This window comes from Vibrio sp. JZG10, assembly GCF_054064075.1.
In genome coordinates this window covers 1-48,876 of the sequence record NZ_JBSUGE010000030.1, presented here as the reverse complement: position 1 = coordinate 48,876, position 48,876 = coordinate 1, and the positions used below count along the sequence as shown (strand labels likewise).

The following is a 48,876-nucleotide window of genomic DNA, read 5'->3' as shown; positions in this document are numbered from 1 at the left end:
GGGGTGGAGCAGCTTGGTAGCTCGTCGGGCTCATAACCCGAAGGTCGTCGGTTCAAATCCGGCCCCCGCAACCAAATACAAGACGATAGATTGAATGCTTATTTATTAGCACAATCCTAAGTCGTCGAGGGATGCGCCGCTTGATTCAATTCCTGCTTCTCGCAACCAATCACATCGCTCTTTTCATAATGCTGCGAAGCATGAATCCCCAAAAACTAAATTTTATCCGCATCATATGATGTCGGACGATTTCGTTTGTGTTTAAAACACGATATGAATCGGCTGGCGTACAAGCATGATGAGGTTCTGCATGTTTTATCTACTTTAATTAACAGAGTTATCCACATACGTCGTTCTGTGGATAAGTTAGTTGATAAAGTGTTTTTAGCTTGACTTTTTGCGATGGAGAAGAAAGATCTTTTCGCTGAAGGAAAGTCGAAATAATAACGAAATATTGATTAAGTCTTTGTTAATTAAGATAAAAATAAGTTTTTTGTCGGATCGGATACGTTAAAATACGATCATTAACTGGTATTTTTTTGATCCTAGTCATTTCTCCAAGCTGTGTTTAACTTTTTTCTGCTAGCTTGTTTTTCTTGAATCTCAAATTTTTTTCCACATTACAAAATTGAGAACAAGGTCATGAATTGAACATGTAAAAGTGCTTTCAATCTCTTGCATATAGACTACGCACTATGCGTCTCTTGGTAGCCCCTTCTCGACTATTCTTATTAAACGCTGCTTTTTCGTCTCTGTAGATGCTTTATTCTCAATGGGGAGTTGATTTAGTTGCTCGGCCAAAGCCCATTTTATGTGTTCATCAAGTAATTTATTTTCACCTTGTCGACTTTCTAACGCATCAATGACTCGTTGACTGTATTCTGCATTACCAAGTGCGACAGCAATATTACGCAGCCACTGTATATGACCAATGCGACGAATAGCGGAGCCTTCCATATTTTTTAGAAAAGTCGCTTCATCCCAGTTAAACATGTCAACGAGATCCGGGTTTTTGAAACTATCGCGACGATGGAAATCACTCTGCTCCGTTATGTCGGCGTAGCGATTCCATGGGCAAACCAATTGGCAGTCATCACAGCCATAAATGCGGTTACCCATTGGCTTGCGAAACTCTTCAGGGATCACGCCATCGAACTCGATGGTGAGGTAAGAGATACAGCGTCTGGCATCGACAACTTTGTCTTCAACGATGGCTTGTGTTGGGCATGAGGTAATGCATGCTTTGCATTTACCGCACTGATCAACGCTTGGCTCGTCAACGGGAAGTGGCAAGTCGATAAGTAACTCGCCTAAAAAGAACCACGAGCCACAGTCTTGATCTAAAATCAGGGAATGTTTCCCTGTCCAGCCTAAGCCTGCTTTTTGGGCGAGTGGTCGCTCCAATATTGGTGCGGAGTCGACGAAAGGTCGGTAACCATACTGACCAACTTCTTGTTCAATAAGTTTGCCAAGTTTATTCAGTTGTTTTCTGACGAGCTTGTGATAATCACGCCCTAATGCATAGCGACTAATATAGGCATGATTTTTATTCGCTAGGTTCGAAGCGAATTGTGCTTCTGGTGGTAGGTAGTCCATCCGAACGCTGATCACACGAACGGTTCCCGGGAGTAGCTCATGGGGTCTAGCTCGCATCATACCGTGACGAGCCATCCAGTCCATTGAGCCGTGATAGCCTGCATCGAGCCACTTTTGCAGTGCGGCTTCATGCTCACTCAGATCAACGTCGCAGATCCCAACTTTTTGGAAGCCGAGCTCTTTTCCCCAAATTTTGATTTGTTGTGCGAGTTGTTCGTAGTTCATGCTAACCACCGGAATAAAAGGGGGGCGGATCTTAACGGATCTCTGGCTTTGGTGCTACCCAGTTAGGGACGTTTTTGATGCTGTGAATACTGCTTATTGAAGTCATTTGCATATATTCTAAATCTAGGTCGATACTAAGGTGATTAAGATACCGTTCCTTGGATACTTTTTTCGCACATATGACATTTGAAAGCTTGTCTCTCAAAACCAACACGGTTTACTATTCCTGTTCTTTTGATTTTTATATAGTCAACGATCATTAGTTAGAGAAGCATCAATGAGCACGAAACAATTCAATTTAAAAGATGAGCACGAAACGGTTGCACTAGGTACCGCTCTGGCTCACCTTTGTTCGCAACAAACCACAATTTATCTGCATGGTGATTTGGGTGCAGGTAAAACAACCTTTAGTCGTGGTTTTGTCCGTGCTCTTGGCCATCAAGGTAACGTGAAAAGCCCAACTTATACTCTAGTCGAACCGTATCAGTTGGATCAGTGGCAAGTGTACCATTTCGATCTTTATCGTCTTGCGGATCCTGAAGAGCTTGAGTTCATGGGGATTCGAGATTACTTCACAGATGATGCAATTTGCTTGGTTGAATGGCCTGAAAAAGGGCATGGTTTGTTGCCACAACCGGATCTTGATGTGAACATTCGCTACCAAGGTGAGCAGCGTGTAGCCGAACTAACAGCTAATAATGATTATGGTGTGCAGTTACTCAGTCGATTGGAGCTATGTTGAGTTTTTCAAATTTTAGAGTAGTGGCGACGTTTGTCGCCACTTTTCTCCTTCTCATCCCCAATTTAGCATTTGCTAACGTCGTTAAGAGTTTTCGAGTTTGGCCTTCTCCTGATGAAACGCGTGTTGTCATCGATTTAGGCTCGGAAGCTGACTATTCCTATTTCTCTTTATCCGGACCGGATCGTCTTGTCGTGGATTTAAAAAGCACGACCATGCAGGCCAAACTGCCTGTTACTGTTACGGACAGCCCGGTTTTAAAGCTAGTTCGAAAAAGCTCTCCGCCAGAGAAGGGCACCTATCGTTTGGTGTTTGAACTGAAAAAGAGCGTTCAAGCGGAATTGTTTAAATTAAGCCCAACACCTGGCGGGCAATATGGTCACCGTTTGGTGATTGACCTGCCGCACGGTAAGAAAGCATCGACTTCAGCCTTTAAACCGAGCAAGCCAGCGGCGACCAGTAAAGACATGAGTTCAGTTCAACGAGCTCAAGAAGTCTTGATCGTTATCGACCCTGGTCACGGTGGTGAAGATCCTGGCTCTATTGGCCCTTCACGCCGTAAGTATGAAAAAGATGCAGTATTAAGTATTTCACGAAAAATCGCCGCTCAGCTCGATGCTACGCCTGGGATTAAAACGCGTATGACACGTACCGGAGATTACTTTGTGAATCTAAACCGTCGTGTAGCCATTGCCCGTGAAAATGATGCGCACTTACTGATTTCCATTCACGCTGATGCGTTTACCTCACCGAAGCCTCGCGGAGGTTCGGTTTTCGTGCTGAATACCCGTCGTGCAAATACTGAAATTGCTCGCTGGGTTGAGAACCATGAGAAACAATCTGAAATATTAGGTGGTTCGGGTAATGCGTTCTTCACTAAGACCAAAGATCGTAACGTGAACCAAACTTTGTTGGACTTGCAGTTTAGTCATTCACAAAAAGAAGGGTATAAGCTGGCAACAGAAATCCTTGGTGAGATGGGGCGTGTTGCGCACCTGCATAACACCAAGCCGATTAATACTAGCCTTGCTGTTTTACGCTCTCCGCAGATTCCGTCTGTATTAGTGGAAACGGGCTTTATTTCTAACCCAACAGAAGAGCGGTTGCTGTTTCAACGAGCGCACCAAGATAAGTTAGCTCAGGCGATCACCAAGGCGGTCGTTAAGTACTTAAAAGATAATCCACCAGAGGGTACGGTATTCTCGCCTTCAGCGAAGCCAATAGTGCATACCGTAAAACGTGGCGAGTCGTTATCGGTGATTGCGAATAAATATGGGCTTAGCTCTAAAGCGCTGATGTCGGCAAACAACTTGAAGTCGACTGGGTTGGCAATTGGTCAGAAGCTCAAAATCCCTTCTGCTGGCACGATTAAAGTGCCAAGTAAACCGATTACTGTTGAGACAGAAACCATTATTCACAAGGTTAAGTCAGGTGAGTTCTTAGGTAAGATCGCGAGTCACTATAAAGTGAAGGTTTCAGATATCCGCCGTGAGAACAACTTGAAGTCAGATACCTTGTGGGTAGGACAAAAGTTGAAGATAACCGTCGCTGTCAAAGATAAGCCGATCCGTAAGCACAAAGTTTCTCGAGGTGAATACCTTGGTAAAATAGCGTCCAAATACGGCGTCAGCGTTTCGAGCATTCGTAAAGCGAACAACTTACGCTCCGATCAGCTGGCGGTTGGGCAAGTTCTTATCATTCCAAACAAGTAGGTGAGCTTTTAACTCATTATGACGATTAAAATTTTGCCAGCTAGACTTGCAAACCAAATCGCAGCAGGGGAAGTGGTCGAAAGACCCGCCTCTGTGATTAAAGAACTGGTTGAAAATAGTCTTGATTCTGGCGCAACTCGAATCGATATTGATATCGAGAAAGGAGGCGCAAAGCTGATTCGTGTTCGTGATAACGGCAAAGGTATCGCGAAAGATGAACTCGGCTTAGCGCTCAGTCGTCATGCTACATCTAAGATACATACTTTGGATGATCTTGAAGCCATCATGAGTCTAGGTTTTCGCGGTGAAGCGTTAGCCAGTATTAGCTCAGTCTCGCGTTTGACGCTCACATCGCGTCCTGCGGCGCAAGAAGAAGCCTGGAGTGCCTACTCCGAAGGGCGTGATATGCAGGTGAAGCTTAAGCCAGCAGCGCACCCGATTGGCACGTCTGTTGAGGTGTTGGACTTATTTTTTAATACTCCAGCGCGTCGCAAGTTTCTTCGTACGGAGAAAACAGAATTTGCTCATATTGATGAGTTATTGAAACGCATTGCGTTAAGTCGCTTTGATGTCACCATCAATGTGCGTCATAGCGGCAAGATCATCCGTCAATATCGCGCGGCGAAAAATCAGCTTCAAACCGAAAAACGTATTGCAGCTGTCTGCGGTAACGCGTTTGTTCGACACATGCTCAGAATAGAGCTTGAGCATCAAGGGTTAAAGCTACATGGGTGGATTACCACACCAGAGGGAGCAAGGCAGCAAAGCGATTTACAATATTGCTATGTGAATGGCCGAATGATGCGTGACAAATTAATCAATCACGCGATTCGTCAAAGCTATGAAATGAGCTTAAAGCCAGATCAGTTCGCTGCCTATGTGCTCTTTATTGAGTTAGACCCGCACCAGGTAGATGTGAATGTCCACCCTGCTAAGCATGAAGTGCGTTTCCACCAAGCTCGCTTAGTGCATGATTTCATCTATCAAGCTTTGGCGGATGCACTTGCGCAAAGCGCCGTGATTGATAAACCACAGGTTAATGAATCCGCATTTCATCGTGTGGAACCGACTGAGTCCGAAGAGGTTGAGCATTCACCTGAGCCTGAAAAAGTGCAAAGGCCGACACCTTCACCAGTTCCAGAGCGTGTTTATCAAGCGATAGAGAGTACACCGGCTTATCCTGGACGCAGTGATTATGAAGTTAAACCTCGCGATCGCAGTCCTAGGGATACTTCCGTGCGAGAAGCTCGCGTTGCGGACTCGTTCAAGCGTACTGATTGGGTGGAATCCAAACCAGCACCAAAGCCGAATCACAATAAAGAGCGCCATGTTGAGCCAGCACCAAGCAAGCAAGAAGTGCGCGCTTATCACGAGTTGTTGAAAACGCCAGAGTTTGAGTCTCAACCCGTAACGCCGATAGAGCCCCAAAAGGCAACTGCGAATGCATCACTTCCATCGATTAATGCATTAGGCAAAGCGCTAGTGATGGTCGGTGAGCAATTTGTTTTGATGAGCAGTGACAGTGGGGCGGCGTTAGTCTCGTTACCTAGAGCGGAATTTTATCGTGTAAAAGGGCAGCTCACTCCAAGCGATGGCGCGCTTAAAGCACAACCTCTACTCGTTCCTCTATCTATTAAGTTAGAGGCCGAGTTAGTGAAGCTGGCTCAAGATTATCAACAAGATTTGGCGTTACTTGGCATTCAATTGAAAGCGAGAAATGAGCAAGCCTTAATGGTGATGGGCGTTCCTGCGCCGCTACGTCAACAAAACTTACAAAATCTAGTACCAGATCTGTTATCTTACGCGCAATCTTGTGTGAAGGAAGGTATAGCAACGGCTCAGATGCTGTCTGAGTTGATAGATTGGCTCGCATTGCAGGTCACGACAATGAAGAGTCATTATACTTTTTCTGAAGCAATTCAAATTATTGCGGAACTTGAACAGCTAAGAGATGGTCAATTGCCATTAGAAGATACAAAATTTGTATCCGCTGTTGATTTCTCTGCCACGATAGCCAAATTAAAACCATGACAGATAAACTACCTTTGGCGCTATTTTTAATGGGGCCAACTGCATCAGGCAAAACTGAGTTGGCGATTCGTCTTCGTCAAAAGTTCCCGGTTGAGATCATCAGTGTTGATTCTGCTTTGATCTATAAAGGGATGGATATCGGTACGGCGAAACCGGATGAAAAAGAGTTAAGTTTAGCGCCTCATCGCTTGATTGATATTTTGGATCCGAGCGAATCTTACTCTGTAGCCGACTTTCGTCGTGATGCATTGAAAGCGATGGATGATATTGTTGTAGAAGGAAAAATTCCACTCTTAGTGGGTGGGACAATGCTGTATTATAAGGCGCTACTTGAAGGTTTATCCCCACTTCCTGCTGCAAATCCTGAAATTCGTCAGCAAATTGAACAAGAAGCATTGACTAAAGGTTGGTCAGTGTTGCACGATGAACTCAAAGAGGTTGATCCTGTGTCAGCAGCGAGAATCCATCCCAATGATCCCCAACGTTTATCTCGGGCATTGGAAGTTTTTCGTATTTCAGGTAAAACTTTGACTGAATTGACTCAAACGAAAGGTGAAAGCCTGCCATACCGAGTCAAGCAGTTTGCAATAGCTCCCAAGGATAGGGCAGAACTTCACCGTCGAATTGAACTTCGTTTCGAAAAGATGATGGAAGCGGGCTTTGAAGAAGAAATGAAAGCGCTACATTCGCGAAAAGATCTTCACCCCGATCTTCCTTCCATACGATGCGTCGGTTACCGACAGATGTGGGAGTATTTAGATGGGGAGTGTACACGTGACGAAGCAGTATTTCGTGGCGTATGCGCGACTCGTCAATTGGCCAAGCGTCAAATCACCTGGTTACGCAGCTGGGATGACTTAACTTGGTTGGATAGCGAGAACATTGAACAGGCATTAGAAACGATGTCGGAAGCAATAGCATCTGATTGACATAGCTGTGTATAATGTGATCGTTTTTGCGTGAACGCACTCTCAAAGGATCTGTTGTTGGCGGTTTTTATACTATGCTGCTAATTACTTAGAGTGCATTTTTGATTCGTTTAGCTCAGATGCAAAAGCAGTATCTTTTGCATTGCACCACTAGCTAAATAATTACAACTACAAATTAAATAAGGAAAATAAAATGGCTAAGGGGCAATCTCTACAAGACCCATTTCTAAACGCGCTACGTCGTGAGCGTATCCCGGTATCTATCTACCTTGTGAATGGTATTAAACTACAAGGTCAGATCGAATCGTTCGATCAATTTGTGATCCTGCTGAAGAATACTGTTAACCAAATGGTGTACAAGCACGCGATCTCAACAGTTGTGCCGGCTCGTCCAGTGAGCCATCACAGCGGTGAACGTCCACAAGGTGAGCGTCCACAAGAGAAATCAGAAGATTAATTCTTCATCGAGTATTTTTAAAATAAGGAGTTGATTGCTTGTTTGACCGTTATGAATCCGGTGAGCGAGCCGTACTTGTTCATATCAACTTCACGCAAGAAGGTGAATGGGAAGATCTGGCTGAGTTCGAAATGCTGGTTTCTTCTGCTGGGGTAGAGGCGCTACAAGTGGTAACTGGTAGTCGTCAATCCCCACACCCGAAATACTATGTCGGAGAGGGTAAGGCCCAAGAGATTGCTACTGCGGTACAGTCGACAGGTGCCGAAATTGTGATTTTTAATCACGCCCTCTCTCCTGCCCAAGAACGTAACCTCGAAGCACTGTGCCAATGTCGAGTTCTCGACCGCACTGGTCTTATTCTCGATATCTTTGCTCAACGAGCTCGAACACACGAAGGTAAGCTACAGGTAGAGCTGGCTCAACTTCGTCATATCTCTACTCGTTTGATTCGTGGTTGGACGCACCTTGAAAGGCAGAAAGGGGGTATCGGTTTACGTGGCCCGGGTGAAACCCAGCTGGAAACCGACCGTCGCTTATTGCGTGACAGAATCAAAGCCATCCAGCGACGCTTAGACAAAGTAGCGAAGCAGCGTGAACAAGGGCGCCGCGCCCGAAATCGAGCTGAAATCCCAACGGTTTCACTCGTGGGTTACACCAACGCGGGTAAGTCGACACTCTTCAACCGTATTACAGAAGCTGGCGTGTATGCCGCTGATCAACTATTTGCTACTTTGGACCCGACTTTACGTAAGATAGAGTTAGCAGATGTTGGGCCTGCCATTTTGGCTGACACGGTTGGTTTTATTCGACATTTGCCTCACGACTTGGTTGCGGCCTTCAAGGCAACCTTGCAGGAAACGCAAGAAGCTGACATTTTGTTACATGTTGTTGATGCCAGTGATGAGCGTTTTCGTGAGAATATTCAAGCTGTTCATGAAGTACTAGAAGAGATCGACGCACATGAAGTGCCGACTCTGGTTGTCATGAACAAAATCGACAATCTAGATTCGCAGAAACCACGTATAGAACGAGACGAGGAAGGCGTACCTCGCGCAGTTTGGGTTTCAGCAATGGATGGGTTGGGCATTGATGTCCTGTTTGAGGCACTGACGGAACGTCTGGCGTCACAAATGGTCGAGCATCAGTTGCGAATTCCTCCACAGTATCAAGGACGATTCCGTAGTACCTTCTTCCAAATGAAGTGTATTCAACGTGAGGAATATGACCAGGATGGTAACTTGTTGATCGATATTCGAATGCAGCAAGTAGATTGGTCTAGACTTGAAAAAAGAGAAGGGGCAGTTTTGACTGGCTTTATAGTCACTTAAAGGACTGCTACAGTATAACGTCATATCAAATGATGGAGCTTTCTAATGGCGTGGAATGAGCCTGGAAATAACAACGGCAACAATGGCCGCGATAATGACCCTTGGGGTAATAATAATCGTGGTGGCCAGCGTCCTGGTGGCCGAGATCAAGGTCCGCCAGATTTAGATGAAGTGTTCAATAAACTGAGTCAAAAACTGGGTGGCAAGTTTGGTAAAAAAGGCGGCGGTGGTTCTCCAATCGGCGGCGGTGGTGGTAGTGCAATTGGCTTTGGCGTGATTGCTCTTATTGCTGTTGCAGTTTGGTTCTTCGCTGGTTTTTACACCATCGGTGAAGCAGAGCGTGGTGTTGTGCTGCGTTTAGGTAAATACGATCGTATCGTAGACCCAGGCCTTAACTGGCGCCCTCGTTTTATTGATGAATACGAAGCGGTAAACGTACAAGCGATTCGTTCACTACGTGCATCTGGTCTAATGCTGACTAAAGACGAAAACGTCGTAACAGTCGCGATGGATGTTCAGTACCGAGTGACTGACCCATACAAATACTTGTACCGTGTAACCAATGCAGACGACAGCTTGCGTCAAGCAACGGATTCTGCACTACGTGCAGTAATTGGTGACTCATTGATGGATAGCATTCTAACCAGTGGTCGTCAGCAAATTCGTCAAACTACGCAAGAAACACTGAACCAAATCATTGATAGCTATGATATGGGTCTGGTACTTGTTGACGTAAACTTCCAGTCTGCGCGTCCACCAGAGCAAGTGAAAGATGCGTTTGATGATGCAATCGCAGCTCGTGAGGATGAAGAGCGTTTCATCCGTGAAGCTGAAGCATACAAGAACGAAATCTTGCCGAAGGCAACGGGTCGTGCTGAACGTTTGAAGAAAGAAGCACAAGGTTACAATGAGCGTGTCACTAACGAGGCTCTTGGTCAGGTAGCACAGTTCGAAAAACTACTACCAGAATACCAAGCGGCACCAGGTGTAACGCGTGACCGTCTGTACATTGACGCAATGGAAGAGGTGTACTCAAGCACTTCGAAAGTGTTGATTGACTCGGAATCAAGCGGCAATCTTCTGTACCTTCCAATCGATAAGTTGGCGGGCCAAGAAGGTCAGGCAGACACAAAACGTAAATCGAAGTCATCTTCAACCTACGATCAAATTCAACTGGAGTCTGAGCGTACACAAGAAGACACTTCGAACACGCAGTCTCGTTCAACAGGTTCACGTCAAGGGAGATACTAAGAATGCGTAAGTTAATGATCCCTGTATTGGTAATCGCACTGGCATTAATGTTGATGTCTTTGTTTGTGATTCCTGAAGGTGAGCGCGGTATCGTGGTTCGATTTGGTCGTGTTCTTAAAGACAACAACGACATCACTCGAATTTACGAGCCTGGTTTGCATTTCAAGATGCCTCTGTTTGACCGTGTGAAACAACTTGATGCACGTATCCAAACGATGGATGGCCGTGCAGACCGTTTCGTAACGTCTGAGAAAAAAGACGTTATTATTGATACCTACGTGAAGTGGCGTATTGAAGACTTTGGTCGTTACTACCTAGCGACAGGCGGTGGTAATTCGCTAACGGCGGAGGCACTACTTGAGCGTAAAGTAACGGATGTGCTTCGTTCTGAAATCGGTGCTCGTGAAATCAAACAGATTGTATCTGGTCCACGTAACGATGATGTACTACCAGAAGATGCAAGTGCAGATGTTGTCGCAACTGAAGCGGCACGTGAAGCGCTTGAGATTGATGGTGAACGTGACCTAATCATGTCTGAAGTATTGAAAGACACGCGTGAAAGCGCGATGAAAGACTTGGGTGTTCGTGTTGTTGATTTCCGCATGAAGAAAATCAACCTGCCTGATGAAATCAGTGAGTCTATCTACCGCCGTATGCGTGCAGAGCGTGAGTCTGTAGCTCGTAAGCACCGTTCTCAAGGTCGTGAGAAAGCAGAAGTTATTCGTGCTCAAGCTGAGCTAGAAGTGGCAACCATTCTAGCTGAAGCTGATAAGACTGCTCGTGTAACACGAGGTGAGGCGGATGCTGAAGCTGCGAAGATTTATGCTGAAGCATACAACAAAGACCCTGAGTTCTTTAGTTTCCTACGCTCGCTACGTGCGTATGAGAAGTCCTTCAGCTCTAAGAGCGATATCCTGGTACTTGATCCGAAGAGTGAGTTCTTCCAATACATGAACCAGTCGAAGGGCGGCATGGAGAAATAATCTCAGCGTCAAATGAAACAAAAGGCTCCTTAGGGAGCCTTTTTTGTATCTGATGCTAAGTGCTAGCTCATCATTATGGCGATTACGGCTCCAGCAACCACTAGGCAACCACCGATACGACGCAGCTGGTTGTTGGGTTGTTCACTTAATTGAGCCACCATATTCCGCCAACCGTTTGGAGCAATGAGTGGTCCAATGCCTTCCACGATCAAGACGAGCCCAATCGCCAACCATATGGATTCAGACATACCGCTTTCCAGTCGAATAAAGAAAACTAAATACTATCAGTGATATGCTGATTTCAAAATGAGCAAAGCAGCAGGATGACATTCTGGTAGCAACTCTGTGAACAAAAAATGACTGCAAGAAGCGTGATTCGGTGCTAGAATCCATTTTTAACTAGCAATCAGACTTGGAAAGATGGGAAATAACGTAGTCGTTCTAGGCACCCAATGGGGTGACGAAGGTAAAGGTAAAATCGTAGACCTTTTAACTGAAGATGCAAAATACGTGGTACGCTACCAAGGCGGTCACAACGCAGGTCATACTCTCGTAATTGACGGTGAAAAAACCGTTCTTCACTTAATTCCATCAGGTATCCTTCGCGATAACGTAAAATGTGTTATCGGTAACGGTGTTGTACTATCACCTGAAGCTCTACTTAAAGAAATGAAACCTCTTGAAGAGCGCGGTATTCCAGTACGCGAGCGTCTTTTCATTTCTGAAGCATGTCCGCTAATTCTTCCTTACCACGTTGCAATGGACCAAGCTCGCGAAATCGCTCGCGGTAAAAAAGCTATCGGTACAACAGGTCGTGGTATCGGTCCAGCATACGAAGATAAAGTTGCTCGTCGCGGTCTACGCGTTGGCGACCTATTCGATATGGAATCGTTCGCTGAGAAGCTAAAAGAAGTCATGGAGTTCCATAACTTCCAACTCGTTAACTTCTACAAAGCTGAACCAGTAAGCTACGAAGCTGTGCTTGAAGAAGCAAAAGGCTACGCAGCGCTACTTACTTCAATGGTTATCGACGTAACTGACGAACTAGACGCAGCACGTAAGCGCGGCGATAAGATCATGTTCGAAGGTGCACAAGGTACGCTACTTGATATCGACCACGGTACTTACCCATACGTAACGTCTTCTAACACGACTGCTGGTGGTGTTGCTGCAGGTTCAGGTTTTGGTCCTCGTCACATCGGTTACATCTTGGGTATCGCGAAAGCGTACTGTACTCGCGTTGGTGCAGGTCCATTCCCGACAGAACTATACGATGGTCTAGATAAGCAAGATCCAATTGGTAAGCACTTAGGTGAAGTTGGCCACGAGTTCGGTGCGACAACTGGTCGTCTACGCCGTACAGGTTGGTTCGATGCTGTTGCTATGCGTCGTGCAATCCAAATCAACTCTGTATCTGGTTTCTGTCTAACTAAACTAGACGTACTAGATGGTCTAGAAGAGCTAAAAATCTGTACTGGTTACAAGATGGAAGATGGCTCTGTGCTAGAAGTTTCTCCGATGGCTGCTGAAGCATTCGAAAAAGCAACGCCAATCTACGAAACAATGCCTGGTTGGTCTGAGAACACATTCGGTGCTAAAGCGCTAGAAGATCTACCACAAGCGGCTCTTAACTACATCAAGCGTATTGAAGAGCTAACAGGTGTGCCTGTAGATATCATTTCAACAGGTCCTGACCGCAACGAAACTATCATCAAAGTTCACCCATTCGAAGCTTAATTGATAGCCGTTAAAGATTGCAAAAGCCGACCTTCTGGTCGGCTTTTTTGTATCTGAACAAAAAACGGCAGTGATTCTCATATGGCAAATTTTTGCCGCTGAGTCTAAGTCAGAGGCAAAAATTGTCTAAAGCTTAGCTGGTTTTTGCCGATAAGGTTATCAAGCAGAGGAGATCCTTCATCGATCTTTGGTTTCTTAGATACCTTAAAGAGTATGTTTATGAAGTTACGAACAGTGGCTGCTTCACTGTTATTGACCTTGGTAGCTACCACAGCGAAAGCCAATGTTGCTGATGTGGGGGCGCCAGTTCCTATCTACACCGAAGCAGAGCTGATAAAGCTTATTGAGCAAAATAAGCACTTACAACGTGTGCGCGCTGATAACTGCCAGCTGGTGGAGGATATCGTTGCTCGTGCGACTCGAATTAACTTGCCCGCTTATGAATTTCTGTACGGCGACATGTTGGCGTGGGGTGTGTGTGTCGAGCAAGATGTCGAACTGGGTCTTTACTACATCGAAAATGCAGCGCATCAGGGGTTACCAGCTGCACTAGAGCAGATCGGCCGATACTATTCGCGTGGCACTTTAGTGCAGCAAGATAAAGAACGAGCAATTCCTTACTTGCGAGAAGCCGCCTCAATGGGAAACCTAAATGCGCGTATTCATTTAGCCGAATTGCTCCTGCGTGATTACGGCAGCCCACTTGATTACGAAGATGCGTATCGTTGGTTATATAACTCTGTCACAGCAGATAAGCGGCAGCATAAGCGTATCACTGTATTGAGAAATGGCCTTGAGCAGCGCATGCCACAAAACGTTATTGCTCGAGCTAAACGGCGAGATACCTTTTGGTAACGTCCTATCAAGGCAAACAACTTCATACAACAAAGCCCACATAATGTGGGCTTTGTTGTTTCCCGAAGAGTAATCTTGAGCGATTAAACGACTTTGTGTGGACCGAAGCATTCGTAATGGAATTGCTCTTGTGGTACGCCAAGTTCTAATAGTTGTTTCGCTACGTGCTGCATGAACCCGACAGGGCCACAGAAGTACACCTGCACGTTATCTTGCTTTAATGCGGCTTCAATTTCATACAGATTGACAAAACCCTTGAAGTGGAAGTCTTCACCTAGCTTGTCTTCTGCCGTTGGGTGGTTATACCAAACGAGCGCGTTAATGTTTTCTTTCGCCGCGACTAGTTGGTTCACGTGTTGCTTGAAAGCATGCTGTTGACCATTTTCTGTTGCATGAACCCAAGTTACAGGTGCTTGATGTGCTGAGAGACTTTCTAGCATGGACAGCGTTGGCGTAAGTCCTACACCTGCAGAAATTAGAACAACGGGTGTTTGTGGTTCGGCATCCATAAAGAAATCACCGGCAGGGGCGGCAAGCTGCACTTTTTCGCCAATGTTCAGGCTATCGTGCAGGAAGTTCGATACTTTTCCTCCTTCTTCACGTTTTACCGAGATACGGTAAGTGTTCTCTTGAACCGCAGAAGATAGGCTATATTGGCGAATTTCTTGGTTTTCTAACTGGTCACTGTTGATATAGATGCCAAGATATTGTCCCGGTTTATACGGTGCCACTTTTTGGCCATCGGTTGGCTTAAACACAAAGCTGCAAATGTGTTCGCTCTCGATTTGTTTATCGACTAATTCAAATTCGCGTAGACCGCGCCAACCGCCTTCCAAAGCTTCATTTTGTTGGTAAATTTGTTCTTCGCGCTGAATAAATACATTCGCAAGTACGCTGTAAGCCTCAGCCCAAGCATCCAACACTTCTTGACCTGGATTAAATAACTCATCAATCGTCGCAAGTAGATGTTTACCAACGATTTGGTACTGATCTTCTGTGATCAAAAAGCTCGTGTGTTTATGCGCAATTTTTTCTACTGCGCCAAGTAGAGCTGGCAAATTTTCAATATTGGCAGCATAGGCGCAGATGGCGTTGAATAGCGCTTCACGCTGATCGCCGTTACGCTGGTTACTCATATTAAAAATATCTTTCAACTCTGGGTTATGAGTAAACATACGTTCGTAAAAGTGCGCGGTCAGTTTTGGTCCCGTTTCGGCGATAAGTGGTGCGGTCGCTTTGACGATCTCGATGGTTTGATTGCTGAGCATATGGGCTTCCTACTTTAAGTTGTATTTATAATGCATGTTTAAAGTTGTATCTCAAATGTATCTTTCGATCAAGAAAAGATTTACACTTTTATCGATAGCTCAAGTTTGGCGTTTTAGTGTCACCAGCGAGTTATTGAGTCGCACTTTGGGAGAGAATATGCAGTTAACGAGCTTTACTGATTATGCGTTGAGAACCTTAATTTTCTTGGCTTCGTTGCCGGAAGATGAGTTAACTAATATCACTGAAGTGACGGATTTATTTGGTGTGTCACGTAACCATATGGTTAAAGTTATCAACCGTTTAGGGCAACTAGGTTATGTCCATACCGTGCGTGGAAAAAACGGTGGTATTCGGCTGATGAAACCTGCTTCTGAAATCACAGTAGGTGGTGTCGTGCGAGATTTAGAGCCGTTAGATTTGGTCAATTGCGGCGTAGATTTTTGCCATATTACCCCTGCCTGTCGCCTCAAAGATAAATTGGCAAAAGCAAAAAGTGCCTTTTTGGCGGAGCTGGATGATTGCACGATCGAATCCTTGCTGAGCGACAATTCTGAGTTGTTGATCTTACTGGCTCGTCCTTAACTCATTTGCACGTCTAGAGTCGATCTCGATCATTCTTTTTTCAAAGCAATTCTGTAGCTTATCGAGAGACTCAGATATACTAGCCATATACCTTCCTTGCTAGATAGGCGTGCCTATGTCAGACAATATTCCAAACGATCCTTTTGCAGATCGTGAATCCAAAAATTACGAAAATCCAATTCCAAGCCGAGAGTTTATCATCGAGTTTCTAGAGCAAGCGGGCGTTCCAATGAATCGCAACGACTTGTTTGAGGCACTAAAGCTTGAGGGCGAAGAGCAATACGAAGGGTTGCGTCGTCGGCTACGTGCGATGGAGCGAGATGGTCAACTGGTGTTTACCCGCCGTCAGTGCTACGCATTGCCTGAAAAACTTGAAATGGTGAAAGGTTACGTGATTGGTCATCGTGATGGCCACGGTTGGGTGCGTCCAGAAGGCAGCGTCGGCAAGGATGATGATATTCTGTTACCGCACCATCAAATGAAGAACATCATCCACGGTGACTTTGTTTTAGTGCAACCTACAGACAACAGCAAACGCGGTCGCCGTGAGGGGCGCTTGGTTCGAGTGTTAGAGGAGCGTAATGATCAAATCGTCGGTCGTTTCTTCCTCGAATATGGTTATTCCTATGTTGTCCCTGATGACTCGCGTATCAGCCAAGATATTCTGATCCCAAATGAGCACAAAGCGGGTGCACGCATGGGTAACGTGGTCGTGATTGAAATTACTGATCGTGGCTCACGCTCACGTGGCATGATGGGTAAAGTGGTTGAAGTACTTGGTGAAAACATGGCACCAGGTATGGAAACGCAAATTGCGATTCGTACACACCAAATTCCTCACGAGTGGCCAGAGGCCGTCGATAAACAAATCGAAAACTTAGGCGAAGAAGTACCAGAAGAAGCCAAAGTTGGTCGTGTGGATCTACGTGAGTTACCACTTGTGACCATTGACGGCGAAGACGCACGAGACTTTGATGATGCTGTTTACTGTGAGAAGAACAAAGAAGGTGGTTGGCGTTTATGGGTAGCGATTGCTGACGTCAGTTACTACGTTCGCCCTGACTCTGCGCTGGATAAAGAAGCCATCAACCGTGGTAACTCGGTGTACTTCCCATCGCAAGTAGTGCCAATGCTACCGGAAGTGCTATCAAATGGTTTGTGTTCACTTAACCCACAAGTTGATCGCTTGTGTATGGTGTGCGAAATGACCATCTCAGAGACGGGTAAACTATCGGGCTACAAGCACTACGAAGCCGTGATGAACTCGCACGCTCGTCTCACATATAGCAAAGTGAGCGCGATTCTAGAAGGGGATGAGGAACTACGTGAGCGTTACCAGCCGCTTGTTTCTCATCTAGAAGAGCTGCACAAGATGTACAAAGTGCTGAAAGAAGCACGAGATCAACGCGGTGCAATCGAATTTGAAACCGTTGAAACCAAATTTATCTTCAATGCGGAACGTAAAATCGAAAGCATTGAGCCAGTAATTCGTAATGACGCGCACAAGATCATCGAAGAATGTATGATTTTAGCCAACATTGCTTCGGCATCGCTGGTAGAAAAAGCGAAAGAGCCTGCGCTCTATCGTATCCACGAATCTCCAGGTGAATTACGCCTGCAAGGTTTCCGAGACTTCTTAAGTGAACTTGGTCTTGAGCTAAAAGGTGGTTTAGAGCCTTCACCAACGGACTATGCTGATCTCGCGCGTCAAATCTCTGGGCGTCAAGATCAAGAGTTGATTCAGACCATGCTGCTACGCTCAATGAAGCAAGCGGTATACAACGCAGATAACGCGGGGCACTTTGGATTGGCACTGAAACGCTATGCGCACTTTACGTCGCCAATTCGCCGTTACCCTGACTTGTTACTTCACCGTGCAATCAAGTATCTGATTGCTAAAGAAGAAGGTCGTAATCAAGATCGCTGGACACCAACGGGTGGCTACCATTACTCGTTCGATGATATGGACTTTTACGGTGAACAATGTTCGATGACAGAGCGCCGTGCGGACGATGCAACACGTGATGTTGCGGATTGGCTGAAGTGTGAATACATGCAAGACCACGTCGGTGATGAGCTAGACGGTGTGATTGCTAATGTCACTAGCTTTGGCTTCTTTGTACGTTTAACGGATTTGCACATCGATGGTTTGGTGCATATTTCTACCCTTGCGAACGACTACTATCAATTTGATCCGATTGGTCAACGACTTATTGGTGAAAGTTTCGGTAACATCTATCGCTTAGGCGATGCAGTAAAAGTAAAAGTACTGGCTGTTAACCTCGATGATAAGCAAATTGACTTTGAATTGGTCGAAACAAGTCGTAAGCTACGCGGTGAAGGTAAGACTGCGAAGAAACGCGCAGCGGAAGCAAAACGCAAAGCGAAAGATAAAAAACGCGCTGCGACTCGCTCTTCATCGAAAGAAGGTGGCGCGCCTCGCGCAGTTCCTGCGATAGAGCCAACTAAGCGTCCAGAAGAAACGGGCGCAGTGAGTAAGCGCAATGGCCCCAAACGTGATGACGCCGAAGGCAAAAAGAAGCCTAAAGTGAAAAAAGCACGTAAAAAAAAGCCACACAGTAAGCCGAAGAAAACCAAGCGCACTAAAAAAGAAGCGTAGTAGGCTGAAGCGCCAGCTCAGTTCAAACTCGGCTGGCGCAGGCAATACGACCCGAACAACAGGTTAAACAATGAGTAACGAATTTATCTACGGCATTCACGCAGTGAAAGCGGTATTGGAGCGCGAACCAGAGCGTTTTATCGAGGCATACGTTTTAAAAGGTCGTCAAGATGATCGCCTGATGCCAATCCTAAATGATCTTCAGGTTTGTGGTGTCTCTATTCAACAAATGACGCGTAAAACTCTGGATGATAAAGCGCGTGGTGCAAATCACCAAGGCATCATTGCTCGCGTAAAACCAGCAAAACAACTGAACGAGAACGACATTGATGACATCTTAGCGCAGCATGAATCACCGCTACTGTTAGTGTTAGATGGTGTGACGGACCCGCACAACCTTGGTGCGTGTTTGCGTAACGCAGATGCGGCAGGCGCTGCGGCGATCATCGTACCGAAAGATCGTTCTGCACCAATGAATGCCACGGTAAGTAAAGTAGCATGTGGCGCTGCAGAGGTTGTGCCTTTGATTCGTGTAACCAACCTTGCACGTACAATGCGTACGCTACAGGAAAAAGGTATTTGGTTTGTGGGTACGGCTGGTGAAGCTACGCACGACATTTATCAAGCTAAGCTTACTGGTCCTCTTGCTATCGTGATGGGTGCTGAAGGTGATGGTATGCGTCGTCTTACTCGCGAAACCTGCGATGATTTAATTAAGATCCCTATGGCGGGCAGTGTATCAAGCTTGAACGTATCAGTGGCTTCTGGTATCTGTTTGTTTGAAGCGGTTCGTCAGCGTTTGGCTGCCCAAAAATAAGGCGAGCACACTAAGCGTCGCTGAGTGTGACACTGAGTGACATCAAGATTAAGCACACAGGATGGGGAACCATCCTGAGTTATTTTAGCTAGGGAATTTATGACCCAACAAGATATTAAATTGATTGCTTTTGATCTGGATGGAACACTGCTTGATAGCGTGCCAGATCTTGCCGTAGCGGCCGATCAAGCAGTTCAGGCGTTAGGCTATCCTTCTGTATCAGAAGAGCAGGTGCGTGATTACGTTGGTAATGGTGCTGATATATTGATTGGACGTGCATTAAGCCAAAGCATGACCATCAGCAGTGATTTGAGTGATGAGCTGCGTGCTAAAGCGCGTGAGCTGTTTGATGAATACTACAAGCAAAGCGGCCATAAGCTAAGTCACCTTTACCCAACAGTAAAAGAGACGCTTGAAGAGCTACACCAAGCTGGTTTTACGATGGCGATTGTGACGAACAAGCCCTCGAAATTCGTACCAGAAATTCTAGAGCAGCATGACATCGCCAAGTACTTCGTAGACGTATTAGGTGGTGACGCGTTTCCAGAGAAAAAACCAAACCCGGTGGCGCTGAACTGGCTAATGGAAAAGCACCAGGTAAAACCAGCAGAGATGCTGATGGTTGGGGATTCGAAAAACGATATCTTGGCGGCGAAAAATGCGGGTTGTGCTTCATTTGGTTTAACTTACGGTTATAACCACGGCGAGCCCATTTCAGCTTCGAACCCTGACGTAGTGGCGAACCGCCTCGCGGAATTACTGGAAGTCGTCGCTGTTTCTGCATAACGGCAACAAAAGATCTTCCAAAATACTTGTTAATGAGTACACTGAGTAAACCGTGCGCTAAAAGCCGCACGGTTTTTCATTTTAATTAGATTAAGAAGTCAAAGGAATCATTCTAATGAGCAAACCCATTGTATTGAGTGGTGTTCAACCGTCAGGTGAACTAAGTATCGGTAACTACTTGGGTGCTCTACGTCAATGGCAGCAGATGCAAGACGATTATGATTGCCAATACTGTGTAGTAGATCTTCATGCGATTACGGTTCGTCAGGATCCTAAAGCACTGCATGAAGCGACATTAGACGCACTGGCAATTTGTCTGGCAGTTGGTGTTGACCCGAAGAAGAGCACGCTATTTGTTCAGTCACACGTACCAGAGCATGCTCAACTTGGTTGGCTTCTTAACTGTTACACGCAAATGGGTGAGCTGAGCCGTATGACTCAGTTTAAAGACAAATCGGCACGTTACGCAAATGACGTAAACGTGGGTCTGTTTGATTACCCTGTGTTGATGGCAGCAGATATTTTGCTTTACGGCGCACACCAAGTGCCAGTTGGTAGCGACCAGAAACAGCATCTTGAGTTAGCACGTGATATCGCAACGCGTTTCAACAACATCTACTCACCAGAAAGTCCGATTTTTACCGTTCCAGAGCCGTACATTCCAACAGTCAATGCACGTGTGATGAGTCTTCAAGACGCGACGAAGAAAATGTCGAAGTCAGATGACAACCGTAAGAACGTGATTACTCTGCTTGAAGAGCCAAAGTCGATCATCAAGAAGATCAACAAGGCGCAAACAGACACCGAAACCCCACCAAGCATTCGCCATGATATCGAGAACAAAGCGGGTATCGCGAACCTAATGGGACTTTACTCTGCGGCGACAGGAATGAGCTTTGAAGATATCGAAGCCAAGTACAAAGGCGTAGAAATGTATGGTCCATTTAAGAAAGATGTTGGCGAGGCGGTTGTAGCAATGCTGGAGCCAATTCAAGCAGAATACCATCGTATTCGCGCTGATCGTGCTTACATGGATGAGGTAATGCAGCAAGGTGCAGAAAAAGCATCGGCTCGCGCCGCTGAAACGCTGAAGAAAGCATACAAAGCGGTAGGCTTTGTCGCTCGCCCATAGTCGCTAAGAATAGATTACAAAAAGCTCCACGTTGGTGGAGCTTTTTTTATACTTTTTACTGGAATGGCGTGTCTTTCATGCAACGTTCCATATCGTAATATTCAACACGTCCTCGAGCACCTAAAAAGGCGGACTTCACCACCATGCCTCTATCAATGAAGTAACTGAGCTGCACGCATGATATATCGTAGCTAAGTTCTTTAATTCTTGCTGGGATCCAGTAGGTTCCTGGTGTTCTTAGACGCTGGGTAAAAGTAATAACACCCTCGTCACTGACCTCTAACTCTTCAATTCCATCCAGCTCATTTTTGGCTGATTCGATGATGTTTTGATTCGCGGCAGGTTGAAGTGGCTCACTGGCGGTCAATTGACATCCCGTTATCAAGCCAAGTAAGAAGAGAGCTAGCACACTGCGTTGAATTTTTTTCATTTATCGTTCCTGGGTTTACTGCTAATGAGATCTTAATGTCTCGCGCAGGTGTTATATCTTTTGTGTATGAATTTGGCTAGTGAATAAGGAGAAGTTATTGAACAAATGATGAAAATTTTGAAGTATGAGAGTCATGCGTAAGAAAAAGCCGAGCGAATAATTGGTGACTTAAGTTTAGACATGGCTATAAAAATGAAAATCAAAGCTTTCTAAATTAGTGATTAATTATATTTTCATTTATAACAAAGTGAGCTTGGTTAATAAGCCACTTCACGAGCGATGTATTTTCTACTCCTTAACATGAAGTGAAAAAATAAACTGAGTAATTAATCTAAATTTTGATTTGTTTATCAATAGCGTTCTGTATTTATTACAAAAAATGTTTGAATGGGATGTTCTGGCATATTTTCTTACATTCACATGTGATTCATTTCACGGCTTTAATTGCTCATTCTTATTTATTTCATAAATAAACCTGATAGTAGACGCAAATGGTAGGCTCTGATCAGAGCTAAGTTTGCATTTACATAAATATCAGGTATGACAATGGACACGTTAATCAAACCCTCAATACTCGCACTAACCATCGCCAGTGCACTTAGCGCAAACGCGAACGCAGAGATTATTATTTCCCAGTATGTGGAAGGCGGCGCTTATAATAAAGCGGTCGAGATCGCCAATACAGGTGATACGGCGGTGACACTCACAGGCTATGAATTAGCAAAATCTTCGAATGGTGGCGGCTCGTGGGGCAGCACTCTTGATCTTAGTGACGTAACGTTACAAGCGAAGCAAGTGTATGTGCTTGCTCATGGCGATGCGAGCGAAGCAATAAAGGCGGTTGCGGATTACACTGATAAAAATGTAGCGAACTTTAACGGCGACGATCCGTTGGCACTTCTTAAAGATGGGGAAGTGCACGATATATTAGGTGTGATGGGGGACGTGGATTTCGCTAAAGACACCACGTTAGTTCGTAACAGTGATGCGCTTACACCTTCAACTACCTACCAATCCACTCAGTGGACAGCCTTACCTAAAGATAATATTGATGGTTTAGGGGAATTAAATACAACTGAGCCACCTGCGCCATTTGCTTGTGAAGTGGATGGACAAGAACCAGCCTTTACCACCATCCAAGAGATTCAAGGTGAAGGTGCTTCTTCTCCATTTATTGATGGCTACCCTTACATCACGACCGAAGATCACTTCGTAACTGGTGTGGTCAGTGCTGTAACAACAGGCTTAACTAAAGGCTTCTACCTGCAAGCACTTGAGAATGATGGCAACGACAAGACATCCGAAGGTTTGTTTATTCACACCGATGTTGCCGATACAGAGCTGAAAGCCGGTGATGTTGTTTGTGTGAAAGGGAAAGTACAAGAGTACTACAGCAACACTCAGCTTTCTTCTGATGCAAACAGTTATGTAAAAACAGGCACATCAAACGCCTCTTTGGTTACTCCGTTAACGATTAAGGAAGGGGAAACACTACGTGATGCACTAGAGCGTCATGAAGGTATGCAAGTTGAGCTCAGCTCGGCTAGCGAACTTTTCGTTACTCGTAACTTTTCTTACGATTATGACTCTCGACGCAACAACATGATGCTATCTCATGAAGCACCGTTGTTTAAGCCGACTCAATTGCATGCAGCAGAGAGTGACGCTGCGGTTGCCCTTGCCAAAGAGAATGCGGCCAACCGTATTTACTTGGAATCGGATAGCAAAGCGCCAAATGGTCAAATCCCATATTTCCCAACGTTTGCACAAGACCTAGATCAAAATGGCTCTTCAGAGCAGCACATTCGCCTAGGCTCTCGCGTCGAAGGCCTGCAAGGTGTAGTGAATTACAGCTACAACGAGTACCGCCTAATTGCGACCAATGAAGTCGATAGCAGCAACTTTGTCACGTCAGGTGATGACTTTGACGTTGCGCGTAAAGCGGCGCCAGCCATAGCCGATTCTGATTTACGAGTAGCGAGCTTCAACGTTCTTAACTACTTCACTTCGGTTGCTGACAGCGGGCACGACAACCCAACCGGGCAAAATCGTGGCGCGACAAATCTTGATGAGTTCTTGATCCAGCAAGCGAAAATCGTTTCAGCAATGAATAAGATGGACGCGGACATCATTGGCTTGATGGAAGTGGAAAACAACGGCTTTGGTGATGGCAGTGCTATCCAAAACTTGGTTGATGCTTTAAACGCTGAGATTGATGACGTGGAAGATCATTACACGTATGTCGAAATCGAAGAGCAAGACAAATACCAAGAGGAATACTTTGGCAGTGATGCGATCATGGTTGCGATCTTATATCGTGCTAACGCAGTAACACCAAAAGAAGCAGCAAAAGTCATTGTGACGCCAGAGCAACACATTGCAGAGAACACCATTACTCGTAAAGAGGGCACTGAAAGTAACCCTGCATACGACAAATATCAACGCCATAGCTTATTACAGACCTTTACAGTGAAAGAGACTGGCGAAGATCTTTCAGTGGTCGTGAACCACTTTAAATCGAAAGGCTCTGAATGTATTGAAGAGTGGATTGCTGGTGTAGAAGACTCAGAACCCGCGGATCTGCAAGGTAACTGCAACAACTTCCGTGTTTCTGCTGCGAAAGTCGTTGGTGAAGCGCTGAAAGATATTGATGGCGATGTGCTCGTTATGGGCGATTTGAACGCTTACGGCAAAGAAGATCCGTTACTTACCCTCACTGATTACTCAAAAGAGAAATACGGCCGTGATATCTACACTGCCGCTTACACAACCATTGGTGGCGGTGAGCTTCAAGTAGAGAAAACCAAGATTGAAAAAGGCTACGGTCTGCACAATTTAAACACCTTGCTGCATGGCGCTGATACGTTCTCGTACACCTATTCAGGTGAATTGGGGAACTTGGACCATGCATTGGCAAGCAGCAGTTTAGCGCAAAAAGTGGTGGCGATTGAAGATTGGCACATCAACTCCCTAGAAAGTAACTTGTTTGAATACAGCAGCAAATACACGGGTGACATGCCGAAGTACAAAGATGCGTTCTCAGCGTCTGATCATGATCCAGTGATTATTGCTATTGATTTGCCAGATGATGATATCGATTTACCGAAAACGGGTGAAAACTTAGCTATTGATGTACGTCTACCACCAACTGCGGTTGCGGGCGATATTGTGACAGTGAACTTAACAGCATCCACACAAGCGGCCGCGACAAGCAGTGATGCAAAAGTTTACTCGGCTAGCCAAACCTTGACTCAAACTGACATTGACGCACGCAGCGTGAATATTGAGTTTGAACAAGCGCCAGAACAAGGTAATTACCAGTTAGAAGAGAAAGTGACAGACTCGACAGGCAACGTCGTTAAGTTTAGCTCTGTTCGTGATGTCTCAATGACGCAAACTGAAACGGGTGCAGAAGGTTCGAAGGATTCAGATGGTGGTTCGTTTGGTTTTGGCGCGCTACTCGCGATGCTTGGACTTGGCTTACTACGTCGCCGCAACTAAGCCTTTATCTCCTAAAATACAGCTGTAAAGACCAAAGGCCAGCCGATGCTGGCCTTTTTATTGCACAAAGACTTGCCTTTCTAGTTTGGTGTTGCAAAATACCGCCCTTAATTGTCGCAAACCAGACAATCATCTCTTAAGTCTTGCCTAAACGGATTGGAGCAGCTGACACTCTATGTTGTTGATCATCGATAACTACGATTCTTTCACTTACAACCTCTACCAATACTTTTGCGAGCTTGGCGCTAGTGTAAAAGTCGTGCGTAACGATGAAATCGACATTCAAGGGATTGAAGCGTTGAACCCAACTCACTTGGTGATCTCACCTGGACCGTGTACGCCAAACGAGGCAGGTATCTCTCTACAAGCTATAGAATACTTCGCTGGTAAGCTTCCAATATTGGGTGTTTGCCTTGGTCATCAAGCGATAGCGCAAGTGTTTGGTGGGGAAGTCGTGCGCGCCCGACAAGTGATGCATGGGAAAACGTCACCTATTCGTCACAATGGTCGCAGTGTGTTTAAAAACCTGAATAACCCACTCACCGTAACCCGTTATCACTCTCTCGTGGTGAAAAACGGTACGTTACCCGATGTGTTTGAACTGACCGCATGGACTGAGCTGCCGGATGGAAGTATGGACGAAATCATGGGTTACCAACATAAAACTCTGCCAATTGACGCAGTGCAGTTTCACCCAGAATCGATCAAAACAGAGCAAGGTCACGAGTTGCTCGCGAACTTTTTAGCACGTAAAGCGATCTGATCGCGATCACTTTTCTTAACAAATCATTCATCTTTTTGCCGAGGTGAGTGGATTGCAAAACTATGCGGTTCATTCTGGCCTCTTTGTCTATTCATGTCTTTTAAAACCTTCTATCCCCTGTATTACATAACATTTATAAAAAATCGCTTCTCTATTTTACTTTCTTGATGCATAAATAGTCATAAGCAGTGATTAATGGAAGTTGCTTTCGAGAACAAAAAGAATAAATCACTATTGAAATGGTTAATTAAATGTAAATACAATGCCGCAATAGCTTAAATGCAAAACATTATTTGCTGGCAAAGAGAGCCGGTTAAATTCGCTTATCTGCTACGCATGCGGTATCAAGAAGGAATGTGCAATGACAACGGAAATTAAAGTAGAGCGCGGTTTATTCGATGAGGTAATGGTACCTTGCTATAACCCGATGGAAATGATCCCTGTTAAAGGTGAAGGTTCACGTGTTTGGGATCAGGAAGGTAATGAATATATCGACTTTGCTGGTGGTATTGCAGTGAGCTGTCTTGGCCATTGTCATCCAGTAATGGTAAACGCATTAACAGAGCAAGCTAACAAGCTTTGGCACTTAAGTAACGTGATGACGAACGAACCAGCACTTCGTCTGGCGAAAAAGCTAACAGAAGTGAGCTTTGCTGAGCGAGTATTCTTTGCTAACTCTGGCGCAGAAGCGAACGAAGCGGCACTTAAGCTGGCACGTCGTTACGCTGCTGACGTACATGGTGCTGAGAAATCAGAAATCATCGCATTCAAACAAGGTTTCCACGGTCGTACGTTCTTTACCGTAACGGTTGGTGGTCAAGCGGCTTACTCTGACGGTTTTGGTCCTAAGCCTGGTGACGTTACCCACTTACCTTACAATGATATCGAAGCACTACAGGCACACATGTCTGATCGCACATGTGCGGTGATGATGGAGCCGCTACAAGGTGAAGGCGGTATCGTGCCACCAACGCCTGAGTTTGCTCAAGCAGTACGTGAGCTGTGTGACAAACACAACGCGCTACTGATCTTCGATGAAGTGCAAACCGGTAATGGTCGTACAGGTAACTTCTACGCTTACCAAGGTTTAGGTATTACACCTGATATTCTAAGCACCGCGAAATCACTTGGTGGCGGTTTCCCAATCGGTGCAATGTTGACTACTGCAAAATTAGCAGAGCACATGAAAGTCGGTACGCACGGTTCAACATACGGCGGTAACCCACTCGCGTGTGCTGTAGCAGAAGCAGTTGTGAACGAAGTTACTAAGCCTGAAGTGTTGGCTGGTGTGCTAGAACGCGAAGCGATGTTCCGCGAAGGTCTAGAGAAGATCAACGCGAAGTACAACATCTTCTCAGAAGTGCGCGGTCAAGGCCTATTGCTTGGCGCTGCACTGAATGAAGAATGGCAAGGCCGCGCACGTGATGTTCTCGTCGCTGCAGGCAAACAAGGTCTAATGGTATTGGTTGCGGGTGCCAATGTCGTACGTTTCACACCATCACTCGTTATCACACAACAAGAAATTGAAGAAGGCTTGGCGAAACTGGATAAAGCGATCGCGACTTTAGTTTAAGCGCGATATCAGTTTCAACGTCAACGCAGACACCCCCGTCAAGGATCTCTGATGGGGGAATTGTTCCTACAATATAGTTAGGATCTTCTTGCATCTGGAGGGAGTATTGATGCTAGTAGTTCGCCCTATCGCGATGTCGGATTATGACGCGCTGCACACTTGTGCGGTGGAGTCTGGTCACGGATTTACATCTCTACCGGTTAACGAAGAACTGTTAACCAATCGAATCAAACACTCAGAGTACAGCTTTGGTAAGCCAGATGTGGCAGAACCAGGTGATGAAGGCTACCTGATGGTCGGCTTTGACTCTGAAACGGGTGAGGTTGCGGGTACCACCGGAATCGAAGCATCTATCGGCTGGGATGTCCCATTTTACTCGTATCACATTAGTAAAGTGGTGCACTCGTCACCAAAGCTTGGCGTCAATAATGTCGTCAAACTGCTTACTTTTGGTAACAACTACACGGGTAACAGCGAAATTTGTACCTTGTTCTTGCGTGAGAAATTCCGCCAAGGTCTGAATGGTCGTCTCATGTCGAAGTGTCGTTTCCTCATGATGGCTGAGCACCCAGAGCGTTTCTCTGAAACGATCTTTGCGGAGATGCGTGGTGTTTCAGACGACGCAGGCAACTCGCCGTTCTGGCAATGGTTACAAGAGCATTTCTTCTCCATCGATTTCACGCTTGCGGATTACCTGACAGGTATCGGCAAGAAAGGCTTTATTGCTGACTTAATGCCGAAGCTGCCTATTTACATCAACCTGTTGAGTCCAGAAGCGCAAGCTGTCATTGGCCAAGTGCATGACAATACTCGCCCAGCATTAAAGCTGCTTGAGCGTGAAGGCTTCACTAACCGTGGTTACGTGGATATTTTCGATGCGGGTCCAACCGTTGAATGTGACTTACGCAATATTGAATCGGTACGTCACTCGTTCCGTGCGCAAGTGAAAATTGCACAACATAGCAGTACGCAAGACTTCTTGATGTGCAACTCATCGTTCGAAAACTTCCGCGCAGCAGTCACCAAAGCGGCGTATGACGCTGAAACACAAAGCGTCATGATCGCACCAGACGTTGCGGATGCACTTTTGGTTGAGGAAGGGGATTTTGTTCGCCTTCTTCCGCAGTAACAGACGACAGAATTTAAGGATAGAAACAATGACACATTGGATTGCAGGTGAATGGGTACAAGGTCAGGGTGAAGCATTTACGTCTCTGTCACCTTACAACCAAGAAGTGATCTGGCAAGGCAACGGTGCAACGGCAGAGCAGGTGAATCAAGCGGTATCTGCAGCGCGTGAAGCGTTTATTGACTGGAAAAAACGCCCATTTGCAGAGCGTGAAGCGATCGTGTTGGCTTTTGCTGAGAAAGTAAAAGAGAACAGCGAAAAAATCGCCGAAGTCATTGCCAAAGAAACTGGTAAGCCAATTTGGGAAACGCGCACTGAAGCAGCGGCAATGGCAGGTAAAATTGCAATCTCTATTCGTGCTTACCATGACCGCACCGGTGAAGCGAGCCGTGAAGCGGCGGGCAATCAAATTGTGTTGCGTCATCGCCCACTGGGCGTGATGGCGGTATTTGGGCCATATAACTTCCCTGGTCACCTACCAAATGGTCACATTGTGCCTGCGTTACTAGCGGGTAACACCGTTGTGTTCAAGCCATCCGAGCAAACGCCTTGGACTGGCGAGCTAGCTATGAAACTTTGGGAAGAAGCAGGTCTGCCGAAAGGCGTGATCAACCTTGTCCAAGGTGCGAAAGAAACCGGTATTGCGCTTGCTGATGCGAAAGGCATTGATGGCGTACTGTTCACGGGCAGCGCGAACACGGGGCATGTATTGCACCGTCAATTTGCGGGTCAACCAGACAAGATGTTAGCACTAGAAATGGGTGGTAATAACCCGATGGTGATCTCTGATAAATATGGTGATTTGGATGCCACGGTGTACACCATCATCCAGTCAGCGTTTATCAGTGCTGGTCAACGTTGTACGTGTGCTCGTCGTTTGTACGTGCCATTGGGTGAGAAAGGTGATGCGCTCATCACGAAACTGGTTGAAGCGACGAAGAATATTCGCGTAGACCAACCATTTGCAGAGCCTGCGCCATTTATGGGGCCGCAAATCTCCGTTGCCGCAGCCAAGTTCATTCTCGATGCACAAGCGAACCTTCAATCACTTGGTGGTGAAAGCTTGATTGAAGCTAAAGCAGGAGAGGCGGCGTTTGTTTCTCCGGGCATTATTGATGTAACGGACATTGCTGAGCTACCAGATGAAGAGTACTTCGGTCCACTTCTGCAAGTGGTGCGTTACGAAGGGCTAGAAAAAGCCGTAGAACTGGCGAACGACACGCGCTTTGGTCTCTCTGCTGGTTTAGTTTCAACTGACGACCAAGAATGGGAATACTTCGTTGACCATATTCGTGCAGGGATCGTGAACCGTAACCGCCAGCTCACAGGTGCAAGTGGTGATGCGCCATTTGGTGGCCCTGGTGCGTCAGGTAACCTACGTCCAAGCGCTTATTACGCAGCAGACTACTGTGCGTACCCGATGGCATCAATGGAAGGTCAAGAGACTATCTTGCCTGCAACATTAAGCCCAGGTGTGGCGCTATAAGTTTTAATAACAGAGTCGCAACCATGTATTGCGGCTCACCTTGCCGGCGAATCATTTAGGTATGGGTTGTAGTGATCGTTGGCAGAACACGGAAAGTGAGCAAAGACTCGGAAAAGCGTGTTGACTGACTGGCATTTACCGTCACAGGTTGATGGCTGCTCGTTCATTATTCTGGACAACTTTTCGTTGTGAACGAGCAGTCAACTTCCGCTTACCTTTTAACTCTACATCTCGTAACAAGGAGTCGTTATGACGCCCGATGTGTTATTTGAATCGCTATGGCAAGATTACATTCAACGTCTTTGCCCTTCTGCTGCGAAAGTACATCAGCTGCTTCAAGAAGATGAGCCTCTGATTAATGATCATATAGCTTTACGTACCTTCAATATTGCGCCTCTTGGTATCGAAACCTTAGCTAAACCATTTGTAGCCATTGGCTACCAGGCATGTGGTGACTACGTTTTCGAAAGTAAAAAGTTGGTTGCTAAACACTATGAGCACCCTGATCCGAAGCAACCTAAAGTCTTTATTAGTGAGCTAAAAGTTGAGGAGTGTTCACCTGAGCTGCAAGAGATTGTGAAAAAGCTGGTGGCACAAGTCGATGCAGGCAAGCTGAACGATAGCGCATTCTTACATGGTGGACGCTTGTGGGATTTAAGCTTTGCTGACTACCAAACGTTGGCTAAAGAAAGTGAGTATGCATCATGGTTGGCTGCGCATGGTTACGGCGCAAACCACTTCACGGTGAGCGTTAACCAGCTCAATGAATACGAAGAAGTGAAGCAAGTAAACGATCACTTACGTACGGCCGGATTTACCATTAATGAAAACGGCGGGGAAGTGAAGGGCACTCCTGAGGTGCTGCTAGAACAATCATCGACCATGGCGGATAAAGTGGCGGTTCGCTTTAGCGAAGGCACTGAAATTATCCCTGGTGGCTTTTACGAGTTTGCTAAGCGCTACCCGATGGAAAACGGTGAGCTGTACCCAGGTTTTGTGGCGGCTTCAGCGGACAAAATCTTTGAAAGTACGAATGGTTAACTTTTAGGGTTAACCTTTCGGCTAATCAACTTGCTCATTAGTCTTTTGTTGCTCTGAGCTCAATGTGGTTACAAGACAAATAAAAAGCCACCAATGTCGCCATTGGTGGCTTTTATAATTTTGTTCGCGTCACTCTGGTTTGAGATTAACGAGTACCGTAAACCACGATAGTTTTACCGTGCGCAGAGATTAAGTTCTGCTCTTCTAACATTTTCAAGATACGACCTACTGTCTCACGAGAACAGCCAACGATTTGACCGATTTCTTGACGAGTGATCTTGATTTGCATGCCGTCTGGGTGAGTCATTGCGTCTGGTTGTTTTGCAAGGTTCAGAAGCGTCTGAGCGATACGACCAGTTACGTCTAGGAACGCCAGGTCACCCACTTTTTGGCTAGTTACTTGAAGACGACGAGCCATCTGCGCAGAAAGGCGCATTAGGATGTCTGGGTTTACTTGGATAAGCTGACGGAATTTCTTGAAAGAAATTTCAGCAACTTCACAAGGAGATTTAGCACGAACCCAAGCTGTGCGCTCTTGGTCTTCCTCGAATAGACCAAGTTCACCAATAAAGTCTCCTTGGTTTAGGTAAGAAAGGATCATCTCCTTACCTTCTTCGTCTTTGATAAGAACCGCAACAGAACCTTTAACGATGTAGTACAAAGTTTCTGCCTTTTCGCCCGCGTGAATTAGCGTGCTCTTTGAAGGGTACTTATGAATATGACAGTGTGAAAGAAACCACTCTAATGTTGGGTCGGTTTGAGGTTTACCTAGAACCATAATATCTCACTTCCTCTGCAGGGTACGCTTGCGCTATCCATATTTTAGCTAAGCCTGAATTAGGCCTACTAGAATAAGAGCACTTTTTATATGCTGCAAGCTCTCTTGTGTTTCGGTAAGAAATAGTATCCTTTTTCGAAAACGATTTCTTGATTTTAATCGTGCCATGATTGAGATTTTGTAAGCAAAACTGTGCACATGATCACGGTATGAAAAGTAAACATCTTCGCAGGCAGGTTTTTAGCCAATTTTCCCTGTTTCGATGAGCTGTTGTAGGATAGGCCGAACTATGAGCTCCATTGCAAAGCTCATCTTACCGCCTGGTACGACAATCGTGTTGTGGCGTGACATGAATGAGCCATCAATCATAGCCAGGAGATATGGGAAGTCGACTTTCTTTATCCCACGCAAGCGAATAACGACAAAGCTCTCATCCAGGCTTGGGATACCTTTCGCGTTAAGTGGGTTAGAGGTATCGACCGTTGGGACGCGCTGAAAGTTAATATGAGTGCGAGAAAATTGTGGTGTGATGTAGTTAAGATAATCGTCCATCGAGCGCACGATAGAATCCATTACTGCTTCTCGTGAATGACCGCGGTCACGAGTATCACGCACAAACTTTTGGATCCACTCTAAGTTTACGATTGGTACCATACCAATCAAGAAATCCACATGTTGCGCGACATTAACATCGCCATCCACAACACCGCCGTGCAAGCCTTCATAGAAGAGAACGTCACTGTTCTCCGGTAAGTCCTGCCATGGTGTGAAGGTACCAGGCATTTGATTATAAGGTACGGCCTCGTCAAAGGTGTGTAGGTAGCGACGTACGCTGCCTGCGCCATCGTGACCATATTTACGGAAAAACTCTTCCAATCCTGGAAAGTCATTAGCTTGAGGGCCAAAGTAGCTAATGTGTCGACCTTGCTCGCGCGCTTTACGGATTTCTATATCCATTTCAGGGCGAGTAAAGCGATGGAAGCTGTCGCCTTCAACCCATGCGGGTTTAACGTTCATCATATTGAACATCTTACGGAAGGCTTCAGATGTAGTGGTCGTGCCGGCACCAGATGAACCAGTAACCGCAATAATTGGGTGTTTAGCTGACATGACAAACCTTGTCGAAAATTACTTACCTGTAATGTGCAGTAGGCTGCTACTGCACGGTCGATAACCCACTATAGCACGTAACAATGCCTTGTCATTGAGTGGGGTACGGTAAAATGTGAAGGTTCTAAAATTTTGTTTTTACCTGAATATCGACGGTTTCGTGCAGTTCAGAGAACACGATAACCGCTTCGCCTTTTTCTAATTGAGTTTTTACTTGATCCACTTTGTCTTGCAAAGAAACCTCGACGGTTCCGTAATCCGTGCCTTCACGTAAGACGAATTCACGAATTAAGTTTTCCAATGTTTCTGGCGCAATGTCTTGCCATGGAATGATCATAAATACCTCGAACTTTTATGATGAGCGGCTAGTTTACTGCTTTCGCTGCTTGGATACAGCAGAAAGGTAATCTGCGGCAATACTTTCGTAATACGCTGGCAGCGCTTCTTCCAACCAAAATTTCGGCTTGAGCGCTGAACCTGTAAGGAAACCAACATGCCCACCGTGCTCAAAGAGACGGTAATCAATATTATCTGGCAGAACAAATTTCGGGATCACATCGTCGGTCATGAATGGATCGTCTTTGGCGTGAATGATCAGTGTCGGTAGCGTGATCTGTTGTAATTTACTTAAGCCAGAACATTGATCGTAATAATCTTGTGCGTCTTTAAAACCGTGCAGTGGTGCCGTGATCAAATCATCGAATTCATACAATCGTGTGACACGTTTTATTGAGTTGTAGGACAAAGCGAGCTCGCCATGCAACAAGTGATGTTTTTGCAATGCGTTGCGTTTGAGCGAAGAGAGTAGGTAACGGCGATATACTTTCGAAAAGCCTTGTTCAATACGGTTCGCACACGCTGCTAGGTCCAAAGGCGCTGAGATAATGGTCGCCGCGTTCAAAATGGGGTGGTCTTTGTATTGGGCTAAATAATTCGCCAACATGTTACCGCCAAGAGAAATACCAACCGCAACTTTGGGGTTATCAGGAAAGCGTTGCTCAAGGTGCTCTAAGAAGTGGCGAGCGTCAGTCACTTCACCAGAATGATAGGCGCGAGCTTTCTTGTTTGGCTTACCGCTACAACCGCGGAAATGCATCATCACCGACAGCCATCCGGATTGAGCAAATGCATTCATTAGGCCATTGGCGTAAGGGCTATAGAAGCAGCCTTCTAGTCCATGAAATAAAACAAAAATCGGCTTTTTTTGCGCAGGTTCTTGGGTTGGGTCCTCGCTCCATGCGAGATCGAGAAAATCGCCATCGGATGTATCGAGGGTTTGCCAAATCGGCGTAAACAACGCTTTTTTGCGAATAAAGCGCGGTAAAAGCGTTTGAAGATGCGGGTTTTTGATCCCGGCGGCTGCGAAAAATTGTGTCATACCTAACTGCTCTTATGCGGTTCTTCGGTGTCAGTTGAAGAACTTATTAATATAATCCTTTATAAAGATTATAGGTATTCTACAGATTTATGGGCGTTTTGGTGGGTGAATGTTTGGCACCGGAATAGCAAAGGCCTGTTGCAAATGCTCACCACCAAGTTGACGACAGTATCTCAGCGTGAGTGGGGCGCCATCATTTTTGACCAGCGTGAGCGAGTTAATGCAGTTCACCAAATCCGCTTGTTGCTGCTTTTCTAGTTGCAGCTCAAACTGCAAGGTTTCACGATATAAAGCGTCATTGACTTGAGACTTAAGATGGCGACGTAAGTCGCGAAAAGAGTGCAGTAAGGTTTCGCTTCGGCCCAGACAGCTTTGTACCAGAGGCCAGTCTTTTTCTTGGAAAATGAGTTGCTGCTCATCGAGCCATCTGAGCAGCAGGAGTAGGTTCACGTTGCCGTGATAATTGTTCTGCAATGATAAACACGCTTCTTTCACTTCTCGCACACCATAAAACTGCAGACTGAACTGCCAAAGGTGTTCTAGGGTGAGTGTGTATTCAGCGTGTTGATTACTCATTGATTAAACTCTAGCTCCATCTGCTCCAGTTCTTCCTGAGCAGACATCCATTCCATTTCAATTTCTTCGAGCTCTGCCTTACTAGAAGCTTGAAGAGCCAGCACTTGGTTAAGTTTAGCTTTATTTTCGGCTTCATACAGTGAGTTATCTGCCAATTGTTCTTCAGCTTCGGCCAGTGCAGCACCTAACTTATCCATTTTATTTTCTAATTGTGTCAGCGTTTTGCGAATTGGCGCCGTCTGCTTACGAAATTCTGCATCGCGACGTTTCTGCTCTTTTTTCGCTGCCGCGCTGTTGGCGCTATCTTTGGCTGGCTGTGCAGCTTGTGCTTCTTTGCGTTCCGCTCTTTGTTGCTCGGTTAACCACTTGTAGTAGTCGTTTAAGTCACCATCGAACGGCGCAACTTGACGATCGTGCACCAAGTACAAGTCATCGGTTGTAGCACGCAATAGGTAACGGTCGTGCGAAACAATCACCATGGCCCCTTCGAACGTTTGCAGTGCCATCGTCAATGCCTGACGCATGTCCAAATCCAAGTGGTTGGTTGGTTCATCAAGTAGCAACAGGTTTGGCTTTTGCCACACAATTAAGGCCAGCACTAAACGGGCTTTTTCACCACCCGAAAACGGTGCGACTTTCTCCAGTGCTTTGTCGCCTTGGAAGCCAAAGCTGCCTAGGTAATCACGTAGCTGTTGTTCGGTTTGATCCGGCGCGATCTGCATCATGTGTTGCAGCGGCGTTTCTTCTGGGTGCAGCGTTTCTAATTGATGCTGGGCAAAGTAACCTATTTTTACGCCTTGTGAGTAAGTCAGATCGCCACCTTGCGCGTTAAGCTCGCCAGAGAGCAATTTGATCAAGGTCGATTTACCCGCGCCATTACGGCCGAGTAGACCAATGCGACTGCCAGGAACCAAGTTCAAGCGGATCTTCTCTAAGATCAGGTTGTCACCGTAGCCTGCCGATACTTCATCCATCATCATGATTGGGTTTGGCAGCGCAGCGGGCTCACGGAATTGGAAGCTAAATGGGTTATCGAATTGAGCGGGTAACACTTTTTCCATGCGCTCCAAAGCTTTAATACGGCTTTGAGCCTGGCGTGCTTTCGAGGCTTTATAACGGAAACGGTCGATGTAGCTTTGCATGTGCGACATCTGTTTCTGTTGCTTCTCGAACATCGCTTGCTGCAGCACCATTTTTTGCGCTCGTTGGTTTTCGAACGACGAATAGTTACCCGTGTATTCGTTCAATTGTTGGTTTTCGATGTGAATAATACGGCCAACAATTGGGTCAAGGAAGTCACGGTCGTGCGAGATCAGGATCAGTGTGCCTGGGTAGTTTTGTAGCCAACGTTCAAGCCACATCACCGCGTCTAAGTCCAAGTGGTTGGTTGGCTCATCGAGTAGCAATAAGTCAGAACGGCACAATAGCGCCTGGGCTAAGTTAAGGCGCATACGCCAACCACCTGAGAATTGAGTCAAACTCCAACTCATTTGCTCTTGGCTGAAACCTAAACCGTCGAGCAATTCTGCCGCGCGAGCGCGAATGCTATAGCCGCCGATGGTTTCAATTTTACCGTGGATCTCGGCAACCAAGGTGCCGTTGTCTTGTGCTTCCGCTTCAGCCAACTGCTTTTCGAGCGCTCGGTACTCGCGATCACCATCAATGACGTATTCCAGTGCAGTGCGCTCTAGCGCTGGCGTTTCCTGTGCGACCCAGGCCAGTTCCCAATGTTGAGGTTGGCTAAATGAGCCCGCATCAATCGAGAGTTCATCTTTCAGCAATGCAAATAGCGTTGATTTACCGCAGCCGTTTTTGCCCACAAGACCGACTTTATCGCCAGGATGGATAGTCGCTGAAGCTTGGTCTAAAAGAGGTTTACCGCCACGCAGTAACTGAATATCAGAGAAGGTAATCATAAAGTTTTCATTCACTTTGCGCAGTGCGCGTTGCTTGGTTACATAGCGAAGTGGTTTCAATCGTTTTTAAAGCCACTTGGGTATATATCTAGCGGTGAATAGTAGGGGTATTGGCCGGAAAAGTCGATTGATTCGCTTTAATTGCATTATGCTGTACAAAAAAGTATAACAATTTGATAACGGATAAAAATAACCACAAGGACGACCATTTGGCTGTTGCACCGTCTATTCTCCCAAGAGTTCTGGTCATTTATGCTCATCCAGAGCCACATAACTCGATTGCTAATCAAGTGATGATTAAAAAAGCTCAGTCGCTTGATCACGTCACTGTGCACGATCTTTACGGTGTTTACCCTGACTTCTTTATTGATGTGAATTATGAACATGAGTTGTTGCTCACGCATGATGTGATCGTGTTTCATCACCCGCTTTATATGTATTCATGCCCAGCCCTGTTAAAAGAGTGGTTGGACCGAGTGCTGGGCAAAGGTTTTGCTTTTGGCGGAGGTTCGGCACTAGAGGGAAAATACTGGCGCAGTGTGATTACAACGGGGGGGAAAGAAGAGGCCTTTAGCGCGAAGGGGTACAACAAATATCCATTAGAGCAAATCTTACAACCGTTTGAACTGACGGCCGCCTTGTGTCAAATGCACTGGATTGAACCTTTGGTGTTGTATTGGTCGCGTAATGTCTCGGATATTGAGCGGTATGAGCACGCCGAACTGTATCGTCGGTGGTTGAACAATCCACTTGAAAACTGGGAAGCAACAGACCAAGGAGGTCAGTATGGCGATAACCAGTGAGTTTCTTCAAAGTAGTGTAGTCTTTCTCTCGGCCGCGGTTATTGCGGTACCGATTGCTCAGCGTCTCGGACTTGGCTCGGTTTTAGGTTATTTACTTGCCGGTGTGTTGATTGGCCCTTGGGGTCTTGGCTTAATCAGTGATGTTGATGCTATTTTGCACTTTGCTGAACTTGGGGTCGTGTTGTTACTGTTCTTGATCGGCCTTGAGCTAAATCCTAAAAAACTGTGGCAAATGCGAGGACCGATTCTAGGTTTAGGTGGCGCGCAGGTGGTGGTTACGACCGCCGTGCTAGGCAGTGTCGTCAGTATGTTCGGCGTAAGCATGCAAGTGAGTTTGGTGATTGGGATGGGGTTGGCGCTGTCCTCAACGGCAATTGCTCTAAAAGTGATTGAAGAGCAAGGGCTCAATGGCACCGAAACGGGTCAGTCTGGTTTTGCAGTATTGCTCTTTCAAGATATTGCCGTGATCCCAATGTTGGCAATGTTGCCCTTGCTTGCTGGCGGGCAGAGTGGCGGTAGTTGGTTGGATGTCTTCACGGTATTAGGCAGTGTGGTGGCCCTGTTGATTGGTGGCCATTTCTTATTGCGTCCACTATTTCGTTTTGTTGTGATGAGCGGCGTTCGTGAGCTCTTTACCGTCGCCGCACTATTGGTCGTGCTTGGGATTTCTGTCGTGATGCAAAAGCTCGGGCTTTCTATGGCTCTAGGGACTTTCTTAGCCGGCGTTCTGCTGGCTGAGAGTGAATATCGACATGAATTGGAAATCGCTATCGAGCCGTTTAAAGGTTTGTTGTTGGGGTTGTTCTTCATCGCGGTTGGCATGGCGGTAAATTTGGGGTTATTGGCATTACACCCTTTAGAGATTCTAGGCGCGGTGGTGGCTTTGGTGGTGGTTAAGGGCTTGGTTTTGTATGCATTGGCGAGAGCTGCCCGTGTCGGAGCCAAAGCGAGAAGCCGTATGGCCGCGATTTTAAGCCAAGGTGGTGAGTTTGCCTTTGTCATATTTACCGCAGCGAGCCAAGAGGGCATTTTATCCAAAGAGCAAGTGGCGTTTTTGTTGGTGGTGGTCAGTTTATCCATGGTGACGACACCACTTTTGCTGATGGGACAAAAAAAATGGTTTGCTCATACCCTGAATCAAGAAGAAGAGGGCATGACCACGAAAGTAGTGGATCGTCGGCCGCGTGTGATCATTGCAGGCTTTGGACGTTTCGGTCAGATCGTCGGACGTTTAATGTATGCCAATAAAATCAAAGTGACGGTATTAGAAAGTGATGCCAGCCAAATCCACCTACTGCGCAAGTATGGTTACAAAGTGTTTTATGGCGATGCTACCCAAATTGATCTTTTGCGGGCTGCTGGCGCAGATAAAGCAGAAGCATTGGTCATTTGTACCGATTCACCTGATGAGGTGATGGCCATCGTTGATATCTGCCGCGTGCACTTCCCGAAACTTAAGTTGCTAGCCCGAGCAAGAAGCCGTGTCGAGGCGTATCAGTTAATGAGCCACGGTGTCGAGAATTACTCTCGTGAAACATTTTTAGGGGCATTGGATCTCGGTCGCCAAGCGCTCGTAGAACTTGGTATGCACCCATATCAAGCAAAGCGGGCAGAAGCACATTTTCGTAAGTTAGATAATGCTATGCTTAAGGACTTATTGCCTCAGCACAATGAAGATAAGAAATTGGCTCAGAGAGCGAAAGAGGCACGCAAAGAGCTAGAAGAAATTTTTGGTCGTGAGATGGAGAGCGACCATCAGTCACCTAATCATTGGAAGTAGTACTTGAGCCAAGACTCAAGCTAAGGAAATAGCGTGAAAATCAAGAAACGTTTTATTGCCGGCGCTAGCTGCCCAAATTGCAGCCAGCAAGATACCCTGCGCTGGTGGATTGAAAATAATATCGAGTTAGTTGAGTGTGTCGAGTGTGAGTTTACTGAGCAGCGTAAACCGCAATCTGTAGAGAAAAATAAACACTCAGATCAGGAAATGATCGGAATTTTTAAGCCGGAATAATTGAACTTCGATAATTGATCCCCATAATACACCCAGATATCTCAGTACTTAACCCCATTCAGGTTAAGTCAATTAATCTCCCTGGAGTTAGTATGAAAATTGAAAAGAACGTTGTTGCAAGCCTTGCATACAAAGTAATGATGGAAGACGGTGTCGTTGTTGATCAATCAACAGCAGAAGCGCCTCTAGATTACCTTCACGGTCACAACAACCTAATCACTGGTCTTGAAAAAGAGCTTGAAGGTAAAGTGGCTGGCGACAAGTTCTCAGTAACGGTAGCTCCTGAAGAAGCTTACGGCGAGCACAACGATGCGCTAGTACAACGCGTTCCTGCGGACGTATTCCAAGGCGTTGACCAAATCGAAGTGGGCATGCGCTTCCTGGCTGACACTGACCAAGGTCCAATCCCTGTAGAAGTAACAGAAGTTGATGGCAACGAGGTGGTTGTTGACGGTAACCATATGCTAGCTGGTCAAACACTAACTTTCGAAGTAGAAGTTATGTCTACACGTGAAGCAACAGCAGAAGAGATCGAACACGGTCATATCCATCAAGCTGGTGGTTGTGGTCATGACCATGATCACGATGATGAAGGCTGCTGTGGTGGCGGTAGCTGTGGTTCTCACTAATCACAAGCTCCTTCACTAGATAATCTTATCTAGTAAAGCTTTGAAAAGCGCAAGTTGAGGTTTCAACTTGCGCTTTTTGTTTATCTAAGGTGTAGTGCATAGAAGAAAAGAACAACTCATGGAAAAAGCGATGACAAAACCTTTCTCGATTGCGATTCATGGTGGCGCAGGCACCATTTTACGTGAACAGATGAGCAATGAACTTCAGCAATCGATCTTGGCTGATTTGGAAGCGTCGGTAAAAGCTGGCTATCAAATTCTAGAGAAAGGCGGCGACGCTTTGGATGCGGTTGTTGCTGCAGTAAAAGTATTGGAAGACTCGCCTAACTTTAATGCGGGTAAAGGCTCGGTGCTGACCAACAACGAAATGGTAGAAATGGATTCCTCTGTCATGGATGGTCGAAACCAAGCCGCAGGCGCGGTCGCTGGTGTTCGTCATATCAAGAATCCAATTGAGCTCGCTCGTGACGTAATGCGAAACAGCAATCACGTGTTGTTGGTGGGTGAGGGCGCAGAGAAGTTTGCTTTTGAACAAGGCCATGAGTATACCGAACAGGATTACTTCTTTACTGATCGCCGTTATGAGCAGTTGCTGTCTATGCGTGAGAAAGGGCTGTTTGCTTTGTCGGAATCTCGCTACCCAGATGATCGTAAACATGGCACCGTCGGAGCCGTAGCGTTGGACCAACAAGGTAACTTAGCAGCTGCAACCAGCACGGGTGGCGTAACGAATAAGCAATACAATCGAGTTGGGGATTCGGCTTTGATAGGCTGCGGCACGGTGGCCGAAAATGGCGTCGTCGCGGTTTCGACTACGGGTGTCGGTGAGTTTTTTATCCGTAAACGTGTCGCAGAAGACGTCGCCGCGCGGATGCGTTATTTACAAGAAGATGTTCATACTGCTTGTGAGCATATTATTCAGGGGGAACTGAAAGAGATGGGCGGCGAAGGCGGTTTAATCGCAATTGACGCGCAAGGTGAGCTGCACTTTGCGATGAACAGCTCTGGTATGTACCGAGCTGGCATCAACACTCAAGGCGAGTTGAGCGTCAAAATCTACGCTGACGAATAGCTTCCTCTTGAGTGCCTCTTAAGTAATCAATACAACAAAGCCCAGAACACGTTCTGGGCTTTATGCTGTTTGAGCCTGCATTTTAATAATGCGGTGGTGGGGTTTCTTCTGACGGATCGGCTAAATTCGACGAGTCCATATTTTTTACTTTACCTACCACATATTTCATCTGATCGAGCATCTTGGTAATTTGCAGTTGCTGCTGCGATAAGGCGCCGTTCAGATCTTCAATAGTCTGTTCTTGGAACGCAAGCTGACATTCTAAGTCATTAATGCGTGCTTCCAATTGCTGAATGATTTTTTCTGTCATGATCCGTTCTCTAACTGCCAAGCTTGGGCAATACCTGCTGAAGTAGCAGTAATTACGCGTTGTTTTGAATCAAAGGCTGCATCATACACGACCGCACGGGGAGGGCGAGTGTCTTTTTTTGGCTCAACTTCAAATCCGCCAATCCGTTTTCCGGTTTGAGTATCCCATATTGAAACGCGGCCAGAAGGCGTTCCTGTCACTAACTGAGTTCCGTCGTCAGAAAATCGCGCAGTAGAAAAGATCAATTGGCGCGACCAACTGCTCAACTGTGTGACTTCTTGTCCAGTTTTTAAATCCCAAATTACCGCTTGGTTTCCGCCATCGGATGTCATTGCTAACTTGCCATCTCGTTGCAGGGCAACACGAACAACCCGTTGTTCATGTTCGAAGGTCCGCAGCACTTGTCCGGTTTCGGTGTCCCACAAATACGCTTTGTAGTCATTACCACCAGTCAGTGCGAAGCGGCCATTAGGAGAAATGGCGACGGAATTGACTTTTTCACGATGCGCAAGGAACTCCAAGCGACGTCCGGTGACTAAGTTGACGTAAATTGCTTTACCGTTGGATAACCCGAGCAGAACTTGCTCACCGTTACTGGTGATATCAACGTCGCGAATGAGCGCATCAGAAATAGACCAAAGGCCTTCGGATTGCGTCCAACCTAAGTCCCAAACTGCGAAGTTCATTTGGCTTGCTGTGACTGCATAGCGACCATTGTCTGAGATACGAATATGGGATACCACGTTGGCATCGGCATCGAGCTCACCCAGGTTGGCTAGTTGTTCATTTTGCTCTAGGTCCCACAACATCAAATGGTGTTGCTGAGAATAGAGCAGAGCAAATCGTCCATCTCTGCTAAGTGCGAAGCTCGTCGCACCCTGAGGCTCTATCGGCCAACGCTGCACTTCACGCTCGGCGAAAAAGCAACCATTTAACGTGGTGATGACAATTAAATATAGGAATAAATGAGAAATTCTTTGCATCACATCTAATAATCCGGTTTGTGTCTTAAGACATATAGCTAGTATATTGGTATAACGATTGTCTTCACTAGTCTCATAGAAGATTTGTGCACAACAACCAATGGCAAAGCCATTATTGGGAGAATTTAATGAAATCAGTTTTAAAAGTGTCGCTACTTGCTGCAACAGTTATGCTAGCGGTAGGTTGTCAGAAAGAAGAAACTAAAACAGAAGCCGCACCTCAAGCAGAACAAGTTCAAGCAGAAACCGGTAAAGCGGTTCACTTTAAAACCGACGACGATAAAGCGGCATACGCAATCGGTGTTTCATTTGCTAACTACCTAAGCACAAGCATCGACAAGCCAAGCGAAATCGGCATTAATCTTAACAAAGACTTGGTACTAAAAGGTATCGAAGACGTCTTCAAAGGCAATGCTGAATTGAATGAAGAAGAAACACGTGCAGCACTAGAATCTCTAGACAAGCGTGTTGCTGAAAAGATGCAAGCACAAGCAGCTGAGAAAGCAGCTGAAGCAAAAAAAGCTGGCGATGATTTCCGTGCTGAGTTCGAGAAGCAAGAAGGCGTAGTGAAGACAGATACAGGTCTTCTATACCAAGTTATTACTCCAGCTGAAGGCGAGAAGCCAAAAGACACTGATACGGTTCAAGTACACTACAAAGGTACGCTAATCGATGGTACGCAATTTGATAGCTCTTACGATCGTGGTGAACCTGCAACATTCCCACTTAACCGTGTAATCCCAGGTTGGACAGAAGGTGTTCAGCTAATGCCTGTGGGTTCTAAATTCAAATTCGTTATCCCGCCAGAGCTAGCATACGGTGATCAAGACACACCAAGCATTCCTGCTAACTCAACGCTAGTATTTGAAGTTGAGCTGCTAAAAGTCGAGAACGGCAACGCAGAGCAATAACAATAAGCAGCGATAAGTTATTGAAAAAGGTCCGTTTAACGGGCCTTTTTTGTTCTAGGTCACTAGTTGGTGAGTTTGCTAGGTTGATTTTCAAATTTTCTGATAAACTTACACCAATTTGTTGATTTTTCGCTCGAAGGCTTATGACAACTACAGAAACAATAAACGCGGAGATGTTGCTCGAAATGGAATCCGTTAACGTGATGCCGTTTACCGAGCACGACAAAATCATTTTAAGATCTTATGAGGCGGTCGTTGATGGTATCGCCAGCCTGATAGGTCCCTTTTGTGAAATCGTTCTTCACTCGCTAGAAGACTTAAATACCTCTGCAATTAAAATCGCTAACGGTGAAAACACGGGTCGCCAAGTCGGCTCACCGATCACTGATTTAGCGCTTAAAATGCTAAAAGACATCGAAGGCTCGGAGCGCAACTTCTCACGTTCGTACTTTACCCGTGCAAAAGGTGGCGTGTTGATGAAGTCGATCACTGTTGCTATTCGTAATGGTGAAAATCGCGTGATTGGTTTGTTGTGTATCAACGTCAACTTGGACGCACCCTTCTCGCAAGTCCTTCAATCTTTCATGCCAACGCAAGAAGCAAAAGAAGCGGCTTCCTCGGTTAACTTTGCTAGTGACGTAGAAGAGCTGGTGGACCAAACTGTTGAACGCACCATCGAAGAGATCAATGCGGATAAATCCGTATCGAACAACACCAAGAATCGCCAAATCGTGATGGAATTATACGACAAAGGCATCTTCGATATTAAAGATGCCATCAACCGCGTTGCAGATCGTCTTAACATTTCAAAGCACACCGTCTACTTATACATTCGTCAACGTAAAACCGAGGACGATGAAAAGTGAGTAAACTGACTTACACGTTGGTGGTGAACGGTCCTGTTTACGGTAGCCAGTCAGCACGCAGTGCTTATCAGTTCGCCAAGGCGGTGATTGAGCAAGGCCATCAGTTAGTGAGCGTTTTCTTTTATCAAGAGGGCGTGACCAATGGTACTGCTTTGAGTGTGCCTGCCAACGACGAATTTGATCTCAATAAGGCATGGCAATCTTTGGCAAAAGAGCATGGTGTTCGTCTAGAAACTTGTGTTGCTGCGGCTTTGCGTCGCGGGATCGTAAGTGAAGAAGAAGCGAATCAACATGGTTTGGTCCAGAGCAATCTAGCGGAAGGTTTCGAGCAAGCCGGCTTAGGTAGCTTAGCCGAAGCGATGTTAACCCAAGACAGAGTGGTACAGTTTTGAGTCAGCTAACTTATCTATTTCGTAGCGCACCGCATGGCAGTGCGGCTGGTCGTGAAGGTGTGGATGCACTGTTAGCCGCGTCGGCTTACTGTGAAGATATCAGCGTCATTTTCATGGGAGATGGGGTTTACCAGCTTCTACTAGGGCAAGAACCGAGTAAGATCTTGAGCAAAGATTATGCGCCGATGCTGAAGCTTTTCGATTTATACGATATCGAACAAGTCTTTGTGTGCTCAGAGTCATTAGCTCAGCGAGGTTTGGCTCAAGCGGATTTAGTCATTGAAGCTCAAGCGCTAAGCTCAGAGCAGCTCAAAGATAAGTTGCAACACGCTGGCAAGCTACTGTCGTTCTGAGGAAGTTATGCTACATATTATAAAAACGGTCTCCGCTCTAGAAGACGCCATGCCCTTATGCAGTGCACAGGATGACATCTTACTTATAGAAGATGCCGTGTACGCTGCTAATTCGCAGCATAAAGCGTTCTCCCACCTAAAAAACCGCAGTGTATTTGTGCTAGAGAGCGATATTCACGCTCGCGGTATTGCGAATCGTATCAGTCCATCACTGACGATCGTGAATTACTCAGGCTTCGTTGAGCTCACAGTTAAACAGGATAAATCGCTTACTTGGGATTGAACGTGATTTACTGTCGCTAAAGCTTTACGGATGAATTGTCCTAATTGAACAAAAAAGATCCGTATATTTCTTGACACACCTCTCACTGCTGCATAGAATTTTGCGTCCCTAACTGCAATGGTAGTTGGGGATAGATTTTTCACAAAGCTTACTTTCAAGTAAATCAGGAGCTAGTTAATGGCAACTATTAACCAGTTGGTACGTAAGCCTCGTGCAAAGCAAGTTGTTAAAAGCAACGTGCCTGCACTAGAAGCGTGCCCACAAAAACGTGGTGTATGTACTCGTGTTTACACTACTACACCTAAAAAACCTAACTCAGCACTTCGTAAAGTTTGTCGTGTACGTCTGACAAACGGCTTCGAAGTTACATCGTACATCGGCGGTGAAGGTCACAACCTTCAAGAGCACAGTGTTGTACTAATCCGTGGCGGTCGTGTAAAAGACCTTCCGGGTGTACGTTACCACACTGTTCGCGGTGCACTTGACTGTGCTGGCGTTAACGACCGTAAACAAGGTCGTTCTAAGTACGGTGTGAAGCGTCCTAAGTCTTAATGGATTCCGTTAAGTAAGGCCAAACACTAAATTATTTTTAATTTTTTGAAAAAACTGAAAAGTTTTGGATAAAACCTGAAGAAGACAACGGAGATAAATCCATGCCACGTCGTCGCGTCATTGGTCAGCGTAAGATCCTTCCAGATCCAAAATTCAAATCTGAATTGCTGGCAAAATTCGTTAACATCCTAATGGTTGACGGTAAAAAATCTACTGCAGAGAAAATCGTTTACACTGCACTAGATGCTATGGCTGAAAAGTCTGGTAAAGACCACTTAGCTATTTTTGAAGAAGCTCTTGAAAACGTACGCCCTGCGGTAGAGGTTAAATCTCGCCGTGTTGGTGGTTCAACTTACCAAGTACCTGTAGAAGTACGTCCGGTTCGCCGTAACGCACTTGCTATGCGTTGGTTGGTTGAAGCTGCGCGCAAGCGTGGTGAAAAATCTATGGCTCAACGCCTAGCAGCTGAAATGCTAGACGCGTCTGAGAACAAAGGTACTGCGGTTAAGAAACGTGAAGACGTTCACCGCATGGCTGACGCAAACAAAGCGTTCGCTCATTACCGCTGGTAATACCTTCTGTGCTGCGAGGTTCTCTCGCAGCACTTTTCTATACTCTAAGGTACACCTTAGTAAGAGGATACAATCGTGGCTCGTAAAACTCCTATTGAGCGCTACCGTAATATCGGTATCTGTGCTCACGTAGATGCAGGAAAAACAACCACAACTGAGCGTATTCTGTTCTACACTGGCCTTTCTCACAAAATCGGCGAAGTTCACGATGGTGCAGCAACCATGGACTGGATGGAGCAGGAGCAGGAACGTGGTATCACTATCACATCCGCTGCGACTACTACATTCTGGCGTGGTATGGAAGCACAGTTCCCTGAGCATCGCGTAAACATCATTGATACCCCTGGACACGTTGACTTTACTATCGAAGTAGAGCGTTCTCTTCGTGTACTTGATGGTGCTGTGGTTGTGTTCTGTGGCTCATCTGGTGTTGAACCTCAGTCTGAAACTGTATGGCGTCAAGCAGACAAATACCACGTTCCACGTTTGGTATTTGTAAACAAGATGGACCGTGCGGGCGCAGACTTCCTACGCGTTGTGGACCAAATTAAAAATCGTCTTGGTGCGAATCCTGTTCCAATCCAACTGAACGTTGGTGCAGAAGATGAGTTCAGAGGTGTCATCGACCTTATCAAGATGAAGATGATCAACTGGAATGAAGCCGATCAAGGCACTTCGTTTACTTACGAAGACATCCCAGCTGACATGATCGAACTTGCTGAAGAGTGGCGCAACCACATGGTTGAATCCGCTGCTGAAGCTAGCGAAGAGCTGATGGACAAGTACCTTGAAGAAGGTGAATTGACTGAAGCTGAGCTCAAACAAGCTCTACGTACTCGTACACTAAACAACGAAATCGTACTGGCCACTTGTGGTAGTGCGTTTAAGAACAAAGGTGTTCAAGCGGTACTAGATGCTGTGATCGAGTTCTTGCCATCGCCAGTTGACGTACCTGCAATTAAAGGTGTTGACGAAAGAGAAAATGAAGTTGAGCGTCACGCTGACGACAACGAACCATTCTCTGCGCTAGCATTTAAGATCGCGACTGACCCATTCGTGGGTACGCTAACGTTCATGCGTGTTTACTCTGGTGTTGTAAACTCCGGCGACGCTGTTTACAACTCTGTAAAAGAGAAGAAAGAGCGTTTCGGTCGTATCGTTCAGATGCATGCGAATAAGCGTGAAGAAGTGAAAGAAGTTCGCGCTGGTGATATCGCTGCTGCTATCGGTCTGAAAGACGTGACGACAGGTGACACACTGTGTGATCAGAACCACAAAGTGATTCTAGAGCGCATGGAGTTCCCTGAACCAGTTATTCAGATTGCTGTAGAACCTCGTTCTAAGGCAGACCAAGAGAAAATGGCTATCGCGCTAGGTAAACTGGCTGCGGAAGATCCATCATTCCGCGTGGAAACGGACGACGAATCAGGTCAGACTCTGATCTCAGGTATGGGTGAACTTCACCTAGACATTATCGTTGATCGTATGAAGCGTGAATTCAGCGTTGATTGTAACGTTGGTAAACCTCAGGTTGCTTACCGTGAAACCATTCGTGGTAAAGCGGAAGTTGAAGGTAAGTTTGTTCGTCAGTCAGGTGGTCGTGGTCAATACGGTCATGTGTGGGTCAAACTTGAGCCTTCTGAACCTGGCGAAGGTTTCGTATTCGTAGACGAAATCGTGGGTGGTGTGATTCCTAAGGAATACATCAGTTCGGTATCGAAAGGTATCGAGGAACAAATGAATAGTGGTGTTCTAGCGGGTTACCCTGTACTAGATATTAAAGCTACACTATTTGATGGTTCTTACCACGATGTAGACTCAAGCGAGATGGCGTTTAAGATCGCTGGCTCGATGGCATTCAAGAAAGGTGCACTAGAAGCACAACCTGTGATTCTAGAACCAATGATGAATGTCGAAGTAACCACTCCGGAAGACTGGATGGGTGACGTTGTTGGTGACCTAAACCGTCGTCGCGGTATCATTGAAGGCATGGACGAAGGTGTGGCTGGTCTTAAGATCATCCGTGCTCAAGTACCACTATCTGAAATGTTCGGTTACGCAACTGATCTACGTTCTGCAACTCAAGGCCGTGCGTCTTACTCTATGGAGTTTCACGAGTACGCTGAAGTGCCGAAAAACTTCGCAGATAAAATTATTGCAGAGCGTGGTTACTAATTGACGATTGAACTACAAAAAGTTTACGACTTTTTGCGAGATCAGGGCGTCCAAATATTGCGCTAACGGGCGTTGGCGCATAAAATAACAATTTCTGGCGCGTCGTCGATCAATAATGATCACGACGAATCATAACTAGGAAGGAACACGATCGTGTCTAAAGAAAAATTTGAACGTACGAAACCGCACGTTAACGTTGGTACTATCGGCCACGTTGACCACGGTAAAACA

General features: G+C 46.0%; 46 protein-coding genes. 34 read left to right on the top strand and 12 right to left on the bottom strand.

Annotated elements, in window-relative coordinates:
* Positions 1–693 precede the first annotated feature (693 nt).
* Entirely contained in the window at positions 694–1,821 is a 1,128-nt protein-coding gene (gene queG, locus ACWYVB_RS22510) for a tRNA epoxyqueuosine(34) reductase QueG (protein ID WP_114324015.1), read from the bottom strand.
* Positions 1,822–2,098: 277 nt separating this feature from the next.
* Between queG and tsaE the strand changes: the two genes are divergently transcribed.
* From tsaE to hflC, 8 genes are all read left to right on the top strand, one after another.
* Positions 2,099–2,563 carry a tRNA (adenosine(37)-N6)-threonylcarbamoyltransferase complex ATPase subunit type 1 TsaE gene (tsaE, locus tag ACWYVB_RS22505; RefSeq protein ID WP_005395381.1) on the top strand — a complete coding sequence of 155 codons (465 nt, stop codon included), beginning with the start codon at positions 2,099–2,101 and terminating at the stop codon, positions 2,561–2,563.
* Positions 2,557–4,272 (top strand): LysM peptidoglycan-binding domain-containing protein, encoded by a 1,716-nt coding sequence (locus ACWYVB_RS22500; protein ID WP_395206175.1) that lies wholly within the window; start codon positions 2,557–2,559, stop codon positions 4,270–4,272. Before tsaE ends, ACWYVB_RS22500 begins: the two co-directional genes overlap by 7 nt.
* A gap of 18 nt (positions 4,273–4,290) precedes the next feature.
* The gene (gene mutL / locus ACWYVB_RS22495; protein WP_457530226.1) at positions 4,291–6,303 is read left to right on the top strand and encodes a DNA mismatch repair endonuclease MutL; all 2,013 of its coding nucleotides are present in this window, start codon (positions 4,291–4,293) and stop codon (positions 6,301–6,303) included.
* Complete coding sequence (gene miaA / locus ACWYVB_RS22490; protein WP_457530224.1) at positions 6,300–7,232, top strand: tRNA (adenosine(37)-N6)-dimethylallyltransferase MiaA; 933 nt, start codon at positions 6,300–6,302, stop codon at positions 7,230–7,232. Before mutL ends, miaA begins: the two co-directional genes overlap by 4 nt.
* A 193-nt stretch (positions 7,233–7,425) precedes the next feature.
* A complete protein-coding gene (gene hfq / locus ACWYVB_RS22485) occupies positions 7,426–7,689 on the top strand; it encodes an RNA chaperone Hfq (RefSeq protein WP_005381379.1) in 264 nt (87 codons plus the stop codon).
* A 38-nt stretch (positions 7,690–7,727) separates the two neighbouring features.
* Entirely contained in the window at positions 7,728–9,017 is a 1,290-nt protein-coding gene (hflX, locus tag ACWYVB_RS22480) for a ribosome rescue GTPase HflX (protein WP_457530222.1), read from the top strand.
* 45 nt (positions 9,018–9,062) lie between these two features.
* Entirely contained in the window at positions 9,063–10,268 is a 1,206-nt protein-coding gene (gene hflK / locus ACWYVB_RS22475) for an FtsH protease activity modulator HflK (protein ID WP_005395374.1), read from the top strand.
* A gap of 2 nt (positions 10,269–10,270) precedes the next feature.
* A complete protein-coding gene (gene hflC, locus ACWYVB_RS22470) occupies positions 10,271–11,251 on the top strand; it encodes a protease modulator HflC (protein WP_005395373.1) in 981 nt (326 codons plus the stop codon).
* A 62-nt stretch (positions 11,252–11,313) separates the two neighbouring features.
* Here the strand turns inward: hflC and ACWYVB_RS22465 are convergent, their stop codons facing one another.
* Positions 11,314–11,499, bottom strand: coding sequence for a DUF2065 domain-containing protein (locus tag ACWYVB_RS22465; protein WP_005381383.1), 186 nt, complete (start codon positions 11,497–11,499; stop codon positions 11,314–11,316).
* 172 nt (positions 11,500–11,671) lie between these two features.
* On the opposite strand from ACWYVB_RS22465, the gene ACWYVB_RS22460 reads away from it, so the two are divergent.
* Both ACWYVB_RS22460 and motX read left to right on the top strand, forming a co-directional pair.
* Positions 11,672–12,988, top strand: a complete 1,317-nt coding sequence (locus ACWYVB_RS22460; protein WP_199803590.1) for an adenylosuccinate synthase — start codon at positions 11,672–11,674, stop codon at positions 12,986–12,988.
* A 219-nt stretch (positions 12,989–13,207) separates the two neighbouring features.
* Positions 13,208–13,843 carry a flagellar protein MotX gene (gene motX, locus ACWYVB_RS22455; RefSeq protein ID WP_005387944.1) on the top strand — a complete coding sequence of 212 codons (636 nt, stop codon included), beginning with the start codon at positions 13,208–13,210 and terminating at the stop codon, positions 13,841–13,843.
* Between the two features lie 83 nt (positions 13,844–13,926).
* On the opposite strand, the gene hmpA is transcribed toward motX, so the two are convergent.
* Positions 13,927–15,111: an NO-inducible flavohemoprotein gene (gene hmpA / locus ACWYVB_RS22450; protein ID WP_457530218.1), complete on the bottom strand. Its 1,185-nt coding sequence runs from the start codon at positions 15,109–15,111 to the stop codon at positions 13,927–13,929.
* 157 nt (positions 15,112–15,268) lie between these two features.
* Between hmpA and nsrR the strand changes: the two genes are divergently transcribed.
* The 5 genes from nsrR to trpS all read left to right on the top strand — a co-directional run bounded on the left by nsrR (position 15,269) and on the right by trpS (position 21,049).
* A complete protein-coding gene (nsrR, locus tag ACWYVB_RS22445; RefSeq protein ID WP_005387939.1) occupies positions 15,269–15,694 on the top strand; it encodes a nitric oxide-sensing transcriptional repressor NsrR in 426 nt (141 codons plus the stop codon).
* A 115-nt stretch (positions 15,695–15,809) separates the two neighbouring features.
* Positions 15,810–18,314 carry a ribonuclease R gene (gene rnr / locus ACWYVB_RS22440; RefSeq protein ID WP_046874538.1) on the top strand — a complete coding sequence of 835 codons (2,505 nt, stop codon included), beginning with the start codon at positions 15,810–15,812 and terminating at the stop codon, positions 18,312–18,314.
* Between the two features lie 70 nt (positions 18,315–18,384).
* Positions 18,385–19,131, top strand: a complete 747-nt coding sequence (rlmB, locus tag ACWYVB_RS22435; RefSeq protein ID WP_005395369.1) for a 23S rRNA (guanosine(2251)-2'-O)-methyltransferase RlmB — start codon at positions 18,385–18,387, stop codon at positions 19,129–19,131.
* A gap of 99 nt (positions 19,132–19,230) precedes the next feature.
* Positions 19,231–19,917 (top strand): phosphoglycolate phosphatase, encoded by a 687-nt coding sequence (locus tag ACWYVB_RS22430; protein WP_005395368.1) that lies wholly within the window; start codon positions 19,231–19,233, stop codon positions 19,915–19,917.
* Between the two features lie 115 nt (positions 19,918–20,032).
* Positions 20,033–21,049 (top strand): tryptophan--tRNA ligase, encoded by a 1,017-nt coding sequence (gene trpS, locus ACWYVB_RS22425; RefSeq protein ID WP_005395367.1) that lies wholly within the window; start codon positions 20,033–20,035, stop codon positions 21,047–21,049.
* A 55-nt stretch (positions 21,050–21,104) separates the two neighbouring features.
* On the opposite strand, the gene ACWYVB_RS22420 is transcribed toward trpS, so the two are convergent.
* The gene (locus ACWYVB_RS22420) at positions 21,105–21,479 is read right to left on the bottom strand and encodes a hypothetical protein (RefSeq protein WP_457530214.1); all 375 of its coding nucleotides are present in this window, start codon (positions 21,477–21,479) and stop codon (positions 21,105–21,107) included.
* A 546-nt stretch (positions 21,480–22,025) separates the two neighbouring features.
* Between ACWYVB_RS22420 and ACWYVB_RS22415 the strand changes: the two genes are divergently transcribed.
* From ACWYVB_RS22415 to ACWYVB_RS22390, 6 genes are all read left to right on the top strand, one after another.
* On the top strand, positions 22,026–24,980 hold the full coding sequence (locus ACWYVB_RS22415) for an ExeM/NucH family extracellular endonuclease (protein WP_432602457.1): 2,955 nt from the start codon (positions 22,026–22,028) through the stop codon (positions 24,978–24,980).
* Positions 24,981–25,155: 175 nt separating this feature from the next.
* Positions 25,156–25,743, top strand: coding sequence for an aminodeoxychorismate/anthranilate synthase component II (locus ACWYVB_RS22410; protein WP_005397690.1), 588 nt, complete (start codon positions 25,156–25,158; stop codon positions 25,741–25,743).
* Positions 25,744–26,104: 361 nt separating this feature from the next.
* Positions 26,105–27,316, top strand: a complete 1,212-nt coding sequence (locus tag ACWYVB_RS22405; RefSeq protein WP_005397689.1) for an aspartate aminotransferase family protein — start codon at positions 26,105–26,107, stop codon at positions 27,314–27,316.
* 109 nt (positions 27,317–27,425) lie between these two features.
* Positions 27,426–28,445, top strand: coding sequence for an arginine N-succinyltransferase (gene astA, locus ACWYVB_RS22400; RefSeq protein ID WP_005397686.1), 1,020 nt, complete (start codon positions 27,426–27,428; stop codon positions 28,443–28,445).
* Between the two features lie 28 nt (positions 28,446–28,473).
* Positions 28,474–29,931 carry a succinylglutamate-semialdehyde dehydrogenase gene (gene astD, locus ACWYVB_RS22395; protein WP_457530211.1) on the top strand — a complete coding sequence of 486 codons (1,458 nt, stop codon included), beginning with the start codon at positions 28,474–28,476 and terminating at the stop codon, positions 29,929–29,931.
* A gap of 249 nt (positions 29,932–30,180) precedes the next feature.
* Positions 30,181–30,972: a DUF1338 domain-containing protein gene (locus ACWYVB_RS22390; RefSeq protein WP_005397681.1), complete on the top strand. Its 792-nt coding sequence runs from the start codon at positions 30,181–30,183 to the stop codon at positions 30,970–30,972.
* A gap of 145 nt (positions 30,973–31,117) precedes the next feature.
* Here the strand turns inward: ACWYVB_RS22390 and crp are convergent, their stop codons facing one another.
* The 6 genes from crp to ACWYVB_RS22360 all read right to left on the bottom strand — a co-directional run bounded on the left by crp (position 31,118) and on the right by ACWYVB_RS22360 (position 36,730).
* Positions 31,118–31,750, bottom strand: coding sequence for a cAMP-activated global transcriptional regulator CRP (crp, locus tag ACWYVB_RS22385; RefSeq protein ID WP_005381432.1), 633 nt, complete (start codon positions 31,748–31,750; stop codon positions 31,118–31,120).
* A gap of 240 nt (positions 31,751–31,990) precedes the next feature.
* Positions 31,991–32,860 (bottom strand): phosphoribulokinase, encoded by an 870-nt coding sequence (locus tag ACWYVB_RS22380; RefSeq protein WP_005397679.1) that lies wholly within the window; start codon positions 32,858–32,860, stop codon positions 31,991–31,993.
* A gap of 124 nt (positions 32,861–32,984) precedes the next feature.
* Positions 32,985–33,197 (bottom strand): YheU family protein, encoded by a 213-nt coding sequence (locus ACWYVB_RS22375; RefSeq protein ID WP_005397677.1) that lies wholly within the window; start codon positions 33,195–33,197, stop codon positions 32,985–32,987.
* 33 nt (positions 33,198–33,230) lie between these two features.
* On the bottom strand, positions 33,231–34,238 hold the full coding sequence (locus ACWYVB_RS22370; RefSeq protein ID WP_046874535.1) for a hydrolase: 1,008 nt from the start codon (positions 34,236–34,238) through the stop codon (positions 33,231–33,233).
* Positions 34,239–34,325: 87 nt separating this feature from the next.
* A complete protein-coding gene (locus tag ACWYVB_RS22365) occupies positions 34,326–34,814 on the bottom strand; it encodes a TIGR02444 family protein (RefSeq protein WP_005397673.1) in 489 nt (162 codons plus the stop codon).
* On the bottom strand, positions 34,811–36,730 hold the full coding sequence (locus ACWYVB_RS22360) for an ABC transporter ATP-binding protein (RefSeq protein WP_031780646.1): 1,920 nt from the start codon (positions 36,728–36,730) through the stop codon (positions 34,811–34,813). The genes ACWYVB_RS22365 and ACWYVB_RS22360 overlap by 4 nt, the downstream gene beginning before the upstream one ends.
* A gap of 209 nt (positions 36,731–36,939) precedes the next feature.
* On the opposite strand from ACWYVB_RS22360, the gene kefG reads away from it, so the two are divergent.
* The 5 genes from kefG (at position 36,940) to ACWYVB_RS22335 (ending at position 41,248) form a co-directional block, all read left to right on the top strand.
* On the top strand, positions 36,940–37,533 hold the full coding sequence (gene kefG / locus ACWYVB_RS22355) for a glutathione-regulated potassium-efflux system ancillary protein KefG (protein WP_046874534.1): 594 nt from the start codon (positions 36,940–36,942) through the stop codon (positions 37,531–37,533).
* Positions 37,517–39,313: a glutathione-regulated potassium-efflux system protein KefB gene (gene kefB / locus ACWYVB_RS22350; protein ID WP_046874533.1), complete on the top strand. Its 1,797-nt coding sequence runs from the start codon at positions 37,517–37,519 to the stop codon at positions 39,311–39,313. Before kefG ends, kefB begins: the two co-directional genes overlap by 17 nt.
* A 33-nt stretch (positions 39,314–39,346) precedes the next feature.
* A complete protein-coding gene (locus ACWYVB_RS22345; protein WP_005381449.1) occupies positions 39,347–39,547 on the top strand; it encodes a YheV family putative zinc ribbon protein in 201 nt (66 codons plus the stop codon).
* A 92-nt stretch (positions 39,548–39,639) separates the two neighbouring features.
* Positions 39,640–40,176 (top strand): peptidylprolyl isomerase, encoded by a 537-nt coding sequence (slyD, locus tag ACWYVB_RS22340; RefSeq protein WP_005397664.1) that lies wholly within the window; start codon positions 39,640–39,642, stop codon positions 40,174–40,176.
* Between the two features lie 130 nt (positions 40,177–40,306).
* Positions 40,307–41,248: an isoaspartyl peptidase/L-asparaginase family protein gene (locus tag ACWYVB_RS22335; RefSeq protein ID WP_457530207.1), complete on the top strand. Its 942-nt coding sequence runs from the start codon at positions 40,307–40,309 to the stop codon at positions 41,246–41,248.
* 82 nt (positions 41,249–41,330) lie between these two features.
* On the opposite strand, the gene ACWYVB_RS22330 is transcribed toward ACWYVB_RS22335, so the two are convergent.
* Complete coding sequence (locus ACWYVB_RS22330; RefSeq protein ID WP_005381455.1) at positions 41,331–41,558, bottom strand: SlyX family protein; 228 nt, start codon at positions 41,556–41,558, stop codon at positions 41,331–41,333.
* Positions 41,555–42,541 carry a WD40 repeat domain-containing protein gene (locus ACWYVB_RS22325; protein ID WP_031780644.1) on the bottom strand — a complete coding sequence of 329 codons (987 nt, stop codon included), beginning with the start codon at positions 42,539–42,541 and terminating at the stop codon, positions 41,555–41,557. Before ACWYVB_RS22325 ends, ACWYVB_RS22330 begins: the two co-directional genes overlap by 4 nt.
* Positions 42,542–42,669: 128 nt before the next feature.
* Here ACWYVB_RS22325 and fkpA point away from each other — a divergent pair, with 128 nt between their 5' ends.
* The 8 genes from fkpA to fusA all read left to right on the top strand — a co-directional run bounded on the left by fkpA (position 42,670) and on the right by fusA (position 48,645).
* Positions 42,670–43,452 (top strand): FKBP-type peptidyl-prolyl cis-trans isomerase, encoded by a 783-nt coding sequence (fkpA, locus tag ACWYVB_RS22320; RefSeq protein WP_457530205.1) that lies wholly within the window; start codon positions 42,670–42,672, stop codon positions 43,450–43,452.
* 143 nt (positions 43,453–43,595) lie between these two features.
* Complete coding sequence (locus ACWYVB_RS22315; RefSeq protein ID WP_031780643.1) at positions 43,596–44,318, top strand: helix-turn-helix transcriptional regulator; 723 nt, start codon at positions 43,596–43,598, stop codon at positions 44,316–44,318.
* Entirely contained in the window at positions 44,315–44,710 is a 396-nt protein-coding gene (tusD, locus tag ACWYVB_RS22310; protein WP_046874531.1) for a sulfurtransferase complex subunit TusD, read from the top strand. Before ACWYVB_RS22315 ends, tusD begins: the two co-directional genes overlap by 4 nt.
* Positions 44,707–45,063 carry a sulfurtransferase complex subunit TusC gene (gene tusC, locus ACWYVB_RS22305; RefSeq protein WP_005397648.1) on the top strand — a complete coding sequence of 119 codons (357 nt, stop codon included), beginning with the start codon at positions 44,707–44,709 and terminating at the stop codon, positions 45,061–45,063. Before tusD ends, tusC begins: the two co-directional genes overlap by 4 nt.
* Before the next feature lie 7 nt (positions 45,064–45,070).
* Complete coding sequence (gene tusB, locus ACWYVB_RS22300; protein WP_041852883.1) at positions 45,071–45,346, top strand: sulfurtransferase complex subunit TusB; 276 nt, start codon at positions 45,071–45,073, stop codon at positions 45,344–45,346.
* A 177-nt stretch (positions 45,347–45,523) separates the two neighbouring features.
* Complete coding sequence (rpsL, locus tag ACWYVB_RS22295) at positions 45,524–45,898, top strand: 30S ribosomal protein S12 (protein WP_004399892.1); 375 nt, start codon at positions 45,524–45,526, stop codon at positions 45,896–45,898.
* A 101-nt stretch (positions 45,899–45,999) separates the two neighbouring features.
* Positions 46,000–46,470 (top strand): 30S ribosomal protein S7, encoded by a 471-nt coding sequence (rpsG, locus tag ACWYVB_RS22290; RefSeq protein WP_005382796.1) that lies wholly within the window; start codon positions 46,000–46,002, stop codon positions 46,468–46,470.
* A 75-nt stretch (positions 46,471–46,545) separates the two neighbouring features.
* Complete coding sequence (gene fusA, locus ACWYVB_RS22285) at positions 46,546–48,645, top strand: elongation factor G (protein WP_005397643.1); 2,100 nt, start codon at positions 46,546–46,548, stop codon at positions 48,643–48,645.
* Positions 48,646–48,876: the final 231 nt, after the last annotated feature.

Excerpts from the sequence above, each read along its gene's own strand:
- rlmB (WP_005395369.1), top strand. The coding sequence starts at position 18,385 with ATGAGTAACGAATTTATCTACGGCATTCACGCAGTGAAAGCGGTATTG.
- ACWYVB_RS22380 (WP_005397679.1), bottom strand. The coding sequence starts at position 32,860 with ATGTCAGCTAAACACCCAATTATTGCGGTTACTGGTTCATCTGGTGCC.
- queG (WP_114324015.1), bottom strand. The coding sequence starts at position 1,821 with ATGAACTACGAACAACTCGCACAACAAATCAAAATTTGGGGAAAAGAG.
- ACWYVB_RS22460 (WP_199803590.1), top strand. The coding sequence starts at position 11,672 with ATGGGAAATAACGTAGTCGTTCTAGGCACCCAATGGGGTGACGAAGGT.
- miaA (WP_457530224.1), top strand. The coding sequence starts at position 6,300 with ATGACAGATAAACTACCTTTGGCGCTATTTTTAATGGGGCCAACTGCA.
- hfq (WP_005381379.1), top strand. The coding sequence starts at position 7,426 with ATGGCTAAGGGGCAATCTCTACAAGACCCATTTCTAAACGCGCTACGT.
- rpsG (WP_005382796.1), top strand. The coding sequence starts at position 46,000 with ATGCCACGTCGTCGCGTCATTGGTCAGCGTAAGATCCTTCCAGATCCA.
- ACWYVB_RS22410 (WP_005397690.1), top strand. The coding sequence starts at position 25,156 with ATGTTGTTGATCATCGATAACTACGATTCTTTCACTTACAACCTCTAC.
- nsrR (WP_005387939.1), top strand. The coding sequence starts at position 15,269 with ATGCAGTTAACGAGCTTTACTGATTATGCGTTGAGAACCTTAATTTTC.
- tsaE (WP_005395381.1), top strand. The coding sequence starts at position 2,099 with ATGAGCACGAAACAATTCAATTTAAAAGATGAGCACGAAACGGTTGCA.
- ACWYVB_RS22390 (WP_005397681.1), top strand. The coding sequence starts at position 30,181 with ATGACGCCCGATGTGTTATTTGAATCGCTATGGCAAGATTACATTCAA.
- rpsL (WP_004399892.1), top strand. The coding sequence starts at position 45,524 with ATGGCAACTATTAACCAGTTGGTACGTAAGCCTCGTGCAAAGCAAGTT.
- astD (WP_457530211.1), top strand. The coding sequence starts at position 28,474 with ATGACACATTGGATTGCAGGTGAATGGGTACAAGGTCAGGGTGAAGCA.
- ACWYVB_RS22405 (WP_005397689.1), top strand. The coding sequence starts at position 26,105 with ATGACAACGGAAATTAAAGTAGAGCGCGGTTTATTCGATGAGGTAATG.
- hflC (WP_005395373.1), top strand. The coding sequence starts at position 10,271 with ATGCGTAAGTTAATGATCCCTGTATTGGTAATCGCACTGGCATTAATG.
- ACWYVB_RS22335 (WP_457530207.1), top strand. The coding sequence starts at position 40,307 with ATGACAAAACCTTTCTCGATTGCGATTCATGGTGGCGCAGGCACCATT.
- astA (WP_005397686.1), top strand. The coding sequence starts at position 27,426 with ATGCTAGTAGTTCGCCCTATCGCGATGTCGGATTATGACGCGCTGCAC.
- motX (WP_005387944.1), top strand. The coding sequence starts at position 13,208 with ATGAAGTTACGAACAGTGGCTGCTTCACTGTTATTGACCTTGGTAGCT.
- ACWYVB_RS22365 (WP_005397673.1), bottom strand. The coding sequence starts at position 34,814 with ATGAGTAATCAACACGCTGAATACACACTCACCCTAGAACACCTTTGG.
- fkpA (WP_457530205.1), top strand. The coding sequence starts at position 42,670 with ATGAAATCAGTTTTAAAAGTGTCGCTACTTGCTGCAACAGTTATGCTA.
- ACWYVB_RS22360 (WP_031780646.1), bottom strand. The coding sequence starts at position 36,730 with ATGATTACCTTCTCTGATATTCAGTTACTGCGTGGCGGTAAACCTCTT.
- ACWYVB_RS22370 (WP_046874535.1), bottom strand. The coding sequence starts at position 34,238 with ATGACACAATTTTTCGCAGCCGCCGGGATCAAAAACCCGCATCTTCAA.
- trpS (WP_005395367.1), top strand. The coding sequence starts at position 20,033 with ATGAGCAAACCCATTGTATTGAGTGGTGTTCAACCGTCAGGTGAACTA.
- hmpA (WP_457530218.1), bottom strand. The coding sequence starts at position 15,111 with ATGCTCAGCAATCAAACCATCGAGATCGTCAAAGCGACCGCACCACTT.
- hflK (WP_005395374.1), top strand. The coding sequence starts at position 9,063 with ATGGCGTGGAATGAGCCTGGAAATAACAACGGCAACAATGGCCGCGAT.
- ACWYVB_RS22420 (WP_457530214.1), bottom strand. The coding sequence starts at position 21,479 with ATGAAAAAAATTCAACGCAGTGTGCTAGCTCTCTTCTTACTTGGCTTG.
- ACWYVB_RS22375 (WP_005397677.1), bottom strand. The coding sequence starts at position 33,197 with ATGATCATTCCATGGCAAGACATTGCGCCAGAAACATTGGAAAACTTA.
- ACWYVB_RS22330 (WP_005381455.1), bottom strand. The coding sequence starts at position 41,558 with ATGACAGAAAAAATCATTCAGCAATTGGAAGCACGCATTAATGACTTA.
- slyD (WP_005397664.1), top strand. The coding sequence starts at position 39,640 with ATGAAAATTGAAAAGAACGTTGTTGCAAGCCTTGCATACAAAGTAATG.
- mutL (WP_457530226.1), top strand. The coding sequence starts at position 4,291 with ATGACGATTAAAATTTTGCCAGCTAGACTTGCAAACCAAATCGCAGCA.
- ACWYVB_RS22315 (WP_031780643.1), top strand. The coding sequence starts at position 43,596 with ATGACAACTACAGAAACAATAAACGCGGAGATGTTGCTCGAAATGGAA.
- kefB (WP_046874533.1), top strand. The coding sequence starts at position 37,517 with ATGGCGATAACCAGTGAGTTTCTTCAAAGTAGTGTAGTCTTTCTCTCG.
- tusB (WP_041852883.1), top strand. The coding sequence starts at position 45,071 with ATGCTACATATTATAAAAACGGTCTCCGCTCTAGAAGACGCCATGCCC.
- ACWYVB_RS22325 (WP_031780644.1), bottom strand. The coding sequence starts at position 42,541 with ATGCAAAGAATTTCTCATTTATTCCTATATTTAATTGTCATCACCACG.
- ACWYVB_RS22430 (WP_005395368.1), top strand. The coding sequence starts at position 19,231 with ATGACCCAACAAGATATTAAATTGATTGCTTTTGATCTGGATGGAACA.
- crp (WP_005381432.1), bottom strand. The coding sequence starts at position 31,750 with ATGGTTCTAGGTAAACCTCAAACCGACCCAACATTAGAGTGGTTTCTT.
- ACWYVB_RS22500 (WP_395206175.1), top strand. The coding sequence starts at position 2,557 with ATGTTGAGTTTTTCAAATTTTAGAGTAGTGGCGACGTTTGTCGCCACT.
- ACWYVB_RS22415 (WP_432602457.1), top strand. The coding sequence starts at position 22,026 with ATGGACACGTTAATCAAACCCTCAATACTCGCACTAACCATCGCCAGT.
- rnr (WP_046874538.1), top strand. The coding sequence starts at position 15,810 with ATGTCAGACAATATTCCAAACGATCCTTTTGCAGATCGTGAATCCAAA.
- ACWYVB_RS22465 (WP_005381383.1), bottom strand. The coding sequence starts at position 11,499 with ATGTCTGAATCCATATGGTTGGCGATTGGGCTCGTCTTGATCGTGGAA.